This window comes from Methylobacterium indicum (assembly GCF_001043895.1).
GTDB classification, from domain to species: domain Bacteria; phylum Pseudomonadota; class Alphaproteobacteria; order Rhizobiales; family Beijerinckiaceae; genus Methylobacterium; species Methylobacterium indicum.
Genome location: NZ_JTHF01000047.1, coordinates 1 through 51,639, shown reverse-complemented (window position 1 = coordinate 51,639; position 51,639 = coordinate 1). Strand labels below are relative to the sequence as shown.

Here is a 51,639-nt window from a genome sequence, read left to right as displayed (position 1 = left end):
GCCGCCGATGGTCACGGTGGTCATCACGTACTCGCCCATGTCTCGCCCCTGCGCCGCAGGCGCGGTGGGACCCCTCGTCCCACCCGGGGAGCCTGCACGGGAAAAGGGCCCCCTCGCGCGCGAGGGTGGGCCCGGGGCCGTGAGGCCCGATCAGGAAGCCGGATCCGGGGCCGGCAGGGCGCGGGCGGCGGGCCGGGAAGGCGGGGGAGTTCGGGGTCTGTGGCGGTCGTCTCGATGCGCACCACGACGGCGCCGTCGGCCGTGAGATCGCGCAGGTCGACGAGGACGGCGAGGGCCTTGGCCATGTCGCCGGCGAGATGAGCCCGCGCTTCGTCGATGGTCGGGGCGGAGTGGCGCCGCACGTACTCGCGGGCGCCGGCCTCGAGCACCCGGCCGGGCTCCAGAATATCGAGGTCGAGGGACATCTCGAAGGTGAGTGGATCGGTCATCCGCCGCAGCCTCTCGCGTTCGAACTCAGGGCTTTCATTGTTCGTCCGAGAGGCTGCTTTACCGGATTTCTCCTCTCCCTCTACGGCACGACGCTCGATCCGGCAGATCGGTCACCGCCCAGACCCTCCCGGCGGATCGAGGCAGCCAGCGGGCGGATCACCGCCACGCCGACTGGATCGGGCCGCTTCTGGCGCCTATGACATCGGCAGCGCACGACTCCGGCAGAGGCCGACCCTGTGAAGCCTTGTCCGCTCCCGCTGGGCCTCGGGACATTCCTGCACCGGCGCGCCCGACGACAGGCCCGGGTGCGGGCTCGCGCCCGCATCATGCACCGCCGCTACGGCAGCGACGCCTACTATCGCGCCCGCGAGCGGGCACGGCGCCCGGAAGGGCGCAGGACCAGGTACTGGACGAAGGTCGCGGTCGAGGTCGCCCGTCTTGAGGGACGCGAGATCGGCGTGCACGCCAGCGACCGTTGGCGGTAGGGTGGAAAAGCGCACTCTGCTTGACCGTGCGAACGGCTGCTTTCGATCCCTTGAAGACGTTCGAGGGCACGGTGCCGAACGACCGGGCCTGCGCGAGTGCGGACCCCGAACCTCTCGCGGCATCGATTGCCAACGTATGCCCCGTCCTGCATGGCCCCGCTGCAACTGGATCCCGCGCAGCATGCAGAACTCGTCCGCCTCCGCACCAAACGTCCAGCGACCCGTGATCCCGCGCACGGTGTGGGTTCTCGGCTTCGTCAGCCTGCTGATGGACGTGTCGTCCGAGATCGTTCAGGCGCTACTGCCGCTCTACCTCGTCGGCACTCTCGGGGCATCGGCAGCGCTCGTCGGCTTTGTCGAGGGCTTCTCCGTCGCTGTCGCGACGACGACCAAGCTCTTCTCGGGCATCATCACCGACTGGAGTGGTCGGCGGAAGCCGATGGTGATCGCCGGGTACGGGCTGGGAGCGGCCTCCAAGCTGATCTTCCCCGTGGCCTCCTCGATCGGCTGGATCGTCGGCGCGAAGGCGATCGACCGCGTCGGCAAGGGCATCCGCGGCACCCCGCGCGATGCACTGATCGCCGACGTTACACCGCCCGAGCTACGCGGGGCGAGCTTCGGGCTGCGCAAGTCGCTCGATACGGTCGGCGGCTTCCTTGGCCCGCTCGTCGCGATCGGTCTGCTGTTCCTGTTCGGCGGCAACGTACAGGCCGTGTTCTGGGTCGCCGTCGTACCGGCGCTCCTCGCGGTCGCGCTCCTGGTCGTGGGCATCGAGGAACCAGTGCACGCATCTCCGGTGAAGAAGGACGGCCCGCCGCGCGTAGCGGATGCTGTCAGACTCGGCAGGGGGGTGTGGCTGACGATCTTCGTCGCTTGCCTGCTAACTGCGGCGCGGTTCAGCGAGGCGTTCCTGTTGCTCAAGTCGCAGGAGGCCGGGTTCTCGTTGACCTGGGTTCCGATCACCCTGGTCATCATGCACGCGGTCTACGGCCTGACCGCCTACCCGGTCGGACGCCTGTCGGACGCGATCGGGCGGACGGGCCTGCTCGGGACCAGCCTCGTGTTCCTGGTGGTGGCCTACATGGTGCTCGCCCACGCCTCCTCCGTCTCCGCCTTCATGGTGGGCATCGTCTTGTGGGGACTGCACATGGGGTTCTCGCAGGGCCTGCTCGCGACGCTGATCGCCGACAGCGCGCCCGCCGCCCTGCGAGGCACGGCATTCGGCGTCTTCAACCTGCTGACGGGCGTTACGGTCCTGGCTGGCAATGTGGCGGCCGGGCTCATGTGGGACGCCTACGGTTCCTATGGCACCTTCATCACGGGTGCCTCTCTCTCAGCAGCGGGGGCGGTTGCGTTCGGACTGATCGCCGTTCAGCGGTTGCGGCTCGGTTCCGCAAGTAGCGCGAAGCGGACCTGAGCCGATCCACTACCAAGGGTCCGTAAACCACCTTCAGGAGACCTTCGCACGGCCAAGCTGCTTAGGTTTTGACCCCAGCAGCCTTGCAGAAGCCAGCTACCGGACGCGCGGCTGCGGCGCGGTTACGCTCGCCTTACCACCACGGGCCGGTCGTCCTCCGCCAGAGCAAGGCGGCGGATCAGGGCCAGGTCCGCATCAGAGCAGTCACCTCGCACCGCGATGACCACCCAATCCCCGGAGCGGCCGACGTGGCTGCCTGACAGGCGGTGGTTCGACGAGGTCTAGAACGACTCGTTCGGCTCGATCAGTCGCACGCGCGAGGTCAGGAACAGGATCCCCGACCCAGATTGCCGCAGAACTGGCGCTCGGCGGCTTCCGTCGTCTTCGGCCCACCGCCGACCATTCGCTGGCCGATTTGCCGGAACGCCTCATCGAAGCTCGTCGGGTTCGGCGTCGTCCGGGGAGTGAGCGTGTACCGGCCACCCCACGGTGGCTGGGCCGGATCGATCCGCCCGGTCGCGATCTCGTGCAGCAGCGTCCCGAGATAGCTCGGATCGGCCGGGTACGGGCAGACCCGCCACAGCGCTCGTATCGCCAACCGCCGGGCGAGGGGGAGCGCGAACAGGCGCTCGCGCTTTCTGCGCCCGCCGGCCGCCCGCTGCCGGCGGCTCTCCTGCTGCTGGCGCTCCCACTGCCCGGTGCGCCGGACCATCTCCTCGTCGACGTCGAGCTGGTGCTCGGCGACCACGGCGGCGAACAGGGGCAGGGCCGCCTGCTCGCGGACCTGCTTGCGCCGGTACGCCGCGCGCTTGCGCGACGTGTCCTCGAACGGGGTCGGCCGCGGCCAGGGCTTGAACCGCATCACGCGGCCGCCTGCATGTCGGCCGGGATCTCGTCGTCCTCATCGCCCTCGTCCGGCCCGCCGGCGCCCTCCGGGGCGAGCTCGGCTGGCAGGCGGGCGAGCAGCCAGTCGGCCGAGCGGCTCGCCATCCCCGCCGCCTGCACGATCGCGCGGGGGTCCGAGCTCAGCACCTCGAGCCAGGATGCGATGTAGTCGGCGTGGCGCACGGTCGGCACGATGCCGAGGCTGGCGCAGACGAAGGCCGCCGAGATCTCGGCCACCAGCTCCTCGCGCGCGTAGCCCTCGCTCCCGAAGCGCCCGGTGAAGTCGCGGGCGAGCCGGTGGGCAGCGCCCGTGGCGTGGGACAGCTCATGCGCTGCGGTCCGGTGGAAGTTCACTGGCTCGAAGAAGGATTGGGGCGGCGGCAGCACGATCGCGTCGTCGGCCGGGCGGTAGAACGCCCTCTGCCCGCCGATGTGGATGGGCACGCCGCTCGCCTCCATCAGCGCGCGGAAGCGCGGTTCGATCAGATCCTCGCGCGGCGGCGGGGGCGGCACGTAGAGGCCTTCGGGCAGCCCGTCGCACTGCGCGGCGTTGAAGACCGTGTACTGCTTAAGGAACGCGATCGACCGCGCCTCCACGCCGGCTGCGCTGGCTCGTTCGCGCTCCCGATCAGGGGTAAAGCGGTTGGCGTAGACGACCGGTGTGCCCTTCTCGCCGCGGCGCACGCAGCCGCCGAGGGCGAGCGCCTGGCGGAAGGTGAGCCAGCGCTGGGTCGGGTAGCCCGCCTCCATGCCGCTTGCCCACAGCAGCATCACGTTGATGCCGGAATACGCCCGCTCGGTCTGGGCATTGCGCGGCATCCCGACCGCGGCGGCACCGGGCAGATCGCCCCACGGCTGCACCCACGGCACCCGGCCCTCCTCGAGCTGGGCGATGATCGTGTCGGTGATGCGCTGGTAGAGGTCGACGCGCGGGGCTGGAACGGCCTCGGTGCGGCGGGCAGGGGATCTCCGGGAAGAGGAGGGGCGTCGGGCCATCGGCGTGGTCTCGCGACGGGCGCCGGAGCTTCTCTCCGGCCTGATCTCCCGTCATGACCTCTCCCGGCCTTCTCTCACTCCGGCACGACCTCCCGGCTGATCCACCACGCGGACGTTCGCGACGACGTGCGATGGGCAAGAAACCCACGGCAACTCACGCAAAGGTTGCTAGAACACAGAAAATTTATATCCTAGAATTGCATTTGACCCACATCGGGTACCCTGCGGCAGGCCTGGATAGAGGGACGGTCCTTGCAACGCTCAAGCCACCTGGATGAGCCCCTGGAGCAGCGCGTGCGCGCGGCCCACCGCCTCTACCTCGCGGCACTGATGCAACTCGAAGCCCTAGAGGGCGAGGACGGGTCCGCGGCCAGCGAGAGCGAGTACGCGAACGCACAGTTCGGACACGCGTACCAATTCAAGCTGCTGAACGGGCTGCTCGTACAGCTCGGCTACGTGCCGAAAGGCCTGGCGACGCGCGCCGAGATCCAGCGCGAATTGGCGGCGGAGAAGTCCCGGCGGCGAGGACGCAGGCCGGGGCGAACGGCTCGCGCGGAGTGGGCCGAGATGCCGGTCAGGTCAGCTTGATGAGGGCGGCAAGGCCCCCGAAAGTCGTCACGAGGCCGCCTACGATCATGCTCCCGAGCCGAATGGTCAATCGGAGAGTCTCCAGCTCCATGGCGGAGCGGAGTTCGTCCTTGGCCGCGCGCAGATCCTCCTTGGTCACGAGGTCGACCATGATGAACTCCCGGGCCGCTGCGGCATGTGCCTCGGCGTGATCGGTGGGGATGCCGGCCGCACGCAGGGCCTTAGAATATCCGAGTGTGTCGAACGCGTAAGCCATCGATAGGGCTCCATTTTCGTCGCAGGTCCGGCCCCGCCGCGATCGGCGGGGCCCGTGAAAGCCTGGGTCAGCCCCGGCGGCGGTTGGTCTCGCGGGTCCAGATCAGCGAGTGGGTCTTGCCGTCTTCCTCCGCGAAGAGGCGGGCGTAGAGGGGAGCCGGCAGGCTCGGGTCGTCGATCTTGACCGAGACGTAGTCCCGCTCACCCTTCGACACCTTGGCCCATCCGGCGCCGATCTCCGCCTTGCCGAGGTAGATCCGGTGGGTCGGGGCACTCTCGCCGCTGCGCTCCGTCGCCGGCACGATCGTGACCTTACGCGCCTGGATGGTGAGGGTGGCGATGTCGCCGGTGAAGCCGTTCTGGGTCTGGGTGAAGGTGCCGATGGTCGCCATGGTCGTGATCCTCTCGTCCGGTTGCTCTTGGCCGCGCTCCTGCGGCCTCGATGGCGTTCGTTGAGCCGGAGGCGACCGGCGCCGCACCTGCTTGCAGGCCGCAGCGTCAGCGGAGGACGGCGAGGGCAGGGTTTCTTGGGTTGCGCGAGGAGGCGCCGTTAGGCGACGGGGAAGAAACTCGGCATCCGCCGTTGCGGCCCCGGGCGACCCGGGTAGAACCGCCCATCACCGAGGCCTCTGGGCTGCGGCCAGGCCCACCGCGTCGCGGGAACGCCCCTGGTCCGGCTCGGAGGAACGCACCCTGACGTCGGTGGCTCCGGCCCTCGCCCCGCCCCGCCCCCTGGCTCATGGGCCGCTTGACCAGGGAGGATCTCGCTGCCGGACGCGCCGCCCCCCTCCGACGCCGTCAGGGGCGAGCTGGTGGGATGATCCGGCGGTTCGACAGGCGCGGTGGCTGATCGATCACGGGCGTCGACACACCCGCCAGGACCCTGCACCCGGCCGGGCCGCTGCGGCGGGGCAAGGCAGCCCCTGCGGTGCCCTGGGCCCGCACGGCCTCCACCCTCAGCCGTGCTTGCGACCCTGATACCGCCCGTAGCGGGTCCCGATGCCGTTGACGGCGGCCTGTGCAATGCGCTGCGCCCGGAGGCTGGGCGTCATCGACGGATAACCGTGGGGCAAGCCGAAGCGCAGCCGGTATTCGGTGAACGTCATGCCGTGGGCCACCAGATGGCGCTAAAGTATCTGATACTTCTTGCCATCGAGGAAGGACACCAATCCGTCCTCCGTGCTTGATCGGCGGATCTGTGCGTTCGTGGGCTTTCGGAGCACCGGATCCGGCTCAAGCTTGTCTATGGCAATATCCGAAAGCGCGCCATGAATCGCCTCGATCAGCCACGGAACCTGACAAATCGGGATGTAATTATTCGACACGTATGCCGCAACGATCAATGCCGCAACGTTCAGCGCCACCCTGTTCGCCAGATTCAGATCTGAGAACACAATCGCCACATCAGTATCCCTGCGAGGGCGAGGGAAGATCGAACCTATCTTCTACAAAGCCAACGACGATCTGCCGCTTTATGCGACGGCGATATCAGTTAGCGCCAAGTTTTTGCCCTTAAACAGCAACGGCATGCGATAGGACCGGGCGCAGGCATAGGCGAAGCACTCACTGAGCCCGAGCCCGGCCGGGTGACGGCCCTGGCCGTAGGTCTCGAACGCCTCGATCGCGCCCGCCGCCGCCTTGGGCGGCACGGCGAGCACCTGGATCGAGGCGAGCGCGAGGTACTCCTGCACGGCGCCTCCTGCGTCGGGCAGGGGCAGATCGAGGATGCTGCTGAGCGCGATCGTGGTCTCGGCGACCACAAGCGGCGAGGTGAGCCGCTGGCGGGCCTGCTGAAGGCGCGCGACGAGGGCGGCAGCCTCGGGGTCGCCGGAGAGGATCGCGACCAGTGCGGAGGTATCGACGAACATCAAAGGGTTCCGTAGAGTTGGCCGCGCAACACGCCGTCGGCGGGGCGCGGGTTCGGTCCGGCCCGCTCGCGTAGCCGACTGGCGAAGTCGAGCGACAGGCGGACGAGGTCGCGCTCGCCCTTCACTCGCTCGATCTCGCCGCGCAGGGCCTGACGAACGGCCTCGGTTTTGGTGGTGCGCTTGAGCGCCGCCAGCTCCTGAGCGAGGGCGTCGACCTCCGGATCCTTGATGAACAGAGCCATGGATATCCCAATCGGATATAGCTGATATCCCGGATAGGATATCCCGGGGCCGGTGCGAGGCAAGCCCGTGGCCCCGCGATGCAAGAAGGAGGAGGCAGGGAATGCGCTGCCCCGGCGCGAGGATCACTCCTCCCCGTGGGGATCGAACTCGGAGAGGACGTCGGCCGGGTCGCCCTCGTACTCGTCGGAGGTGACGACGCCGTAGCCGGCCTCGGAGCGGAAGACGGTGACCGGGACCATCAGGGAGGCCGCGAGGCTGTGGGCGTAGCGGTTCGCGAGGGAGAGGTCGGTGGCCATCGGGGTCTTCGCTCCGTGCTGGAGCGGGGGCGATCCCCGCTCGACAGCGGCCCCTAGAGGCCGGGAGTGGCCGCGATCACCGCGTAGGCGCAGCCGAAGCGGCCGCCCGCGCAGCGGAGCGGACCCCTCGCGGGTTGATCGTACAAGGCCGCGACGGCCTATCGGGGTGGCTGACGAGAGAGCGGGGTCGTCCACCGCCGGCTCGTGGCAGATATCGACAGGACATCGATATCATAGCGGCATGCAGTTACAGGGTACGGTCGATCCGACCTTGGGCGGCGGTGAAGAGCGGGCGGATCGCGGTCCGGATCTGGTTCATGAACCCGGGCCCGAACTGGCCACGCGCCGCCCGTTTCGGGTCGAAGTAGAACGAGCGTTCGACGACGTCGTGATTGCACTCGCTGACCGTGATCCAGCCGCGCTTCAGGTCTGACAGACCCGCCTGCCGCAGCTCGAGCGCCGGGATCTCGATGACGGCCTGACCCTCTGTTCGCCTAGAAGGCAAGGATAAGAAGTCCGGCCATCATCGTGACCTTACAATGGTCGCTGAAGCCTCTCTTCGATCACTCATTCCTTTTCAAAGCCTCATCGCTCCTATGCCACCGACCTGCCTCTGACTTCAGGTTGCCAACCGCCGCTGCAATCGTCATCGTCGGCTTTGATAATGTAGGGGTGAGCATGAGCGAGCGGAACAGGTTGCTGCAATCGATTGCAACGACGATCGAGGATTATCAAGCCGGCACCCTCCCTACCCCGACCCCTGAGCATGTCGAAAAATGGGTCAACCAGTTCACTCAATCGTCTCAGCTAGCAATATTAAGCGAAATCAACCATGTACTTGGAAAAACGTATTTTTCTAAAATTCGGGTGAGAGGTGTCTTGCGGGGCCTCATTCATCACCCCGGTTGGACAGCAGGCAACCCGCATGCATTCTGGCGGCAAGTGAATTTTCTCAACATGCAGCCGAGAGGCAATAGTCAGCGGGAGCTTCTGACAGTTTTTGACAAAAGACTTATTAAAGAATGCGGCTTCTCAATTATTGATTGCGCACAAGGCAACAAGTTCTTCTATCTTGACGACGGCCTGTTTTCTGGGGGCCGGATCGGTACTGATCTGGAAAATTGGATCATCGGTCAGGCACCTCAAAGGGCTGAGCTTATGGTCGCAGTCATTGCCTTGCACACACAAGGGCACTACTTCACAGATCGAAGCCTCAAGAGCGCAATCGCCCGGTCCGGAAAAAATATTTCCTTAAATTGGGCGCATTACATAGCCATTGAGGACGGCCTGTTCAAAGTAAATCAATCAGATGTTCTAAGACCAACCACTTCCGGAGCCGACCCGTCCGTAAACGCGTACATCGCACAACTTGGAAAGCCTCAAACATGGCGAACAGGGGCCAGCACGGGACCCAAGCAGTTCTTTTCGTCCAACGAAGGCCGAGAGGTGCTTGAGCAGGAATTTCTTAAAAAAGGCGTTGAGGTACGCGCGATGTGTCCCTATCTTAATATTCACCAGCGCCCTCTCGGAAATACGACTATGAGAACGTTCGGTTTTGGAACTTTATTTGCCACATATCGCAATTGTCCCAATAACGCACCGCTAGTGTTGTGGGCAGGCGATCCGTGGTATCCCTTGCTCCCCAGAATAACGAACTGACCGTCATGGCCAACGCCGATCCACGGACCTACCGCGTCGACGAAGTGGTCTCGTTCCGCAAGACCGGAGAGGAGTTTGGCGGCCTGTCCAACATGGCGCCAGGCTTTCCGCTTCGCATTGCCGGCGTGTCAGTGCGGACCTCGGAAGCCTTGTACCAAGCGTGTAGATTTCCCCATCGGCCCGAGGTGCAGAAGCTCATCGTGAGTGAGACAAGCCCGATGACGGCCAAGATGCGGTCCAAGCCATATCGGAACGACAGCCGCGATCAATGGGACGACATCCGAGTTCCCATCATGAAGTGGTGCCTCCGCGTCAAACTTGCGCAGAACTGGACGAAATTCGGCAACCTTCTTCTTCGTACGGAAAACAAGCCAATAGTAGAAGACTCACGGAAGGACGAGTTCTGGGGAGCAATCAAGGGCAATGATGGCAATTTTCGCGGCAGTAATGTTCTTGGTCGGCTTCTAATGGAGCTAAGAGAGAAACTGAAAAACGATCCAGAAAGCTTGATCCAAGTATTTCCTGTAAAAATCCACGATTTTACGCTCCTTGGCCGTGAAATACCAGTAGTTACAGTAAATTTTACGAAAAATGACGATCATCAGAGAGCCGCAAAACCTGACAGCGCTTTGCAGCTATGGGGTATACCCTAGTCAGCTTCGCCCATTCAGGCCCGCCAAGAGATATTTCGATCTGGATCTGGTGGACGGACGGCCTCGGTGATCTCCGATTGGCTGAAGAAGGGGGATTCGCTTTTAACCTGGCCGTGCTAGCGTGACCGCACCGTGCCGATCCGTCCCGAACACCGCCATTTCTACCCGATTGACTGGCCGCAGCTCTCGGCAGTGATCCGCTTCGGCCGCGCCGGCGGTCGCTGCGAGGCCTGTGGGCGTCCGCACGGGCAGGTGATCGTTTGCCTCGATGATGGGACATGGTTCGACGCCGAAGTTGGTCACTGGCGCTCCGGCCGCGGCCGACTGCTGCGGCGGCAGCCCGGGCTTGCGGCCCTGTCTCGCGCTCGGTTGACAGTGCCGATCCTGGCAGCGTGCCACCGCGAGCACGACACCAGCCTGAACGGTGACCGGGATCTTGCGGCATGGTGCCAGCGCTGCCACCTGATCCACGACCGGCCGGAGCATCTGCGCCGGCGGCGCCTGACCTACCTGCGAAGACGCGCGCTCGGGGATCTGTTCCTTGGCCCCTACCCGGTGATTTAGCGGGAAGATCTGGCGCCTGACACCCATCGGTGTCGCTGGCCTGCGAGCATCGAGGGATTGTGTCGTTTACTCAGTGCGAGGTCGCCGCCCCAACCGTTTGTAATGATGTCGACCTGCTCCGTGCAACCCTCTGATTGCAATAATATATTTTTGGCGCCATAGATCTTGCCGCTTTCGTACCCTTTTCTTTCTAACGGGGGCGAAGTGTATCTTGGCGTGCATGGCCCTTCCGCCCGGGCTGAAAAACTGGCATCGTCGCTTGGTGACGTATTGGCTCGCCCTCCGGCGGCTGCTTCCGCTCCTGGCGGTTCTCAGCCTCGCTCTCACCCCGGTGACCGCTTCGACGGCCGCCGCAGGGATGCGCGCGCCGGTATCCGCGAGCACCGACCACAACCTCATGGCGGAAATGGGCGCCGCCGACGTGGCTGGAATGGCCATGGACGACATGCCCTGCTGTCCTCACGAGAAGCCGGCTATGCCGGACTGCTCCAAGGCCTGCCCTCTGATGGCGCTCTGCCTGGCGAAAGTCGTCCCCGGTCCACCGATAAGCGTTGGCCCATTGGCTCCCACGCTTGTCGCCTCGGGCGTCTCTTGGGACGGCGACGCCGCCTTCGCGAGCCTGGCTCAGGTCCCCCCGTCCAAGCCTCCCCGAGCCTGAAACCGATGCCGCCGGCGTGAGCGCCGGCACGATGCCGCGCGTTCGCGTGCGGCCCGCCATCGCGTTCAGGAGATATTACCCGTGACCAACAACCCTCTCGCGCGCGCCCTCGCGCCCGCGCTGCTCGGCGCCGCCCTGTCGGTTCCGGCCCTACCGGCGCTCGCCGACATCAAGGATTACCGCTTCGAGCTGGTGCAGCAGGAGGCGAAGGTCGGCGAGACCGTGATCGCCGTCCGGCTGATCGACAAGCGCAGCGGCAAGCCGGTGCCCGACGCTGTCGTCTTTGCCAAGCGCCTCGACATGGCGCCCGACGCCATGGAGGAGATGGCCACCAAGGTCGAACAGGTCCCTTCGACCGAGCCGGGCATCTACCGCTTCAAGGCCAAGCTTTCGATGCAGGGCCGCTGGCGGCTGTCACTGGCCGCCAAGGTCCAGGGTGAGACCGGCACGGTCGAGGACAAGCTGGTCCTTCAGGCCGCGAAATGACCCGCTCGGCATGGCTTGCCGGGACCCTCGCCGCGCTTGCGGCGGGGGGCCTCGGCTATTGGACGGGGCACGGGAGCGCTCCCGCCTTCGTCGAACGGGCAGGGTCGGACCTCGCACCCGCCCTCGTCGAGTGGGCGCGGACCGGCTTCGCACACTGGATGCCGGACACCCGTCCGAACCGGCTGACGCCAACACCCAAAGCACAGGTCCCGACCGGGCCGGTGGTCTACTACCGTGACCCGGACGGGAAACCGGTCTACTCGGCCTCGCCCATGGTGACAGGGGACGGTCGCACGTTCCGGCCAGTGCATGCGAGCGAGGACGTCCGCTTCGACGCCGGCGACGCCGAGGCCATGTCCGCCGACGTGGCGCACCACGGCATGCCGTTCGACGAGGCGGCTAAGCCCGGGGCCGGTGCGCGTCGCATCCTCTACTATCGCAACCCAATGGGACTGCCGGACACCTCGCCGAAGCCGAAGAAGGACTCGATGGGGATGGACTACGTCCCTGTCTATGCGGGCGAGGACGAGGGCGGCGTCGTGGCCGTCTCGCCCGCCAAGATCCAGCGAACCGGCGTGCGCACGGCGGCGGCCGAGCGGCGGGCCGTCTCCCAGCCGGTTCGGGTACCCGGCACGGTCGCGCTCGACGAGCGCCGCGTCACTGTCGTGGCGACCCGTTCGGACGCTTACGTCGACCACGTCGAGAACGTCACCACCGGCGACCGGGTCCGAAAGGGCCAGCCCCTGGTCAACGTCTACTCGCCCGAGATCAATGCGGCCGCAGCCCAGCTCATCGCCAACCCCGGCTTCGACGGGACCCGGCGGCGCCTGCAGAACCTCAACGTCTCGGAAGCCGTCATCGACGAGATGGAGCGCACCCGGAAGGTGCCGATGGCCATCACCTGGTCGTCGCCCCGCGACGGTCTTGTCCTGCAGCGAACCGCCGTCGAGGGTATGAGGGCCGCGGCCGGCGACACTCTGTTCCGGATCGGCGACATCTCCCTGATGTGGGTGCTGGCCGATGTGCCCGAGCGCGACCTCGCAGGGATCCGTGTGGGCCAGCTCGTGACCGTACGCCTGCGCTCGGCACCGGGGCGGACCTTCTCCGGCAAAGTGGCGGTCATCTACCCGCAGGTGAACCCCGGGACCCGTGCCACGCGGGTACGCATCGAACTGCCGAACCCAGACGGCGCGCTGCTCCCCGACATGTACGCCGACATCGAGATCGCGACCGGTGCCGCGAGCCCGGTGATGGCAGTGCCGGATGACGCGGTTATCGACACGGGTGAGCACCAGGTCGTTCTTCTCGACCGCGGCGAGGGCCGCTTCGAGCCGAAGGAGGTGAAGGTCGGCGTGCGCGGCGGCGGCTACGTCGAGGTGCGCGAGGGCGTCTCTGCCGGCGACCGGGTGGTCACCGCGGCGAACTTCCTGATCGACGCCGAGAGCAACCTGAAGGCGGCGCTCCAGTCCATGACCGCGCCGAAGGACGACCGGCAGGCGTCGAGCGCGGGGGCGATGCGATGATCGCGCGCCTTATCGGCTGGTCGGCCCGCAACCTCGTCCTAGTGCTGGTCGGCACCGTGTTCGCGATCGCGACCGGGGTCCTGGCCCTCCGAACCCTGCCGCTCGACGCCATCCCGGACCTCTCGGACGTGCAGGCCATCGTCTACACCGAGTACCCTGGGCAAGCCCCTCAGGTCGTAGAAGACCAGGTAACGTACCCCCTGACCACCGCCATGTTGACGGTGCCGAGGGCGAAGGTGGTGCGCGGCTTTTCCTTCTTCGGCGTCAGCTTCGTCTACGTGATCTTCGAGGACGGCACCGACCCCTACTGGGGCCGCTCGCGTGTGCTGGAGTACCTCAACGGCGCGGCGGCTCGCCTGCCGGCCGGTGTTACGCCGACCCTTGGCCCCGACGCCACGGGGGTGGGCTGGGTCTACCAGTATGTGGTGGTTGCACGTGAGCAAACGCTCGCCGAGCTTCGCTCGCTGCAGGACTGGGTCATCCGCTTCGGGGCATCGCGCGCCGAAGGGGTGGCCGAGATCGCCGGCGTTGGCGGGTTCGTCAAGCAGTACAACGTCGTCGTCGACCCGAACCGGCTGCGCGCCCAGGGCATCTCGCTCAACAAGCTTCGGGACGCCATCCGGGTGAGCAACGCCGACGTCGGCGGTCGCACGGTCGAGCTCTCCGAATTCGAGTTCATGGTGCGCGGGCGCGGCTATCTGAGGAACGTCGCCGACATCGAGAACATCGTGCTCAAGACCGCCAGCGGCACGCCGCTGCGGGTCCGGGACGTCGCCCGGGTCGAGCTCGGACCGGACGAGCGGCGCGGCATCACCGAGATGAACGGCGAGGGCGAGGTAGCCGGCGGCATCGTCCTGCAGCGCTTCGGCGCCAACGCCCTCAACGTCATAGAAAGTGTGAAGACGAAGCTCGCCGAGGTGGCGAAAAGCCTGCCGGCGGGCACCGAGATCCTACCGGTCTACGACCGCTCGCAGCTCATCGACGCGGCCATCGAGACGCTCAAGGGCACGCTCGTCGAGGAGAGCGTCGTGGTCTCCTTGGTCTGCATCGTTTTCCTGCTGCACGTGCGCAGCGCGCTGGTGGCCATCCTGATGCTGCCGGTCGGTATCCTGATGGCGCTCACAGGCATGAAGGCGCTTGGGATTGGCGCCAACATCATGAGCCTGGGCGGCATCGCCATCGCGGTCGGCGCCATGGTCGACGCCGCCATCGTGATGATCGAGAACGCCCACAAGCACCTGGAGCGGGCGCCACCGGGCAAGCCGCGGGTCGAGATCCTGGTCGAGGCCGCGGCTGAAGTCGGACCTTCCCTGTTCTTCTCGCTCCTCGTCATCACGGTCTCGTTCCTGCCGATCTTCACCTTGGAGAGCCAGGAGGGGCGACTGTTCGGGCCGCTCGCCTACACCAAGACCTTCGCCATGGCAGCGGCGGCGCTTCTCTCGGTGACCCTGGTGCCGGCACTGATGGTGCTGTTCGTGCGCGGGCGGATCGTGCCGGAGCACCGCAACCCCCTGAACCGGCTGCTCATCTGGCTGTACCGGCCGCTCATCGCCGGCGTACTGCGGGCCCGGGCCCTGACTATCCTGCTCGCCGTGGGGGCGCTCGCGGCCACTGCTTGGCCGGCGCGGCAACTCGGCTCCGAGTTCATGCCAGAGCTGAACGAGGGGACGCTCCTCTACATGCCGACGACCCTGCCGGGCATCTCGGTAACGAAGGCGGGCGAACTCCTCGCCACCCAGGACCGCATCATCAAGTCGTTCCCTGAGGTCGCCTCGGTCTACGGCAAGGCGGGACGCGCCAACACCGCGACCGACCCCGCCCCGATGGAGATGTTCGAGACGGTCATCACGCTGAAGCCGAAAGCAGAGTGGCGCCCCGGCGTGACGCTCGCCAGCCTCAAGGGCGAGATGGACGCGGCCCTGCAGTTCCCGGGCGTGTCGAATGCCTGGACGCAGCCTATCCGGGCCCGCATCGACATGCTCTCGACCGGCATCCGTACGCCGGTCGGCGTGAAGGTGCTGGGAACCGACCTGAGGAAGATGGAGGAGGTCGCCCGCCAGGTCGAGGCGGTGCTCCGGGCCGTGCCCGGCACGTCGAGCGCCTACGCCGAGCGGGTCATCGGCGGCTACTTCCTCGACATCACGCCGGACCGCGAGGCGCTCGGGCGCTACGGCCTGATGGTCGGTGACGTACAGGACGTCGTCGCGACCGCGCTCGGCGGCCAGGCCGTGACGAACACCGTCGAAGGTCGAGAGCGCTACACGGTCAACGTGCGCTATCCCCGGGCCTACCGGTCGAACCCACGGGCCATCGCTGACGAGGTGCAGGTGCCGCTGCCCGCGGGCGGCACGGTGCCACTGCGCGAGGTGGCGAAGGTCGAGCTCACCCGCGGCCCGACCTCGATCCGCACTGAGAACGGACAGCTCGCGATCTACATCTTCGTCGACATCGCGGGGCGCGATCTCGGCGGCTACGTGGCCGAGGCCCGCAAGGCTGTCACCGACGAGATCAAGCTGCCCCAAGGCTCCACCCTGCAGTGGAGCGGGCAGTACGAGTACCTTGAGCGGGCGGAGGCGCGGCTGAGGGTCGTGGTGCCGATGACGCTGCTGGTCGTCCTCCTGCTGCTCTACCTGAACTTCCAGCGGCTTACCGAGACGCTCATCGTCATGCTGTCTCTGCCCTTCGCGCTTGTCGGCGGGGTCTGGCTGCTCTGGTGGATGGGCTTCAACATGTCGGTCGCGGTGGCGGTCGGGTTCATCGCCTTAGCCGGCGTCGCCGCGGAGACCGGGGTGATCATGCTGGTCTACCTCGACCATGCCCTCGACGAGGTCCGGGCCGGGTGCGAACGGGAGGGGCGGCCGCTTACGCGTGCGGATCTGGGCCAAGCCATCATGGTCGGCGCGGTCGAGCGGGTCCGCCCCAAGATGATGACCGTGACGGCCATCATGGCAGGGCTCGTCCCGATCCTCTGGAGCACGGGTGCGGGGTCCGAGGTGATGCAGCGGATCGCAGTACCCATGATCGGCGGGATGGTCTCCTCGACTGTTCTGACGCTGGTCGTGATCCCGGCGGTCTACGCACTGGTGAAGAGCCGCGGGCTTCCACCGACGAACGCGGTGGCTGAGGCGACCGCACGGACACCTTTGGCTGCCGAATGAGAAACCGACAGGAGCAAGCGATGAAGGCTGACAGTTTGCTATCGCGCCGGACCCTTCTCGCGGGTTTGGCGGCCGGACTGACCGTGGGGCGACAGGCACTCGCCGCAGGCCTGCCCGTAGTGGCGGTGACCAAGGACCCGACCTGCGGCTGCTGCGAGAAGTGGGTGGCCCACCTGCGCGAAGCCGGCTTCACGGTGACTGTGACCGAGGGGCCGGTGAACCCGGTGAAGGCACGTCTCGGCGTGCCGCGGGACCTCGCCTCCTGCCACACCGCCGAGGTCGGCGGCTACGTCGTCGAGGGGCACGTGCCGGCCGGAGCGATCAAGCGTCTGCTCACGGCGAAGCCCAAAGGAACGGGTTTGGCGGTTCAGGGCATGCCGATTGGCTCACCCGGAATGGAGGCCGAGGGCATGGAGCCCAACACCTACGAGGTCACCCTGTTCGGAGCGGAAGGGCGGAGCGTCTTCGCACGCTACCGGGGTAGCGAGCCGGCCTGAGCCTGCCGTCCGACAGGATCACTCTTGACCTTCCCATTATGGGAAGCTTCATATGGGTAGGACGCCAAACGGGAGAGCGTCATGTTCCGCTACAAGGTCGACAAGATGGGCTGCGGCGGCTGCGCCAAGTCTGTCACCCGCGCCGTCCTCGGCGTCGCGCCAAACGCTCAGGTCGAGGTGGATCTGGAAGCTAAGCTCGTCACGGTGTCGGGAACCTCCGGCCCGGCGGACCGCATCACCCAAGCCATCATCGCCGCCGGCTTCCCGGCGGAACCGCTCCGCGCTGCCGCTTGAAAAGCTGTGGCGGAAACCAAACCTGTTCACGGGCATTCACGTCTCAACGGCAGACATAGTCCCGCCACCAAAAACGGTGTAAGCCAGACCTCATGAGCCTCGACCGGCAAATCGTGCGTTTGATGGCGGCGATGATCCTCGCGATCATCGCCTACGTCGCGCCGTCCGCCGTCCAGGCCCACGAGGGACACCGACACGACGGCCACCATGTGGCTGCGGTGCAGCCAGCGACCGCACCGGTGGCTGAGGCCGGGTCGGCGTCCGTCAAGCCGGCGGTCGGAACCGGGGTACCTGCTTGGTCCACGTTCGCGCTCCCGGTCTCGTTCATCGAGCCTGCGCGCATCGAACTGGAGCAGGATGGCGGCTGCTGCCCCGGGCCTTGCAAGACCCGCTGCTGCGGGCCGATGGCCTGCTGTGCCACCGGCATCCTGTCCGGCCCGTCTACCTTGTCGCCGTCCCTTTTCCGGATCGTCACGCTGATCCCGCGTGATATCGCCGGTCGCGCCGGCCCCGGCCCCGAGGCCCTGCCCGAGCCCCCACGAACCCTCGCGTGAGATGAGGCGCGCCTGAGGCGCGCGACACCCGGATTGCGTCTGCTGTCAAGGCGCGCGTCCGGCCTCCCCGACGCGAGGATTTCTGTTCATGCCGACCCGATTTACCGCCGCCCTGGGCGCGGCGGCGCTGCTTGCCGCCGTCCTGGTGGGGCCTGCTCATGCCCATGGCGGACACGACCACGGCACGGCTCCCCCGCCCGTCTCCACGACCATTGCCCCACGCGGCGAGGCCCTGTCGGACGCCTTCGAACTCGTCGCCATCCCGCGCGATGGCACCCTGATGCTCTACCTCGACCGCTTCCGGACGAACGAGCCGGTGCCGGGCGCCACGGTCGAGGTCGAGACACCCGAAGGCCCCCGGACCGCCACGGCCACGCAGGAAGGCGGCTATGCCCTACCGGCACCCTGGCTGTCGAAGCCCGGCCGGCACGAGCTCGTCGCGACCGTTACGGCCGGCGATGCCGTCGACGTGCTCACCGTCGCGGTCACCGTGCCCGATCCGAAGGTTTCTCCGGCAGCGGCACCGGCTCCTGCCGCCCCCACTCAGGCGGTGATGGGACGCGTCTCCGAGGTCGCCCATGGGGTACGCGAGCGCCTCGGGCAGAAAGACCCGACGCTGGTGGCTTCGATCGCCGTGGCGTTCCTGCTCGGCATGCTCGTGACTGCAGCGGTGCGCGGCCGCCGCAGCACCCCTGCCGTTGCGCTGCTGGCCATCGGTATCACCCTCGTTCTCGGTACCGCCGCCTTCGCGCACGGCGACGAGGATCACGGCGCCCCCGTGCAGGGGGCGGCCCTGATCGAGCCGCGACCATCCGCACCAGCGACCTCTGACCTCGCCCAGCGCCTGCCCGACGGCTCCGTGTTCGTGCCCAAGCCCACGCAGCGGCTGCTCGTGCTGCGCACCACGATGACCGAGCAGGGCAGCTTCCACCGCTCGGTCGAGCTGCCGGGCCGCATCATTCCGGACCCGAATGCCAGTGGCGTCGTGCAGTCCTCTGTCGGTGGCCGCCTCTCACCGCCGCCCTCCGGCCTGTTCCCACGCTTGGGGACCAAGGTCCGGAAGGGAGATGTACTTGCCAGCGTAGCACCGCCCGTCCAGGCCATCGACGTTTCCGACATGCGCCAGCGCCAGGGCGAGCTCGACCAGCAGATCGCCATCGTCGAACGCCGGGTCGAGCGCTACCGCAAGCTTGCTACCACCGGTGCGGTGGCTCAGACTCAGCTAGACGATGCTCAGGCCGAATTGGTCGGCCTGCACGACCGCCGGTCGGCCCTCGACAAGGCTCGGCAGCAGCCCGAGACGCTGGTGGCCCCTGTCGACGGCGTAGTGGCACAGGCGACCGCGGTCGCCGGCCAGATGGCGGCGCCTGGCGCCATGGTTTTCCAGATCGTCGACCCCAACCGCCTCTGGGTCGAGGCGCTGAGCTTCGACGCCCTGACCGCGGCGCAGAACGCTACGGCCCGGTTGGCCGACGGGCGCACACTGAAGCTGGCGTACCAGGGCACCGGCCTCGCCGATCGCAACCAGGCCATTCCGGTTCAGTTCGCGATCCAGGGTGGCGCCTCGGGTCTGCGGGTCGGCCAGTTCGTTACCGTGCTGGCCGGCACGGACGCCGAGCAGTCCGGCCTAGCGCTGCCGCGCTCGGCCATCGTGCGCACCGGCAACGGGCAGGACGTCGTCTACGAGCACACCACCGCCGAGCGCTTCGAGGCCAGGCCCGTCCGGGTTGAGCCGCTCGATGGCGGGCGCGTGCTGATCGCCGAGGGCGTTGGACCCGGTAAGCGCGTCGTGACCCAGGGCGCCGAACTCCTCGACCAGGTTCGCTGAGGAGGCAGCCCCAATGTTCACCTTCCTCGTCAGCCAGTCGGTCCGCAACCGCCTGCTCGTCCTCGCGCTCGCCGCGGTGCTGGTGCTCTACGGCGCCTTCACCGCCACCAAGCTGCCGGTCGATGTCTTCCCCGACCTCAACAAGCCCACCGTCACCATCATGACGGAGGCTGAGGGCTACGCGCCGCAGGAGGTCGAGCAGCTCGTCACCTACCCCATCGAGACCCGGATGAACGGCCTCCCGGGGGTAACCCGCGTGCGCTCCGTCTCGGGCGTCGGCCTGTCCATCACCTACGTCGAGTTCGACTGGGGCACGGACATCTACCGGAACCGGCAGCAGGTCGCCGAGCGCCTGAGCCTGGTGCAGGATCAGCTGCCTCGCGGCGTCACGCCGGTAATGGGGCCCATCTCCAGCATCATGGGCCAGATCCTGCTCGTGGCGGTCACCAGCGAGACCGCCAGCCCGATGCAGGTGCGAGAGGTCGCCGACTTCACCATCCGGCCGCGGCTGCTGACCATCCCGGGTGTGGCCCAGGTCATCCCCATCGGGGGCGAGGTGCGCCAGTTCCGGGTCAGCCCGAACCCTGCGGCGATGCGCTCGCTTGAGGTGACGAACGCCCAGCTTGAGACGGCGCTCGCCCAATTCGGGACCAATGCCGGCGGCGGCTTCACCGACCAGCATTCCCGCGAGTACCTGATCCGGAACATCGGCCGGACCATGAGCCTCGACGATCTGCGCAACCTCGTGGTCGCGACGGTCGCCAATACGCCGGTCCACCTCCGCCAAGTCGCCGAGGTGTCCTTCGCAGCCCGGGTGAAGCGCGGCGATGCCGGCTACATGGCCAAGCCTTCGGTCATCGTCTCGGTCGAGAAGCAACCGGACGTCGATACCGTGCGCCTCACCCGCAGCATCGAGACGGCGCTGAAGGAGCTCAACCCGAACCTGCCCGGTGGCATCAAGGCCGACCAAGTCCTGTTTCGGCAGGCCGACTTCATCGAGACCTCCATCCGTAATGTCGAGCGCGTCCTCGTCGAGGCCGTGCTGGTAGTAGCGGTGGTGCTGTTCGCGTTCCTGCTGAACGTGCGCACCACCGCCATCTCGCTCTTGGCCATCCCGGTCTCGGTGCTGACCACCGCGGTGGTGTTCCACCTGTTCGGGCTGTCCATCAACACCATGACGCTCGGAGGGCTGGCCATCGCCATCGGCGAGCTCGTCGACGACGCGGTCGTGGACGTGGAGAATATCTACAGACGCCTCGGTGAGAACCGCCGGGCAGGCAACCCGAAGAGCACGTTCCAGGTGGTTGTGGAAGCCTCAAACGAGGTTCGCTCCGGTATTGTCTACGCGACGCTGATTATCATCCTGGTTTTCGTGCCACTGTTTGCGCTGTCAGGCATCGAAGGTCGGCTCTTCGCGCCACTCGGTCAGGCCTACATCATCTCGATCCTGGCGAGTCTGCTCACTTCCATCACCCTGACGCCAGTGCTAGCCTCCCTGCTATTGCCGGGCCTCAAGAACCTGGAGGAGCACGACAGCCGGTTTCTCAAGCTGCTCAAGCGGGGCAATGCCGCTCTGCTGCGGGTCGCGTTCCGGCATCAGGGCCTTCTGGTGGGCACCGTCGCGATGGCAGTGATCGGCGCGGGCATCGCCGCCTGGAACCTGCCGCGCGCCTTCCTGCCGCCCTTCAACGAAGGGTCCTTTACGGTCAACGTGACCTTCAACCCGGGCATCTCGCTCGCTGAGAGCAATCGGGTCGGATTGATCGCCGAGAAGCTGTTGCTGGATATCCCGGGCGTGAAGGCGGTCGGCAGGCGAACCGGCCGGGCCGAGCTCGACGAGCACGCCGAAGGCGTTCACTCCTCCGAGATCGAGGTAGCACTCGACGAGGGCGAGAAGCGGCCGAAGGAGGCGTTGGTTGCCGACATCCGCGGACGCCTCGCGGCCCTGCCGGTAGCGGTCAACGTCGGCCAGCCCATCTCGCATCGGCTCGACCACATGCTCTCGGGCGTGCGCGCCGAGATCGCGCTCAAGGTATTCGGCGAGGACCTCGATGCCCTGCGCCGGGTGGCCAACGCCCTGCGCGATCGAATGACCAAGATCCCGGGCCTCGTCGACCTGCAGGTCGAGCGTCAGGTGCGCATCCCGCAATTGGAGGTGCGCGTCGATTACACCCGGGCGGCCCTCTACGGAGTGCAGCCGGCCGCCGTCGTCGAGCAGATCAGCCGCCTCTCGAATGGGCGCGTGGTCTCGACTGTCGTCGACGGCGTGCGCCGCTTCGACGTCGTGCTGCGCCTCTCCGAGAACCGGCGGACGACGACTGGCCTCGGCGACCTCCTGCTGGAAACGCCTTCGGGCTGGGTACCGGCGAAGCAGGTGGCCGACATCCGCGAGACCGACGGCCCGAACCAGATCCTGCGCGAGAACGCGCGGCGTCGCATCGTCGTACAGGCCAATACCAACGGCGAGAGCGACATGACCACCATCGTGGCGGCCATCCGCGAGGCCGTGGCGAAGGAGCCGATGCCGCCGGGCTTCTTCACCAGCCTGGAGGGCACCTTCCAGGCGCAGGAGGAAGCGAGCCGGACCATCGCGGCGCTCTCGGCCCTATCCTTGGCCATGGTGTTCGCCATCCTCTACAGCCGCTACCGCTCGGTCGCACTGGCGCTCATCATCATGGGCAACGTGCCTCTCGCGCTGATCGGCTCGGTGACCGCTCTGTGGCTGGTCGGGCAGCCGCTTTCGGTGGCGTCGATGATCGGGTTCATCACGCTGACCGGCATCGCAGCACGCAACGGCATCCTGAAGATCAGCCACTACCTGAACCTGTCGCTTCACGAGGGGGTGCCGTTCGGGCCCGACCTCGTGATCCGCGGCAGCCTCGAGCGGCTGACCCCGGTCCTGATGACGGCGTTGTCGGCTGGCGTGGCGCTGGTGCCGTTGCTCTACGACGCGGCGAGCCCAGGCAAGGAGATCCTGCACCCGGTCGCGGTGACGATCTTCGGCGGCCTGATCAGCGCGACGTTGCTCGACACCTTCCTGACCCCCGTTCTGTTCCTGCGCTTCGGCAGCAAGCCGCTCGAGCGGCTTCGCGCCCTCCACGCCGATGCGCCGGCTTACCCATCCCCGGACGGCGCGCGACCGCGTTCGGCCGAGGCTTATTGACCCCAGAGGAGGCAACAGCGTGATCCTACCGAAACTGACCCTCGTCGTCGGCCTGCTGGCCGCGACAGGCGTGAGTGCCCACGAGACCGCCGGCCAGCACGGAGGCCGGGTGACGGACGCTGGCAAATTCCACGTCGAGCTCGTCGCCAAGGGCGAGACCGTCGACGTGTTCCTGTCCGACGGCGAGCAGAAGCCAGTCCCGGCCAACGGCTTCAAGGGCACGGCCATCCTCGTTGTCGGCGGCAAGCCGGCCCGCGTGCCGCTGGAGCCTGCGGACGGCAACCGCCTCACTGGCAAAGCAAACGCCTCGCTCGGCGACAGCCCGAAGGGCGCCGTGCAGCTCACTGGCCCGGACGGCGCGACCGCCAGCGGCAAGTTCAACTGACCCCTGACCCCAAGAGAGGAAGTCCCATGACCCAGATCCGCACGATCGCCCTCGTCGCCCTCCTGTCCGGCAGCCTCGTCGGCACCGCCCTGGCCCAGGGCACGCACTCACACGGGAGTCATGAGATGCCGGGCAACCCGGCCGCGACCCACGACGACGACATGATGAAGATGATGCAGTCGATGAAGCCGGATCCGAAGGACCCGGCCTCGACCAAGGACTTCAAGGCCGCCGACATGACGATGATGCACGACATGCACGTGCCCTACAGCGGCAACGCAGACATCGATTTCCGCACGCACATGATCCCGCATCACAAGGGCGCGGTTGCCATGGCCAAGGTCGCCTTGAAGTACGCCAAGGACCCTGAGACCAAGGCGATGGCCCAAAAGATCATCGACGACCAGGAGAAGGAGATCTCCGAAATGGAGGCGTGGCTGAAGAAGAACGGCAGCCGGTAATCCATCCTACGCCGCCGGGTCGCTTTCGGCCCGGCGGAGCCGAGCAAAGGGAACAGACATGAGCGACGCGCCACATGGGCACCAGGCGGCATCGGCGGGCCACGCCCACGCGTGCGGCCATGACCACGGCGCGCACACGCATGGCCAAGACGAGCATAGCGCGGCCGCTGCGAACGTAGACGGCGCCAACCGTGTGAAGGACCCGGTCTGCGGAATGATGGTCGATCCGCACACGACCAAGCACCGGGCCGAGCATGACGGCCATCCGTACTACTTCTGCTCGAACGGCTGTCGGACCAAGTTCGAGGCGAGCCCCGTCCGCTACGTCGACCCCGGCCAGGCCGCCGCGAAGGTCGACCCGGTGCCTGAGGGTACGATCTACACCTGTCCCATGCATCCGGAGGTGCGCCAGGTCGGACCCGGAGCATGCCCGATCTGCGGGATGGCGCTCGAGCCGGCATTGGTCGGCGCAAACGAGGGCCCAAGCGAGGAACTCCTCGACATGACGCGTCGGTTCTGGGTCGGGCTGGTCCTGACCTTGCCGGTGTTCGTGTTGGAGATGGGCGGCCACCTGTTCGGCCTCACGGAACACCTGGGCCAGCAGACGTCCAACTGGATACAGTTCGCCCTAGCGACCCCGGTCGTGCTCTGGGCTGGCTGGCCCTTCTTCGTGCGCGGCTACCACTCAGTCGTCTCGCGCAACCTGAACATGTTCACGCTGGTCGCACTCGGAACGGGTGTTGCCTGGCTATACAGCGTGGTCGCGACGTCGGCCCCGGGACTGTTCCCGGAGGCCTTGCGCGGGCACGGTGGGGCGGTGCCAGCTTATTTTGAGGCGGCCGCCGTCATCACGGTGCTGGTGCTCCTCGGGCAGGTCCTGGAGCTTCGCGCTCGCGAGAGTACCGGCGGTGCGCTCCGCGCTCTGCTCGACCTCGCGCCGAAGACGGCCCGCCGCATCCGGCCTGATGGTACGGACGAGGAGGTGCAACTCGACGCGATCGGGATCGGCGACCGCCTGCGCGTACGCCCCGGCGAGAAGGTACCGGTTGACGGCGCCGTCGTAGAGGGCCGCAGCTCGGTCGACGAGAGCCTCGTGACGGGGGAATCCATGCCTGTCACCAAGGAGGTCGGGGCTTCCGTCATCGGCGGCAGCCTGAACCAGACCGGCGGGCTCATCCTTGAGGCAACCAAGGTCGGGCGCGACACCATGCTAGCCCGGATCGTCCAGATGGTGGCCGAGGCCCAGCGCTCGCGCGCACCCATCCAGCGCTTGGCCGACCAGGTTGCCGGCTGGTTCGTGCCGGCAGTCGTCGGCGTCGCGGCGTTGGCCTTTGCCGCTTGGATGGCCTTCGGGCCCGAGCCACGCTTCACCTTCGCGCTGCTGGCAGCTGTCGCGGTGCTGATCATCGCCTGCCCCTGCGCGCTCGGGCTCGCCACGCCGATGTCCATCATGGTTGGTGTCGGCCGGGGCGCCCAGGCCGGCGTCCTCGTCAAGAATGCAGAGGCGCTGGAGCGCATGGAGAAGGTCACCACGCTGGTGATCGACAAGACCGGGACGCTGACCGAGGGCAAGCCGGCAGTGACGCGGGTGGTGCCGGCGGCCGGTTTCGACGAGGACACGGTACTGCGTCTTTCGGCGAGCGTCGAACGCGCGAGCGAGCACCCTCTCGCGCTCGCCATCGTGAAGGCAGCCGGCGAGCGCGGGATCGCCCTGGCCCCGGTGTCAGACTTCGACAGCCCAACCGGCAAGGGCGCGCTCGGCACGGTTGATGGTCGGCGTGTCGCGCTCGGCAACGCCGCCTTCCTGCGCGAGCAGGGCGTGGACGTCTCAGCCCATGCGGCTGCGGCTGACGACCTCCGGCGAGAGGGCGCCACCGCGATCTTCGCGGGCATCGACGGACGCGTGGCTGGCGTCCTCGCCATCGCCGACCCGATCAAGGAGACCACGCCCGAGGCGCTGGCGGTGCTTCGAGCAGAGGGCATCCGGGTCGTCATGCTCACCGGCGACAACCGTACCATGGCCGAGGCCGTGGCGCGCCGGCTCGGCATCGAGGAGGTCGAAGCGGAGGTTCTGCCCGATCAGAAGGCGGCCGTGGTCGAGCGCTACAAGGGGATCGGGCAGGTGGTCGCGATGGCCGGCGATGGCGTGAACGATGCGCCCGCCCTCGCTGCAGCGGACGTTGGCATCGCGATGGGTACGGGCACTGACGTGGCCATCGAAAGCGCAGGCCTGACGCTTCTCAAGGGCGATCTCCTCGGCATCGTTCGAGCGCGCCGCCTCTCGCGAGCGGTAATGGGGAACATTCGCCAGAACCTGTTCTTTGCCTTCATCTATAACGCGGCCGGCGTTCCGGTGGCGGCGGGCATCCTCTACCCGTTTCTCGGCATTCTGCTCTCGCCGGTCATCGCGGCGGCAGCCATGGCGCTCTCCTCAGTCAGCGTAATCGGCAACGCTCTGCGCCTACGCGCAGCGAACCTCGATCCCGTGTCGTCCCGATAGGAGCCAGCATGTTCCCGACCTGGCTTCATGCCCTCTCGATCAGTGCACTGCTGCTGGGTGCCGCCTGCTCGTTGTTGCTTTCGGTGCAAGTGATCCGGCACCCGCAGCACATGACCGTGATGAACGTGGTCTGGCCGGTCAGCGCCCTGTTCGGCACGCTCGCCGTGGTCTGGGCCTACTACCGCTACGGCCGGCTCGCGACGATGGAGGCGCATCACCACGCCAAGGAGCGAGGCGAGAAGCCGCCGAACATGACCGGCACACCGTTCCCTGTGATGGTCGGCAAGGGCGCACTCCATTGCGGCAGCGGCTGCATGCTCGGCGATGTTGCCGCCGAGTGGCTTGCCTTCCTGGTGCCCGCGGTGGCGATCTGGTTTGGATGGCACACGATCTTCGATGAGAAGATGTACGCCGTGTGGGTGCTGGACTTCGTTTTCGCCTACGGGCTTGGGATCGCGTTCCAATATTATGCCATCGTGCCGATGCGAGGACTGTCGCCCGGCAAGGGTTTCGTCGCGGCCCTCAAAGCAGACACCCTGTCGCTCATCGCTTGGCAGATCGGCATGTACGGCCTCATGGCGCTGGTTCAATTCTGGCTCTACCCGCACGTGGCTGGGCAGCAGGCGCCGGTGAACTCCGTCGAGTTCTGGTTCGCCATGCAGGTCGCCATGGTCGCAGGGTTCTTGACCAGCTACCCGGTGAACTGGTGGCTCGTTGGCTCCGGCATCAAGGAGCGGATGTAAGCCGGAACACGGCGCATCCTCCCCGCCCTCCTTAGCGGGATCGAGCGCACTGAGCAGCCTTCCGCCTACCTTCCCCTACTCTGGAGCTTCTGTTGTTCACGCCCGCCTTCGTGCATGACCTCATCCACCGCGTCGCGGGGTTGGATCAACCCCATGGACACTGGTGGATCGAGCTCGTGTCGGTCCTCGTTCTGATCGTGGCGCCGGTCTGGACGGGATCGTTGGCGATCCGGCTCGGCTGGCGCTGGTTGGTCAGGTGGCACCAGCGTCGAGGCGCAGGAACTCCAGCGGGGTGGCACCTTGAGCGCTACATCATTCGTGCGACGCTGCGCTACCAGTACCGTCTCGTCCTGCTCTCGCTCCTGACCTTGCCGGCGGCTTGGCTTCTGCTAGAAATTCCAAAGCACATCATCAACCACGCCCTCGCAGACGCTGAGGGCGGCCGCCCATCCAGGATGATGTTCCTAGGCTTCGATCTCGGGCGCGTCGAGCTTCTGTTCGCGCTGTGCGCTAGCTATCTCGCCGTTCTCATACTGGGCGGATTAGCAAAATACGGGGTTACCTGGGCACGTGGACGCCTGAACGAGCGTCTCGTGCGCCGGCTGCGCCTCGCGGTCATCCGCCGGACACGCTCGGAGCGCTCGCCCGAGCACCGGGCTGCGCTCTCGGCGGTGGCGGTGCAGGAGGTTGAGCCGGTCGGCTACTTCGGCGCCAGCCTGGTGGCTGTGCCGCTCGTTCAGGGCGGCACGCTTCTCACCAGCGTCCTCTTTCTGCTCCTCCAGAACGCCGCCCTAGCCTTAGCGGCGCTGGTGATGCTGCCGGTGCAGCTCAGCATCCTGCCGCGCCTGCAGCGGCGCTTGAACGGCAAGGTACGCGAGCGAGTGCATGCAACCCGGATGCTCGGCAGCCTCTTGACCACGTCGTCACCGCGGACTCTTGGACAAACCACGAGCCTAGATCGGCAAATGGCTCAAGTCGAAACACTGGAAAGAGTACGTATCGATATCGCAGACCTCAAGGGACGCCTGAAGGGACTATATAATTTTACCTCGAACCTAACGCCATTTTTCTTGTTCTCAATCGGCGGATATCTGGTAATCCAGCGCCAGCTCTCACTGGGAGCCCTCGTCGCTGCACTAGCAGCCTATAAGGAAATCGCTCCGGCCATGCGGGAACTGTTCGACTTCGCGCAGAACTGGTCTGATGCCAGGGCACGCTACGATGAGGTTACGAAAGCACTCGGTCAATCCGAGGCGGCAACCGAACACATTGCAGAGATACCTGCACTCCATCTCAGACCAAGCCAAACATCTATGGTAATGTATTAGGTAGTTGCGCGCGTGGGAAGATACATGGAGATAAGCCGCAGGTGGAAGATATGGGGACATTTCCGCATCTACTGCGCAACAAAATTTTGAGCAACGCCTAGCCTTGTAGGAAAAAACTCAATATCTCTCTAGCAGCCAAGGCTATAAGTCAGTATGATAAAAAATATTCCAACTCGTCATTCACAACGTTTAGCAAATTCACACTTGATTACTGTAAAAGGTCAGGCAACCGCTCCATAATCGTCTGCTGCCTGTCGTCACTGACCACCCGCAAGGTGCGCTACACCTTGGGGTCACGCTCCAGGCAGCCAGCCTTGGGCGGCGAGCATGCAGCAACCTACAGCCAGCCAAGTACTGAGGCGCCTCTCGTTATACCGCAGATACCTGACACCAAAAGCGGAAGCCTTACATCCCGTCGCGAGACATATTGAGGAACACCATCATGACACACCAAGACGATCCACTCTGGTATGACTATGAGACAGAAGAAAGACGCAAGATGCGCTTTCCATTCTGGACATCCGTTTTTATCGTCGTTTTCACGGTTGTGGCGATCTACCTACTCGTTTGATAGGTAACATCCTAACTCGCAAAAAGAGGTTTCGCATGCTTGCGATTGCAATAGCCGGCTGAATGGCAATGTCGCTGCCAATAGCTAGTAGAACATTGTTGGCGGATAGTGCATTTGGCGATTTTGCGTCGAAAGCGCCTCAGGTGTTGATAAAATCGCATGCCTAGCAAGAAGCTCGCCCGTCAGCATTATCCTACACAACATGCTCCCAAAGGACGTCGACGCGTCCGCAGCAAGATTTTAGACAACGCGAATAAAAATTTCATAAATATAATATTCGGAATAATATTTATGCTTGTAATAACATTGTTATATCCAACATTATTGTAATAATATTGAACTTTGCAATTATAAATATAATATCTAATTTATAATCCAGAATATCGAGCATTTAAATTAAAATCATGCAATGCGCAATAGAGACAGCAATCAATCTTACCTCGCCCAGCAGCACTTTCGATGAGGGCTCGAGCTTGATCCTCAGTCCACGTTTCTCGTTCGACGGTGCGGTCAGCGGGCCGCTCGTTACTGCGTTGGCGAAGCCGTTGGCGGTCTGCGAGTAGCGGCTGGTATTGGTGTGATGGAATGCCGTGTAGGTGGCGCCCGGGGTCAGCGTGACCGGGTTCGAGAAGGTGGCGGGCGGCAACAGTCAACATGGCTGTGCGTTGACGCTCGTTGCGGGGGCGCAGGCATTTACGATTGGATATGAGGCTGGTACCCAAACTTACCCGTGAAGGTTGGGCGCTGTGCTCGGCATGTTTTGGGGGAGGAAAATGCGCCTGGTACCGACCCTCCAAACGCTGCAGCTAACCGGACTTACATCGGCGAAGCTACGCGAATGGATAGGCCGGCGTCGGCGGAGGCTTGCGTGAGCAGCATCGCCTTCCAGACGGCCCTCCGCGCTACGGGGTACCTCGACCATGCAGGACGCCCAGCCCCTGGGCTCACCGAGACCAGCGGCGCAATCCAAGCGCGGCTCCGGACGGTTCTGAGTGACGGACGTGTAGGGCTTCATGCTGACGCGGTTTTCACGGCGCAGGGTGCACCGACCACCATCTTCAAGGATGCCGGTCAGCATCAACCATCTCCCGACGAGTTGCGCTCCTGGTACGAAGCTGCCTGGAACGTCGGTGTGGCGCCGCTTCTGTGGATCATCACGCCAACGGACGTGCGCCTCTACGACTGCTATGCTGCACCGGCAGAGGCATACGCTAATGCCGAGCCACCGGAACTCGAGCGATACAGCTTAGCAGATCCCGACCGAATCCGTGCTTTGGACACGGCATGCGGTCGCCTCGCGACCGAGACCGGCGCCTTTTGGTCAAGTGCGGTCGGTTCCAAAATCAATCGACGCCACCGTGTCGACCGCGAGCTCCTCGCTGAGATCAGCGCCCTTGAGGATCGCTTGGTCGGGTTATCATCCAATGAAACCCCGGCGACTGGTAAGCACTTAGCCAGAGATCTTGCGCAACGTTTCATCGGTCGCTGCATTTTTACGTGGTATCTGCTCGACAGACAATTAGCCCAACCCTTCCTTCCTGAGGATATACCTCCTAGTCTAACTGAGATGTTCGGGTCTCCGACAGCTGCATTTCGCTTATTTGAATGGCTACGATGCACTTTCAACGGCGACTTGTTCCCGATGGATGATCCTGGCGCTGAACGAGATTACCTCACCGAAGGTCATCTTGAACTCATGCGCGAGTTTATAGAAGGCCGGAGCCTCATCCCTGAAAGGAGAGGACAAGGCAGATTGTTCCGTTTTCGGTTCAACGTTATCCCGGTCGATCTCATCAGTTCAATATATCAACAGTTCGCACGAACGAGCGCAGCTGAAGAAGCGCATGCACAAGGACTGCACTATACACCGATTGAGTTAGTACATCTAACGCTCGATCCTGTATTTGAGCAACTGCCACTAGGCGCCCGGGTCATAGACCCTGCTTGCGGCTCAGGAGCCTTCCTCGTCGAGGCCTTCCGCAGACTTGTTTGGCGCGCAAGCCAGGGAAAGCCTGCATCTCGGAAGGTTGTTCGAAATATACTCCATAACCAGCTCTTTGGATTGGATATCAATCCATCAGCTCTCGGTATTGCAGCTTTCAGCCTTTACCTGGCAGCTCTGGAGCTTGATGAGGATCCTATCCAAGACCTCAGAGATCTAAAATTCGATCATCTCATAGGACGTACCCTCTTCGAGGCGGACTCGCTTGCTGATGAATTGCCCCGTCATGTCGCTGATAACACCTTTGAGGCGGTTGTCGGCAATCCGCCGTGGACCTTTGTTGGCCGAAGAGGAGCATCGCCGAAACGTATCAAGGATGACGAGGGAACTGCCCGTCCGAGGCGGAGCCCAGACTGGGCCTTCTTGAACCTCGCCGCTCGCCTTGCCGGAGAGAATGGCAGGGTGGGTATGGTGATGAAGGCCACACCATTCTTTTCCAAAGATCCTCACGCGATTTCTGCTCGAAAAAACCTTTTCAATCGTCTCGCTTCGGCGGCGTTGATCAATCTATCGTTTCTTCGACGTGAGGAGCTATTCCCAGATGCAACCGGGCCAGCTCTGCTGTTCCTTGCACGATGTGCCCTGTCCTCATCGCATGACCGTTTGCTTGTCGGGTCGATACCTTGGACGCCGGACTTCCGGCGTACAGGTGTCTTTCACATCGGCCCTGGTGAAATCCGATCGATCCCCTTGCAACGTGTTCTGGCCGCACCACCCTTTCTAAAAGCTGCCACGTTCGGCTCTGTCCGTGACGGCTGGTTGATCGAGCGTCTCGACCGAGAGTTTCCAACTCTGGACAACGTACTCGATAGCGTGGGCATTAGAGCGCGAGAACATCGAGGTCAGGGCTTCAAAATTAAAGGCAGAGAACAAACACCCAGTCCGCTTGAATATTTTAGCCTCAAAGTGATCACGCCTGAGAATTTTACTTCATTTCGATTAGGGGGTAGCCTCGACGAGTTTACATATCAAACTCTTCACAGAACTCGCAATAGAGCAATATTCAACGGCCCTTTACTGCTGTGCTCGAAGGTCGGCTCCGAAGCAGGCGCGCAACGTGGCCGCTACAGTGCAGCAGTCGTAGAGTCCGACCATCTGTATACGCAAGGTTTTTTTGGTATTTCATTTGCTAATGCAGATAAGAGGTATGCTTACCTTCTCTCTGGGATCTTAAATTCAAGCTTGACAGCATTCCAATTTGCACTCGGCGGGCCAACTTGGGGACTCGAGCGTCCGACCGTCGAACCTCACGATCTACTCTCCCTACGCATTCCCTACTTCTCCGAGGTGAGCGATGATCGTATTCGAGCCGTCATTGATGCCGAACGTGCGGTAGCATCAGCGCCTGAGCGCAATGATCTTCTGGCAGCGCTCGACCATGCTGTTTACGAGCTTTATGACTTGGAACCAGAAGAATGCGTTCTGGCGCGAGATAGCATTGATCGGGCTCGTTACCTCATTTTCGAGAACCGAGTAGAGCGTGGTCGTTTTGTCGCACCACCCGCTCAAGCTCAATTACGCGCCTATGCTGGTCAACTGGCAACCGTCGTAAATGCCTACCTACGCGCGCGCGGAGAACGCCATCTCGAAGCGCTGATTTATCCTCAGAGCATGACCGCAACAGATTGGGCTGGCGGGATCCCTGGTGTGGCAGCCGTTCGGTTCGTCATGGCAAAGGGTGCTCCAGGTTCTAACGCAGTCGTACATGATGGTAAGGCTGAGGACTTGGAAACCCTTGCTGCTGCTCTACGTGGGCAGTTTGAAACCGATATACCGCCTTATTTAAATGAACGACGTCAGCTGAGGATCTACGGCGACAAAGATCTATACGTTCTAAAGCCGGCCGAAGTTCGCTATTGGACGTGTACGGCCGGCTTGAACGACGCTGATGTTATCCTGGCGGATCACTGGGTGCGGAGGCGGAATGCCGCTACTCACGTCTGATCGACCTTATGGCAATCCTGCCTTCGAACTTTCTTCAGACGAGGTCTACACAGTCCTCGATCTGGTATGCCGCGGCGCTGATGAGGCTCGGGCTCATGTAACGCCCGGCATGCTTGAGGTACCAACAACGATTGTCGTCCGCAAGGCGATGCGAAGAGTAAAGCGCGCACTAGGTCTCACGAACCTTCAGGTTCGGGGCGAACATGAAATTGATAATATGGCCGCATACGACTCAAGCATCCATGGGCGGATTGATATTACTCTACAATTTCTTCATCAATTTGGCGACGAAGATGCCTATGTTGCAGTCGAATGCAAACGAGTGCGGGCCGGCGACGCTGGATTAAATGGCAGCTACGTGACGCAGGGCGTCGAGCGATTTGCAACTGGTAAGTACGCTGCAGGGCATCCTTGGGGATTTATGCTCGGCTACGTGCTCGCGCTCCCGGTTGAGGACATCGTTGATACTATCGATAGGCGCGTATGCAGCAAATATGGAACAGCCTCTGCGCTATCTAACTCGCCCGCTCACCCCAACGCACTACGCATACTTGAAAACGGCCTTCTCCAAGCAGGAAGTCATCAGATCCGCCTTCATCATATCTTTGTCGACATGCTTGTTGCAGATCAAAGTGGGTAAAATTAATTAAATATATTCAATTATTCTAACCGTTACGCAATATCAGTCTTTATGTTCAAGCTCTGTTTTGCAGTGTCGCAAGTTTCCGAGCCGCGCCCCGCTGCGCTCTGAGCCGCTCTCCGTAGCGCGCTGGCATCGCCGGTGTCTTCCACGAGCCGGCCTGCATAACCTCGAGCAGTTCGAACCCGGCAGCGAACATATCCTGTGTCGCACCAACCCGGGTCGAGTGCCCGGAGGGAAGACGGGACAGCTTCAGCCCAGCCGCCGCGGCGAGGGCCTGAAACACCCGCGCCACCTCCCTGTCACCGAGTGCGCTTGCACCGACCTTGCCGCCCTTGGTCAGCGGCCGGAACAATGGCCCGCTCTCCAACCTGGCCGCGGCGAGCCACGTCACAATATGCGCCATGGTGTCGGGAGCCAGGTACTTGATCGTGCCTTCGCCCTCCTGGTCGGCTTTCGAGCGCCGCACCAGTATGGTGCCTGAGCCGTCGGATCCACGCTCCAGATCCCCTATATATAAAGAGACGAGTTCGGAGCGGCGGAGCAGCGTGTCGTAGGCGACGGCGACGAGGGCCGCGTTGCGTAAGGCGATCAGCGGGGCACCGTGCTCGCCCTCCGATACGCGCCGATGCAGCCGGTCGGGCGTCATGACAGTGAGCATGCGGTCGATGCTGGTGCGGTTGAGCGGCTCGGCCTGCTTCTGGCGCCGGCCCTTGGCCCGGTTCATCCGCTTCACCGCCAGCCGCACGATCTCGTCGGCGCAGGGGTTCGGCAGACCGGCGGCGCGATGGAGGGCGGCGATCGAGGAGCGGTAGCGCTCGACCGTGGCGCGGGACTTTGTCTCGGCCTGCGCGTCGATGAAGGCGGCGATCGTCTCGGGTGTCGCCGGCAGCATCGCCCGCCCGGCCTCCCGGCACCATGCGGCGAAGATCCGGCTATCGGCGGCGAACGCGCGCATTGTGTTGTCGGCGAAGGCGCCACGCGCGGCGCGGGCGTGCTCGTCGAGCCGCTCGACCAGAATATCGGCGAGCGGCGGTGCCTCGGCGACCGGGATCGGCAGGGCCGGCTCATCGCGGGATGGTTCGGTGGCGGGTTCGGGGGTGTCGAGCTCCATGGCGTGAGCCTACCCGTCCGGACCTTAGCGATCCACTAATTGTGACCGATAGATGGTGTTATCGGATGCAATTGAGCAGTTTGGAACGGCGTTCCGTTTCCGGAAATTCGCGCCTACCTGACCCGTGGATGTGGCACTGACGGCGATCTTGGTATAAAACTCGGACTTGTACTCGTTCAGTGAGAAACGTTATGGAGTCCCGTGCAACCAAAATCGTGGATGGTGGTAAGCTTGTGATTCCCGCTAGCTTTCGGCGAGAGATGGGGCTGCAGGTCGGCGATACCGTTGTCATGGAAATGGTCGGCGGTGAGCTTCGGGTTCGATCGCGGGATGCAGCTATTGCCGACGCCCAGAAGCTCGTTCGCGGCTTGGTACCAGATGGGATTAGCCTGTCCGATGAGCTGATCGCGGACCGGCGTGCTGAAGCGGCCAAGGAGTAGGACCATGGCCGTGAGATATGCCTTGGACGCCTCAGCCCTGCTCTGCCTGCTCAACCAGGAAGAGGGACAGGAGCGCGTCCGTGTCGCACTGGCCGAAGCGGTAATATCCGCGGTCAACTACTCGGAGGTGGTAGCCAAGCTCGTGGAGCGCGGTGGTGCCGCCGCGGCGATCAGCCGGGCGCTCGAACACCTGCACCTCACAGTCGTCGACTTCGATCGCACTCAAGGTGTCGAGGGCGGCGCGCTGCGGCAGGCTACGCGCCAAGCCGGCCTCTCATTCGGCGATCGCGCCTGCTTGGCGCTGGCGAAGTCGAAAGGCCTCACCGCCCTGACGGCGGACCAGGCCTGGGAGAAGCTGGAGGAAGCCGTCGGCGTGACAGTCGAGCTGGTGCGCTGACAAAAGTGCGGCCGGCGAGGAACATAGGCTTCAGTGCTTGGTACAAACCTAATAATTCTGGCAATGTGGTGACTTTTTTGCCCCACCCTGAGGCTTCGAGAGCACCTGATCATTACACATTGCCGATCCTAATCTGACCATTATGATTTATGTCAGCAATGCCTGATTTCCAGCGTTCTTCGGATGCTCGAGCTACTTACATTGCCCTGATGTCAGGGATCGGATCTTGCACTTTTGTCGAACGGATCAGCCGATCCATAGCCGTGCAGTAAGAAAATGGGTCATTTTTAATTCAAGCGTGCGCAAGTCGCGATTGTTGACCGCCTTGAACTTGCTGCCGTCGATCGCGACGACTGCCTTGCTGAACAGGTTCAGCCGACGGCAGAGGATAACGAACTACGCACGGACTGCCTGGATTGCAGGTCCATTGTCCTTGCGGAAGTCAGCCAGGGTCTTGAAGTTGGGCATCAGCCGACCGATCAGCCACATCAACTCGATGTTGCGCTGGGTCTCGCGTTCGAGACGGCGGCTCGACGGGATGCGGTTGAGGTAGCCGTAGAGGTAGATCTTGAGCAGCGTCGCCGGATCGTAAGCCGGACGGCCGGTCGCCTCAGGTACGGCCCTGGCGAAACCGAGGGTGGTGAGATCGAGTTCGTCGACGAAGAGCTCGACGAGGCGAACCGGATTATCGGCCACCACGTAAGTATCGAGGCAGTCAGGCAGGAGCGTGCTCTGACGACGATCATCACCGGCGATGAAGCGGGCCATCACGACCTCCTCAGACCGGTGACAAGCTTAGCAGATTTAGGCGTTTTCACACAGCCTCGGTAGAAAGCGGACCTTCGCCGGTTGGGCGCTCAGCCCGTGCAGCAACTCGCTGGTCCATTCCGGTCCTGAGCTTCTTGGATCGGCGGGCACGGGACATCTCCATACGAGCAGTAGACGCAACAGTCGCCCTGCTTCGGACGTAGTAGGGTACCGCACCCTGTGCACTCGTAGAAGAACTGGCACGCGTCCGTGGGCATTGTCTCTGATGCGCGGTGCCCGCAGTGCGGACAGATCAGGTTTGACGTCAGCTTCATCGGACGCTCCGTAGCAGCTTGATCAGCGCTGGCTCAAAGTAGCCTCCGGCCGCAGCGGCGGCGATGAGGACCGTGGCGAGGCTGAGCAGCGCCAGGACTGCGGGCGACCGACGATTGGCCGTGCACGACCCATCTGGTCTACAAGCAGCTGGTCGCCGCCGCGCGTAGAGGAACCAGCCGACGATCACCGCCAGGACGCTGGCGGTCATTAGCGGGACACGAAGCGGCACGAGCAAACCAAGCACCGTGAAGACCCCGGCACTGGCTCCAAGGCCACCCAAAACGATAGGCAGCACGCAGCACGACGAGGCCGCGAGGGCACCAAGCCCCGTGACTGCGCCGAGAGCCGCCAGACTGCCTGCGCCGACCGCCGCTGATCCATGATCGAGAATTTCCGTAGGCTGGGCCTGATCGAGGGCCATGTGCCTCGCCTCCATCGTGATGTGGAGCTACCCTACATCCTGTAGCAACTACAGAATCAAGGGCGGCCTTCATGGGTGCGATAACGGGTGCACAAAGCGGAGCGCTTACGATCGGGCAGCTGTCGCGCCGGACCGGCGTCAACATCGAGAACATCCGCTATTTTGAGAAGGTCGGCCTGCTCTCGGCTCCCCCACGTACCGTGGGAGGGCATCGGTCCTACGGCACCGAGCACGTGCGCACCCTGGCCTTCATTCGGCGGGGGCGCGAACTTGGCTTCAGTCCCGACGAGGTTCGGGCGCTCCTCGAACTGCGCCAGCCCGGAAGGGCGTCATGCTGCGAAGTGCAAGAGATCGCAGCGCACCACCTCGACCGGGTGCGCGCGAAGATCGCCGACCTGACCCGGCTTGAACGGCTCCTGGCTGGGACCATGGAGCAGTGTTCCGGTGATGCTGCACCGGAATGCCCAGTTCTCGACATGATCGACCACATTGGGTGAGCTACGGGTATTGTGAGTTGCCCTTCGGTGGCAGTGATTTCAATGATTACTATGGATCGAGAGCGTCGACTTAATTCGAAGACAGACTTGCATCCACCCGATCAACCTAGACACGGACATCCCGGCCACCACCCGGGATAAAATGTATCAAGTCAAACCGCAAAAGGCTCGCAACAAGCAAGCAAATAATATTTTTAATTATTATTATTCATCAATATCTGCGTAAAGATATTTTATATTCTCGCTAGCATCAGCATAATTCACATGGTTTCCCTGATTTTTGCGTTATTTTTGGATGACGTGCGCAGCACGTGTACAGCCATTAATCATAATAATACAACATAGAAACCAACACATTTTTGCTATTTTCGAAAATACTTGCAAAACGTCGCTAAAATTAGATTTTTCCTGAAAATCCAATATCAGTTCCTACAGCCTTTAGGCGTTCCGGCTCACGCTCTTTTCTCTCGCTGTAGCGGTCCACCAAGTAGTCGACCCGTTCGCGCGTCAGGAGCGTGAACTTCATCAGCTCCTCGCACACGTCGACCACGCGCTCGTAGAGCGGCCCTGGCTTCATCCGGCCCGCGTCGTCAAACTCCTTGTAGGCCATCGGCACGCTGGACTGGTTCGGGATGGTGATCATCCGCATCCAGCGGCCGAGCAGGCGCAGGGAGTTCACGGCGTTGAAGCTCTGCGAGCCGCCGGACACCTGCATGACGGCGAGGGTACGGCCCTGGGTCGGGCGCACGCTGCCTTCGGACAACGGCAGCCAGTCGATCTGGCTTTTCATGACGCCAGTCAGGTTGCCGTGCCGCTCCGGTGACACCCAGACGTGCCCCTCGGACCAAATCGACAGCTCGCGCAACTCCTGCACCTTGGGATGCTCGGCCGTCGTGTCGTCGGGCAGCGGCAGCCCGTCAGCATGGAAGATCCGTACCTCGCCGCCCATGGCTTCGAGCAGGCGGGCAGCCTCGTAGGCCAGGAACCGGCTGTACGACCGCTCGCGCAGTGAGCCGTAGAGAATCAGGAACCGGGGCGCGTGAGTGAAAGGCTGCCGGGGGGCAAGGCTGTCGGCGGTCGGCACCTCGAAATGCGCCTCGCTGAGGTTCGGCATGCCATCGGTGAAGGGTTGCAGGGGCTTGTCCAAGAGGTCGCTTTCCACTACGTTTCAATGATGATTGAGATATTGCATAAATGATGGACCAACGGCAAGCTGTCGCTGCCTTCGCGGCCCTAGGCCAGGAGCACCGCCTAAGCATCGTGCGGGCGCTCGTCACCGCCGGCCCGGACGGCCTCGCGGCCGGCGTGCTGGCCGGCGAGGTTGGCGTGTCCGGCACCAACCTGTCGTTCCATCTCAAGGAACTGAGCCACGCCGGGCTGATCCAGTCCCGACGGGACGGGCGCTCGATCATCTACAGCGCCGCCTACGACGGCCTATCGGGCCTGATCCAGTTCCTAATGCGCGACTGCTGCCAGGGCCGCCCGGAGGTCTGTGCTCCGGCCGTCGAGGCGCTGGCCGCCTGCCTTTGCACCCCCACGGGAGACACCGTCCATGCCTGATCGCGTCTACAACGTGCTGTTCCTCTGCACCGGCAATTCGGCCCGTTCGATCCTGGCGGAAGCCATGCTCAACAAGGACGGGCAAGGACGCTTTCGGGCATTCTCCGCAGGAAGCCAGCCCAAGGGCCAGCCGCACCCGCTCGCCCTGCAAATTCTGCAGGAGAGCGACTATCCCACAGCTGGCTTGCGCTCGAAGTCTTGGGACGAGTTCGCCGCGCCGGGTGCCCCGGTGATGGATTTCGTGTTTACGGTCTGTGACAACGCGGCCGGTGAGGCCTGTCCGTTCTGGCCGGGTCAGCCCGTGACAGCGCATTGGGGCATCGAGGATCCCGCCGCGGTGGAGGGGTCCGATATCGAGCGCAAACGGGCCTTTGTGATCGCGCAGCGCTACCTCGAAAACCGCATCAACGCCTTCGTCGCCCTGCCGATCAGCAGCCTCGACCAAGTAGCGCTCTCGTCCCAGGTCCGCGAAATCGGCCAGCAAGACGGTACCACCTCGCCCCGGCCGGAGGTCGCGTGATGGACGTGATCATCTACCACAACCCGGACTGCGGCACCTCCCGCAACACCCTGGCAATGATCCGCAACGCCGGCATTGAGCCGCATGTGATTGAGTACCTAAAGACCCCGCCGTCCCGGGCGCTGCTAGTGCAGTTGCTTCATCGTGCCGGCCTGTCGGTCCGCGACGTGCTACGCGAGAAGGGCACACCCTTCGCCGAGCTGAACCTGGGCGACCCGGCGCTGACCGATGCTCAACTGCTTGACGCGATTGAGGCGCATCCGATCCTTATCAACCGCCCGCTGGTGGTCACGCCCAAGGGCGTCGCCCTATGCCGCCCATCAGAAGCGGTGCTGGACGTACTGCCGGCGCAACAGGGTGAGTTCGTGAAGGAAGACGGCGAGCGGGTCGTAGACGAGCACGGCCGTCGCGTCGCCACCGCCTGAGCCTCATCGCCAACCACAACAAGAAACGATCCTGATGCTCGCTCTTGCGATCTTCCTCGTCACCCTCGTCTTCGTCATCTGGCAGCCCAAGGGCCTCGGGATTGGGTGGAGTGCCCTGGCCGGGGCCGCCGTGGCGCTCGCCACCGGCGTGATCCACCTCGGCGATATACCGGTGGTCTGGCATATCGTCTGGGACGCCACGTTCACCTTCGTGGCTCTGATCATCATCTCGCTGCTGCTCGACGAAGCCGGGTTCTTCCACTGGGCTGCTTTGCACATCGCCCGCTGGGGTGGCGGTCGAGGCCGGCGGCTTTTTCCACTCGTCATCCTCTTGGGCGCAGCCATCGCGGCGGTATTCGCCAACGACGGTGCGGCGCTGCTGCTGACTCCGATCGTGCTCGCAATACTGCTGCGCCTCGAGTTCAAGCCGGCGGCGGCGCTGGCGTTCATCGTCGCCTGCGGGTTCGTCGCCGACAGCACCTCTCTGCCGCTGGTGATCTCCAACCTGGTCAACATCGTCTCGGCCAACTTCTTCGACGTGACCTTCGGCCGGTACGCCGCCGTCATGGTGCCAGTGAACCTCGTCTCTCTGGCCGCGACGTTGGTGGTGCTCTGGCTGTATTTCCAGCGCGTGATCCCGGCGGCGTACCCGGTCGCGGAGTTGGAGCCGCCCCGGCAGGCGATCCGTGATCCGCTGGTATTCCGGGCCGCGTTCCCGCTGTTGGGCGTGCTGCTCGCCGCCTACTTCATCACCGCCCCGCTCGGCGTGCCGGTGTCGGTGGTCACCTGTGCCGGTGCGGCGGTGCTGCTGCTGCTCGCGAACCGCAGCCGGGTCATCCCGATCCGCACGGTGCTGGCCGGCGCCCCCTGGCAGATCGTGCTGTTCAGCCTCGGCATGTACCTGGTGGTCTACGGGCTGCGGAACGCCGGCCTGACCGACGAACTGGCCAGGGGTTTGATCTGGCTGGCCGGGCAGGGGCCGTGGGTCGCCACGGTCGGCACCGGCTTTGCCGCCGCGATCCTGTCCTCGGTGATGAACAACATGCCGAGCGTGCTGATCGGGGCATTCGCGATCCAGCAGGCCTCGGACCTGTCGCCGCTGACCCGTGAGCTGATGATCTACGCCAACGTGATCGGCTGCGATCTCGGGCCGAAGTTCACGCCGATCGGCAGCCTGGCGACGCTGCTCTGGCTGCATGTCCTCGCCAGCAAGGGCCAGAAAATCACCTGGGGCCAGTACATGAAGGTCGGTCTAGTCATCACCCCGCCGGTGCTGCTGGTCACGCTGCTGGCCTTGGCGGCCTGGTTGCCCGTGCTCGGCGTCCAGTAGGCCGCCGATGTCCCCAACCCGGCGTTGGCCGGTAATCTCGGCCCTAGGCGTGGTGCAGATCCTCGCCTGGGGGTCCTCGTTCTACCTGCCGGCGGTGCTCGCCGGCCCAGTCGCCGAAAGCACCGGCTGGCCGCTGGCCTGGGTGGTTGGCGGGCTGACCCTCGGCCTTCTCGTCGCCGCTGCCGCCGCGCCGCATGTCGGCGTGGCGATCCACCGCCACGGCGGGCGCCCGGTGCTGGCCCTCGCGGCGCTGCTGCTGGCCGCCGGCCTCGCCACCCTAGCCGTTGCGTCGGCCCTGCCGGTCTACCTGGCTGGCTGGCTGCTGCTGGGCCTCGGCATGGGCTGCGGCCTGTACGATCCGGCGTTCGCCACGCTCGGCCGTCTGTATGGCGCGCAAGCGCGGCCGGCGATCACGACCCTGACCCTGTGGGGCGGGTTCGCCAGCACCGTGTGCTGGCCCCTCTCGGCGTTCCTGGTCGCGCAGATCGGCTGGCGCGGGGCGTGTCTGGCCTACGCCGGCCTGCACCTTGCGGTCACGCTGCCGCTGGTCCTGCTGCTGATCCCGAAAGCCCTAGCGTTGCCGGCGACCCCAGAGCACCACGAGGCCAGCACCGGCCCGCTGACAGCCCAGGAACGGCGGGCGTTCCTACTGTTCGCCGGGGTGCTGATCCTCGGCGGCGCGATCATGGCGCTGGTTTCGGTCCACTTGATCGCGCTCCTGCAGACACGCGGCGTCGCCCTCGCCTCAGCGGTATCCTACGGGGCGCTGATCGGCCCGGCACAGGTTGGAGCGCGAGTCGTGGAGATGACGTTCAAGGGCCGGCATCACCCGCTGTGGACCCTGACCGCCGCGTTCGTCCTGGTCGCCCTCGGCCTGGTGTTGCTCGCCCTGGGTTTGCCCGCTGTCGGGCTGGCGTTGGTGCTCTACGGCGGTGGTAACGGGATCTACTCAATTGCGCGGGGGACCGTGCCCTTAGCCCTGTTCGGGCCGGTGCGTTATCCGGTCGTGGTCGGTCGCCTGGCGCGGCCGGGACTGGTCGCCCAGGCCCTCGCGCCGCCGGCCGGCGCGTTCGTGCTGACTCATGCCGGCGCCGGACCATTGTGGTGGGTGCTGCTCGCCCTGGCTGTCGTCAACCTCGGCCTGATCGGGGCGCTGTGGCGCACGCGATAGCCGTCTCTCGATTGCTTAAACTTGCGATAGTGCGAGCTTCTCGCGTTCCATACGCCTCCCTTTACACGAATGAGTGCGAAGCTCGGATCAGGATTGGTGACATCGCAAGGTCTGCTGCAGGGTGACGAGCGTCCGTTCGGGTGAACCGGATCGGAGGTCCAGAACCGGTGCGATCTTGCTGTGCAATATCTCGCGGCTGACCCGCCGCTACCCACCCTGAGCAGCCTTTCACAGCGCGGCCTTCGTTATCCGATTAGGTGCTGTGATCCTGCGCCCCTGCAACTGGAAGTCAACGCAAGCCACTGGGTTCGAGTCCCCCTTTCGGATGGCGTGCGGGAGATGATCCGATGGGCGGAGCCGGCTAGGCCTTCATAAAACTCGCCCAGAGCATTCGCAGCGTCTGTGCGGTCGACCAAAAGGAGATGGCCGTGGCCCCTCCGAATCGCCGGGCCTCGGCGAAGGGGTCACCCGGGCCGGGTCGTCGACGTCGGGGGCTTGGCCGGTGGAGCAACTCCCGCGCATTGGCGCCACCCGGAAGCTCGCCGGCACGCAGCAGATATCCGCTTGCGAGGATGACCGCACACCTGCACGCCTAAGAGCGCTGGTTCATGCACCCCGACCAGGTCGTCGAACGGGTCGACGACCGCCGGGGGCTTGCCCGCTGGATCTTGGGCAGGCTCCCCGGGGCGACGAACGCTCTCAATGGTGCATCGCCAGCATCCAGAGAGCCATGGCGACCATCATCACGTTTTCGGTCAGCGAGACGAAGCCGAGCGGCACCTTGCTCGATCCGCCTACGCAGGCGCACTTGATGTCGCGCTTGTCGACGTAGACCGCCTTGAACACCGAGACCGCCCCGACCGTGCCGATGAACAGGGCCACTGGGATCGAGATCCAGTTCAAGGCGCCGGCCACCATCAGGACGCCGGCGATGCCCTCGAGGAAGGGATAGGCATAGGCGTAGCGGACCCAGCGCTGCCCGAGGAGGTCGTAGCCCAGGAACATCGAGGAGAAGCTCTCGATGTCCTGGAGCTTGAGAAGGGCCAGCACGCACATGCTGAAGGCGATGAACCACTCGGCCGCCCGCATAGTGAGCGGCGTGCCGTACACAGCGTAGCTCGCCGCCAGCGCCATCAGCGCCGTCATCGAGAAAACCGCGACAACGGGCACGTAGGTCGTCTTGTTCGGGTCGTTGGCCGCCTTGCCGAAGTGGCGCTGCAGGTCGTCGAAGCCGCCGACCCGCTCGCCATTGATGAAGGTCTGCGGCGTGCTCTTGACCCCATGCTCGGCCTTGAAGGCGTCGGTCTGCTCCCGGGTGGTGAGCCAGCGGTCGTCGACCGAGAAACCCTGGCGTTCGAGCAGGTCCTTGGCCTTCAGGCCGTAGGGACAGACGTGCTGGGGCATGACCATGCGGTAGAGGGTGGCCTTGCGGCTGGCCGTGGATTGCATCGAAAGCTCCGGATGTGAGGTTGGACCGGTTCGGCCCTGCGCGGCTCCCAATTCGGAACGGCGGACGGGCCCGGTCGTCGAGGGTTGCGGACCGTTATGAACCTTCCCATCATGGTAAGGTCAACATGGGGATGGTGCCGCTATGAACATCGGCCAGGCTGCTCGAACCTCCGGGGTGTCGGCCAAGATGATCCGCCACTACGAGAGCATCGGCCTTGTGCCTCCCGCCGACCGGCGGGACAGCGGCTACCGGGACTACGGCGTCGCCGACCTGCACCGGCTCGGCTTCATCCGGCACGCCCGCGATCTCGGCTTCTCCCTGGATCGCATCAGGGTGCTGCTCGATCTCTGGAGCGACCCCGGCCGGAGCAATGCCGACGTGAAAGCCATCGCCGAGGCGCATGTCCGGGAACTGGAGGAACGCGCCCGCCAACTCAACGAGATGGCCGATGCCCTGCGCTCCCTGGCCGACGCGTGCGACGGAGACGGACGTCCGGATTGTCCGATCATCGCCAGCCTGGAGACCGGAGCGGAAGCCCCGGCCTGCCACCGGAACCCCGATCCGATGGCGCCGGAGTCCCCAGCGCGGCGCGGGAAGACCCGCACCAAGCGTTGAGGACGGGACCGACCCCGTCCCCCACGTCCGGCCGGCCGCGTCATATCTTCATCGACTTGCCTGTTCCCGCGCAGTAGCAGCCGTTCTTGCCGCTCTTCGTGGACATCGACGCCGTTGGTTTGGCGCACGTAGCCTTTCCGGACTTGCTGCTGCAGCCGGCTGCCATCGCCGGGGCCAGCATTAGCGCGAGGAGGGCGACTGTGACGCATACGGCACACCAGCGGGCATCGGCTGCCTGCCGGCAGCTGCGTGGCATCCTGGCGGACGTGGTAGGATTTGGGAGGCCCCGGCATGGTGCAGGACTCACGCTAGGCCGATGCGGCCGGCGGTTTCCAGCTCGCACGGTCGACGTCGTCGGCGAGGCCGATGCGAGTTGTCAGCGTGACGAGCAGCACCTCCTCCTTGATCGTCGTGCTGCCGGTACTGCGCCTCCCCTGCACTTCGAGGTAGGTGGCGTCCTCGAACCCAGCCTCGGCCTGGGCTTGGACCGCGGCGATGCCTGCGGCGAGCGCGGCGGCGTTGATGTCGTCCCAGTCCCGGAACGTCTCGGCGGTAGCGAACCATGCTTTGAAACCGCGCACGAACCAAGGCGTCTCGACAGGCTCAGCCTCCTCACGCAGGGCGGCGGTCATGGTGTGGGTGACGATGGGTTCGATGGGCATAAGATCGTCTCCCAAAAGGCTTGGGAGTGTTCCTTGCCGTGCCGGATCGGATTTTCTCTCTCCCGACCACGTAACCGTCATCCAGTCTTGATCCTCTCTAGCTTCCGTATGCGTCGGGACGTTACGGAAAGGGGCGCCGGAACGATGTTACCTGTATAGCTTACAATGCAACCATGGTGTTATGATGCCCACCCTGACCGATCGCCAGCGGGTCGAACTCGCGATCCCGGCCTACCTCCTGCTTGCGTTGACCTCTGTGCCGGGCGCGTTTGCCCCGGCCGATGTGGATCTGGCGGCGAGAGCCGAAGCCGACATTGCGACGCTCCGCGCTGACCTGAAGGCCGCCAGCCTCGAGCCGCTTGAGGACCTGCCCGAGAAAAAGCGGGGCGCTCTGGTACGGCGGGTCGAGCGGATCGCGCGGGGCGTGATCGTAGAGTGGAAGGACCGCCCGACGCTGAGTGTGATGCTGACGCTCTGGTACTTCGTGAAGAACCTGACCGACCGCGAGGTGCTGATCCTATGGGAAGGCTCGGCGATGGCGCGGGCGACAAGCCGGCTCCTGCCGATGTTCGCGCACGGTTTTGAGGAGCGGAAGCGGGATGCGGCGGCACAGGAGCAGGCGGGTCTCCTCCTGGCGCAGCTTCAGGCGGAAGGGCTGTACGGCTGACCCCGTCCGGGGCCCCTCCCCTGGCAGCCCGGCCACGAAGGCCCTGGAGCTTGGTCGCCGGGCCGCGCGATGGGATCGTTACCCGAAGGGCCGAAACCGCATAGCGGGTTCGGGGAGCCGCCGCAGGCGGTAAGTAGAGCCCGGTCCCGAAGGGACGCGCCGATCTCTTCAATGATTTAGCATGCCGCAAAGTTATAATAAAAGCATATTTCTACTTCATTGTTAACAAATTAACTATTTGGATACATCCCTGAAACCAACCATCTTGTAAAAATTACAGTTATTAAACCAAAAAATGTTGGAATATACACGCCAATCAGTAATGTATAAAAATATGCAGGCACAGTATCGCTATAAAATCTTGCCGTATCTATCAACATCCACAATGAAATAAACGTAGCAACAACTCCGGCCATCGATATTAAGAACGCGTATTTATCATATATCTTTCTATTTGAGCGTGCAATATTAATATAATATGACGTAATATCAGCAGATTTGTCGCTTGATGCTTGACCTCTGTCTTTAAATTCCCTATGAAAATTTTCTAGATCAAGTATCAATCGATCGATATATGGGCCAACCAGGTCCATAAGCGCAAATATTCCGACGTTGAACGCCACTGCTAATTGAACTATTGCCTGTATCTCACCATATTTCATTCGGTCCACTCCATGTCGTACCTCTAAGCGCGGCCAGGCTATTCTGGACCACGCCGCGGATCGCCGTGTTCCTGCGAGGGCGGCAATCCAAGAAGCCGGGCTCGGCCAGGGCCGCTCCTGCGCCGTTCGTTTGCCTCGCGCATCATGGCGCGCGAGTGTTCCGTGAGCGAGTGTCCGATGTTGGATATGACGTTGGCGATCTCCTCCGGGAGGTTGGCGGACTTGCAGGCCGGTTCCACCATGAGCTTGAGGTGATCGACGATGATGCCGAGCGCGCACGATGGCCGGCAGGATCACGGCGATTTCATCGATCGTCGTCGGCGTGCGGGTAGTCAGGGCGAGAATTCCGGCTGGCGGCGTCAGGCGGCGTGGTGGAGGGGCTCGCTCCACCGGGCGGTTATGGAGCGGAGCAGGACATCGTAGGCCTTTCCCGTGAGCCCGAAGGCGTAGCGGGTGAGGGATTCGGCAAGCAGAGAGATCTCGCCATTCAACGATCAAACTTCAGCACATAACGCTTCGGATCATCCGTTCAGGTTCAGTTCAAGGGCGAGTGATAGCGCCCCCCCGATCAGGGTTCGCTTTAAGCGGCGCAGGGCTGTTGGGAGCCTTGGAGGGTGACGACGATGCGTGCCCCGCCACTCGCGGTTCGTCATAAGGTGAAGACCGGGGGCCAGGAGTGAAGCCTGGTGCCACGCTCTCGCTCCTGGGGGCGTCGACCTCGCTCCAGAGGCGTCTGATCTTCGCGTCGGTAGTGGGCGTCACGCTCGCGCTGGGCGGAGCGGCCGTGTCGATCGGCGTGGTGCTGCACCGGTTCGTGCGCGGGCAGCTCGACGGGCGGCTCGATGATCGGATCGTGTCGCTGGTGTCGGATGTCCGAGGGGCCTCGGACGGGAGGCTGGCCCTGCAGCGCAACCAGGAGGTGCCCCCTTTCGATCACCCGCGATCGGGCTGGTACTGGGAGGTGCGCCGGGGTGATGCGGTGCTGCGCTCGGCCTCGCTGGGCGGGGCGGATCTTGCTGCCCCCGAAGTACCGGCTGGGCCGGCTGGGGACGACAGGCCGGCTCCCGCTGATGGCGTGGGGCCTTTTGGAGATCGGCTGATCCTGCGGGTCCTGACGGTTCCTGGACGGCCGGGCGAGGCTGCCACGGTATTCGCGGCGTCGGCGCCGGCGTCGGCGCTGTACGGCCCTGTCCTGGAAGCGCTGCGCACTCTGGGGCTCTGCATGGCCCTGATCGGCGGGCTCTTGGTCGCAGCGGTCCTGGTTCAGGTCCGGATCGGGCTGCGGCCGCTGCGCCGCCTGCTCGAGCAGCTCGGCGAGGTGCGGGCGGGCCTGCGCGAACGCATTCCGGCCGAGCAGCCGCTGGAGGTTCGGCCGCTGGTCGGGGAGATCAACGCGCTGCTGGACCAGAACGCGGCCAACCTGGCGCATGCGCGGGGGCATGTGGCAAACCTTGCGCATGGGTTGAAGACGCCGCTGGCAACGCTGGCGATGGCGTTCGGGTCGGCCGGATCAAATCCGGATGCACGGCTCGCCGGCTTGATCGAGGACATGGACCGACGGATCCGGCATCATCTCCGGCGCGCGCGGGCCGCTGCGCTGAGCGGGTCTGTCCGGGGGAAGGTAGATCTCGCCGGCGTCGTCGACGACCTGGTGATGGTCCTGAGGCGGCTGCATGCCGGCAAGGGGGTCGCCTTCGAGACGGAGGTGCCGGCCGGGCTCGGCATGGCGTGCGACCGGTAGGACGTCGAGGAGATGCTGGGCAACCTGGTGGAGAATGCGTGCCGCTGGTGCGCTGGGCTGGTGCGGGTATCGGCACAGCGAGAGGATTCCTCGGTAGTGGTCATGATCGACGATGACGGTCCAGGCCTGGCGCCCGGCGATCGGGCGGCGGTTCTTCAGCGCGGCCGTCGGCTGGACGAGAGTGAGCCAGGTGCTGGGTTCGGCCTGCCGATCGCGCTGGAGCTGGCGGAGCTGTATGGCGGGTCGCTCGAGTTCGAAGAGTCGAGCCTCGGGGGGCTTGCGATCCGGCTTGTTCTCCCGGGGTGACGCGGACGTCTACAAGGGACGTCCCGTTGAGACGCACAGTACGGGGTCCGCAGGGTCGCACCGGCCATGAACCAGATCATACTCCAATGGCTGCCGGGCTATGCCCTGGTTCTCGTCGGAATTCTTGGCGCCCTCGGCGTCCTTGCTCTGTGGTTTGGCGCCTCTCGCAGGAGGCTGAAGATCGAGCGCAAGCCGTTCCTGACGCGGGCGGAGGTGGAAATGCTTGCTCTGTTGGGGCGAGCATTGCCGGGACATCATGTGTCCTGCCAGGTCGCGATGGGGGCGCTCCTGAAGCCGCAGCGGGGTCTCAGCCGCAAGGAGTTCTGGCGGACCCGCAACCGGTTCGGCCAGAAGATCGTGGACTTCGTGGCGATCGACCCGGACACGGGCAGCGTCGAGGCGGTGATCGAACTCGATGATGCGAGCCATGATGCGGAGAAAGACCGGGCGCGCGATGCGCTGCTGGCGCTGGGGCAGTACCGGGTGATCCGGATCCCGTCACGGCCGCGGCCAACCGAGGCGATCGTGCGGGCAGCGACGGCCTCGCTTCGGACGCCGCAGCCCCGGGCCGCGTCAGGGTCCAACCGAGCCTGATCCATCTCGCGGCGGTGCGAGCTTGGCTGATCGGCCACTGCCGGGGCAAGGAGACGTCAGCCTGGAAGAGGCCGGCGGTGGCAGGACAAACTGAGTTGTTCGAGATCGCGACCCCCTGAGCGCGTCTGATCCTGATGAAGGGACACAGTCTGGGCCGTGGGCCGCGCGAGGTTGATCGTTACCCGCAGGGCCGAAACCGCGTAGCGGGTTCGGGGAGCCGCCGCAGGCGGCGAGTAGAGCCCGATCCCGAAGGGACGCGCCCTGCTCCTTGACGACGAGGCACTGGAGTCGGCCACGGCCAACTTCTCGCGCGTGAGCCAATCGTGCGAGAAGCCTGACATCCTTCCAGACGCTGCGGCTCCGAGCCGATTCGGCTTATACCGCCCTCCCCGACCTTCCGCATACGAGCTTGGCTGATCGACCCCACCCGGGCCATGAAGATGGTCGAGTGGATCGGGGGAATCGTTGCAGGACACCGCGGATCAGAAGCACCGGATCGCCGAAGGGCTACGAGCTGGTTCGATCATCGATCGCGAGCGCCTGATGGGCTTCGTGACCGACGAAGCGACGGTGGTCGCGGCCAACCCGTTCCCGTCGACGACGGCGGGGGCTGCGCGTCAGCGGTGGGGAATGCGCGAGATCGAGTTCGAGGCGATGGGCGTGGCCTCGGCCGGCCTGCGGTGCTTGTTGATGTCGCTTGCGGCCCTGCCCGTCGGCGAGCCGTTGCGCCAGGAGATCCTGCGGGCCTCGAGCCATGTCCTGTACGTGCTGCGACATGGCGAGGGCGGTTCAATCATAGGCGCGGTGCTGCACGGTAAGCCTGGCCAGGCGCTGCCGTCATTCGTGCAGCATGAGACCGTGACACATGAGCCCATGACCCGGCGGCCCCCGGCCAAGCGACCGTCTCGCAAGCGGGTGGCGCCCAGTCAGCTCGACCTCTTCGCGATCAGCTGAGGCGCGGGTGGCGGACCGGGGTGTTCCCCGCCATGGGGTCCCGGCCCGCGGGTGACGCCAACCGAGCGGCCGATCGGCGGCAGGCTGGCGTGACTGCCAGACCAAAGCCCCTTAACTAGGACCGTTCCTCATCGAGGACGGGCGACGTGGGCCCCCTGCCCTGTCCCGGGCACCAATGCGCGGTGCGCTGCTGGTAGGCCTCGAAGCCCGGCTTGTAGGAGATGGCCAGTCATTCCCGGATCAGGATGTCGGCCACGTTGCCGTCAGGCACCAAGAGCGACGCGAGAGTGCGGCGGTAGCGGTCGGTCCGGCCGGACCGCTCGATCCGGACCGGCCCCTTGAGGAGCTGGCGCAGGCGTCCGGAGGCGAGCAGGCCCTTGGCGAGTTCAGTGTTGCAGCGGGGCTTCGAGATCTCCGGGGCGTCCGGCTCGGCGAGGCGGATGCGTTCCCCGGCCAACTCGACCGTATCGCCGTCGATGACGCGGATCAGGTCGCCGTCGACCGTCTCGGCGTGCGCTGGGATGGAAGCCGAGGCGAGCAGCCCTGCGAGGGCAAGGTGTTTCATGAGGTCCGGCCTATTGCGGCCCTCAGCCTTCCCGGGGGGCCGCGCGAGGTTGTTCGTCACCTGAAGGGCCGAAACCGCGTAGCGGGTTCGGGGAGCCGCTGCAGGCGGCGAGTAGAGCCCGGTCCCGAAGGGACGCGCCCCACTCCTCGACGACGAGGCGCTGGAGTTGGCCGCGGCCAACTTTCGGAGCGCGGATCAATCACTCCGGGTTTGCGGCACCCTTCTCGTCATCGGAGGTGAGGCCGGTCTGGGACGCCTTCTGGTGGAGGAACGCGGCATAGAGCTCGTCGAGACGGGCGGCGACGAAATCACCGAACGACGGGTCACGATCGATGGCCACGGTGACGGTAGCACCCTTCCGGGAGATCTCTGCCGTAGCTTGGCCCCCTTTCCCCTCCCACAGCTTCGATGCGACCGGAGAGGGCTTCTGGGGAGTGACGAGCGCGGCGATCCTGGCGAAGCGTGCATCGCTGTCGAGCGCCATGAAGGCGTCATCCAGCACGGCTTTCTTGACTGCCCTCGCGACGGACGGGTTCTTGATGTGCTCGGTGAGGGCAACCCACCGGCGGCGGCCGATCTTCGGCGCCGGCCCAATCCTGGTTACGACCTCTTCCGGCACGGCTCGTGCGACGGCGATCAGCTTCGACAGCTCACCTTTATCGATGGACAGCGCGGTGGTGATGATCGTCCGCTCGAAGCCATGGTCTTCAAGGCGGCAGGCAAACAGCGCCCGTTCGATGTAGCTGAGATCCTGGCGGGCGGAGTTCTCCAGGCCTTGAGCGACGACGAGGTCAGCATCGTTCAGCTCTCGGACGACGGCGCGGACCTTTCGCCCGAGTTCAGTGAGGGCCCGCAGACGCCGGTGGCCGTAGGCAACCTGATACCGGCCCATACGGGTGGGATGCGGGCGGACGAGGATCGGAACTTCCTGCCCGTGTTCCTCGATCTGGCGTTTGAACTCGCCGAAGGTGCCGACGTCATGATCGAGCCGGTCCTTCACGAATGAGGGGTCGATCAAGGCGGGGTCGAGGTCGACGATGGTCTGCCCCCTGGCCAGCGCCGCTTGGAGTGCGCGGCGATCGTCATCCATCCGGGAGAGCGAGAGGCTCATCGCTCGGACTGGCCCTGCTGGCACCCTTCCGTCCGGTAGCGGGTCGGCTGACCGCGAGTTGGCCGCGGCCAACTTCTCTGTGGCAGGGGCGTGGGTGCTTGGCTCGTGACCCGGATGCCTGGTGAGACCCGCGGGAGTGTCGCGGGGCGAGTTGGCCGCGGCCAACTTTTCGGGCTCGCGGGCCTGGTCGGTTCGGTGGGAGCCGATATCGACAGCCTGACCCGCCCCGCTGCTTGAACCGGAGTTGGCCGCGGCCAACT

54 protein-coding genes and 2 pseudogenes are annotated in these 51,639 nt (G+C 64.5%); 36 read left to right on the top strand and 20 right to left on the bottom strand.

From position 1 onward, the window contains the following. Positions 1-317 precede the first annotated feature (317 nt). From QR78_RS33925 to QR78_RS06220, 3 genes are all read left to right on the top strand, one after another. A complete protein-coding gene (locus QR78_RS33925) occupies positions 318-650 on the top strand; it encodes a hypothetical protein (RefSeq protein ID WP_125940037.1) in 333 nt (110 codons plus the stop codon). Positions 651-755: 105 nt separating this feature from the next. Next, positions 756-935: a hypothetical protein gene (locus QR78_RS06225; RefSeq protein WP_048426632.1), complete on the top strand. Its 180-nt coding sequence runs from the start codon at positions 756-758 to the stop codon at positions 933-935. A gap of 181 nt (positions 936-1,116) precedes the next feature. Beyond that, positions 1,117-2,352 (top strand): MFS transporter, encoded by a 1,236-nt coding sequence (locus QR78_RS06220; RefSeq protein WP_048426631.1) that lies wholly within the window; start codon positions 1,117-1,119, stop codon positions 2,350-2,352. A 322-nt stretch (positions 2,353-2,674) separates the two neighbouring features. On the opposite strand, the gene QR78_RS06215 is transcribed toward QR78_RS06220, so the two are convergent. Together QR78_RS06215 and QR78_RS06210 are read right to left on the bottom strand one after the other, a co-directional pair. Continuing rightward, entirely contained in the window at positions 2,675-3,214 is a 540-nt protein-coding gene (locus QR78_RS06215; RefSeq protein ID WP_244276245.1) for a hypothetical protein, read from the bottom strand. Next, positions 3,214-4,233 (bottom strand): ArdC family protein, encoded by a 1,020-nt coding sequence (locus tag QR78_RS06210; protein WP_048426630.1) that lies wholly within the window; start codon positions 4,231-4,233, stop codon positions 3,214-3,216. Before QR78_RS06210 ends, QR78_RS06215 begins: the two co-directional genes overlap by 1 nt. Before the next feature lie 294 nt (positions 4,234-4,527). On the opposite strand from QR78_RS06210, the gene QR78_RS06205 reads away from it, so the two are divergent. Continuing rightward, positions 4,528-4,821, top strand: coding sequence for a hypothetical protein (locus QR78_RS06205; RefSeq protein WP_125900862.1), 294 nt, complete (start codon positions 4,528-4,530; stop codon positions 4,819-4,821). On the opposite strand, the gene QR78_RS06200 is transcribed toward QR78_RS06205, so the two are convergent. The 7 genes and pseudogenes from QR78_RS06200 to QR78_RS06175 form a co-directional block, all read right to left on the bottom strand. Next, positions 4,808-5,077, bottom strand: a complete 270-nt coding sequence (locus QR78_RS06200; protein ID WP_048426628.1) for a hypothetical protein — start codon at positions 5,075-5,077, stop codon at positions 4,808-4,810. The two genes, QR78_RS06205 and QR78_RS06200, sit on opposite strands and share 14 nt — an antisense overlap. Before the next feature lie 67 nt (positions 5,078-5,144). Beyond that, complete coding sequence (locus QR78_RS06195; RefSeq protein WP_048426627.1) at positions 5,145-5,468, bottom strand: DUF736 domain-containing protein; 324 nt, start codon at positions 5,466-5,468, stop codon at positions 5,145-5,147. Positions 5,469-6,032: 564 nt separating this feature from the next. After that, positions 6,033-6,440 (bottom strand): annotated as a pseudogene (locus tag QR78_RS35870) (MucR family transcriptional regulator). A gap of 108 nt (positions 6,441-6,548) precedes the next feature. Further along, on the bottom strand, positions 6,549-6,944 hold the full coding sequence (locus QR78_RS06185; protein WP_048426626.1) for a type II toxin-antitoxin system VapC family toxin: 396 nt from the start codon (positions 6,942-6,944) through the stop codon (positions 6,549-6,551). Further along, positions 6,944-7,186 carry a type II toxin-antitoxin system VapB family antitoxin gene (locus tag QR78_RS06180; RefSeq protein ID WP_048426625.1) on the bottom strand — a complete coding sequence of 81 codons (243 nt, stop codon included), beginning with the start codon at positions 7,184-7,186 and terminating at the stop codon, positions 6,944-6,946. Before QR78_RS06180 ends, QR78_RS06185 begins: the two co-directional genes overlap by 1 nt. Positions 7,187-7,309: 123 nt before the next feature. Beyond that, positions 7,310-7,483 carry a hypothetical protein gene (locus QR78_RS35440; RefSeq protein ID WP_167349666.1) on the bottom strand — a complete coding sequence of 58 codons (174 nt, stop codon included), beginning with the start codon at positions 7,481-7,483 and terminating at the stop codon, positions 7,310-7,312. A 247-nt stretch (positions 7,484-7,730) separates the two neighbouring features. Then, positions 7,731-7,988, bottom strand: coding sequence for a hypothetical protein (locus QR78_RS06175; RefSeq protein WP_179945791.1), 258 nt, complete (start codon positions 7,986-7,988; stop codon positions 7,731-7,733). A 173-nt stretch (positions 7,989-8,161) separates the two neighbouring features. On the opposite strand from QR78_RS06175, the gene QR78_RS33920 reads away from it, so the two are divergent. From QR78_RS33920 to QR78_RS06105, 16 genes are all read left to right on the top strand, one after another. Further along, complete coding sequence (locus QR78_RS33920; RefSeq protein WP_125900858.1) at positions 8,162-9,142, top strand: phosphoribosyltransferase-like protein; 981 nt, start codon at positions 8,162-8,164, stop codon at positions 9,140-9,142. 5 nt (positions 9,143-9,147) lie between these two features. Continuing rightward, on the top strand, positions 9,148-9,795 hold the full coding sequence (locus QR78_RS32450; RefSeq protein WP_082171534.1) for an NADAR family protein: 648 nt from the start codon (positions 9,148-9,150) through the stop codon (positions 9,793-9,795). A gap of 132 nt (positions 9,796-9,927) precedes the next feature. Beyond that, a complete protein-coding gene (locus QR78_RS32445) occupies positions 9,928-10,359 on the top strand; it encodes a hypothetical protein (protein WP_082171533.1) in 432 nt (143 codons plus the stop codon). A 739-nt stretch (positions 10,360-11,098) separates the two neighbouring features. Beyond that, positions 11,099-11,503, top strand: a complete 405-nt coding sequence (locus QR78_RS06165) for a FixH family protein (protein ID WP_048426623.1) — start codon at positions 11,099-11,101, stop codon at positions 11,501-11,503. After that, positions 11,500-13,026 carry an efflux RND transporter periplasmic adaptor subunit gene (locus QR78_RS06160; RefSeq protein WP_048426622.1) on the top strand — a complete coding sequence of 509 codons (1,527 nt, stop codon included), beginning with the start codon at positions 11,500-11,502 and terminating at the stop codon, positions 13,024-13,026. The genes QR78_RS06165 and QR78_RS06160 overlap by 4 nt, the downstream gene beginning before the upstream one ends. Then, complete coding sequence (locus QR78_RS06155) at positions 13,023-16,184, top strand: efflux RND transporter permease subunit (protein WP_048426621.1); 3,162 nt, start codon at positions 13,023-13,025, stop codon at positions 16,182-16,184. Before QR78_RS06160 ends, QR78_RS06155 begins: the two co-directional genes overlap by 4 nt. Before the next feature lie 20 nt (positions 16,185-16,204). Further along, positions 16,205-16,681: a DUF411 domain-containing protein gene (locus QR78_RS06150; RefSeq protein ID WP_048426620.1), complete on the top strand. Its 477-nt coding sequence runs from the start codon at positions 16,205-16,207 to the stop codon at positions 16,679-16,681. Between the two features lie 81 nt (positions 16,682-16,762). Next, positions 16,763-16,975 (top strand): heavy-metal-associated domain-containing protein, encoded by a 213-nt coding sequence (locus tag QR78_RS06145; protein WP_048426619.1) that lies wholly within the window; start codon positions 16,763-16,765, stop codon positions 16,973-16,975. 92 nt (positions 16,976-17,067) lie between these two features. Further along, positions 17,068-17,529 (top strand): hypothetical protein, encoded by a 462-nt coding sequence (locus tag QR78_RS06140; protein ID WP_048426618.1) that lies wholly within the window; start codon positions 17,068-17,070, stop codon positions 17,527-17,529. Between the two features lie 88 nt (positions 17,530-17,617). Next, the gene (locus QR78_RS06135; protein ID WP_048426617.1) at positions 17,618-19,357 is read left to right on the top strand and encodes an efflux RND transporter periplasmic adaptor subunit; all 1,740 of its coding nucleotides are present in this window, start codon (positions 17,618-17,620) and stop codon (positions 19,355-19,357) included. A 13-nt stretch (positions 19,358-19,370) separates the two neighbouring features. Next, positions 19,371-22,520, top strand: coding sequence for an efflux RND transporter permease subunit (locus tag QR78_RS06130; RefSeq protein WP_048426616.1), 3,150 nt, complete (start codon positions 19,371-19,373; stop codon positions 22,518-22,520). 19 nt (positions 22,521-22,539) lie between these two features. Further along, complete coding sequence (locus tag QR78_RS06125; protein WP_048426615.1) at positions 22,540-22,905, top strand: hypothetical protein; 366 nt, start codon at positions 22,540-22,542, stop codon at positions 22,903-22,905. Between the two features lie 26 nt (positions 22,906-22,931). Continuing rightward, a complete protein-coding gene (gene copM, locus QR78_RS06120) occupies positions 22,932-23,366 on the top strand; it encodes a CopM family metallochaperone (RefSeq protein WP_048426614.1) in 435 nt (144 codons plus the stop codon). 58 nt (positions 23,367-23,424) lie between these two features. Further along, entirely contained in the window at positions 23,425-25,866 is a 2,442-nt protein-coding gene (locus QR78_RS06115; protein WP_048426613.1) for a heavy metal translocating P-type ATPase, read from the top strand. Positions 25,867-25,874: 8 nt separating this feature from the next. Next, complete coding sequence (locus QR78_RS06110) at positions 25,875-26,609, top strand: DUF4396 domain-containing protein (RefSeq protein ID WP_048426612.1); 735 nt, start codon at positions 25,875-25,877, stop codon at positions 26,607-26,609. Positions 26,610-26,701: 92 nt separating this feature from the next. Then, positions 26,702-27,937: a hypothetical protein gene (locus QR78_RS06105; RefSeq protein ID WP_048426611.1), complete on the top strand. Its 1,236-nt coding sequence runs from the start codon at positions 26,702-26,704 to the stop codon at positions 27,935-27,937. A gap of 962 nt (positions 27,938-28,899) precedes the next feature. Here QR78_RS06105 and QR78_RS32440 read toward each other — a convergent pair. Continuing rightward, positions 28,900-29,154 carry a DUF4082 domain-containing protein gene (locus QR78_RS32440; protein WP_158004012.1) on the bottom strand — a complete coding sequence of 85 codons (255 nt, stop codon included), beginning with the start codon at positions 29,152-29,154 and terminating at the stop codon, positions 28,900-28,902. 222 nt (positions 29,155-29,376) lie between these two features. Between QR78_RS32440 and QR78_RS06100 the strand changes: the two genes are divergently transcribed. Then, positions 29,377-32,454 (top strand): HsdM family class I SAM-dependent methyltransferase, encoded by a 3,078-nt coding sequence (locus QR78_RS06100; RefSeq protein WP_048426641.1) that lies wholly within the window; start codon positions 29,377-29,379, stop codon positions 32,452-32,454. Continuing rightward, positions 32,435-33,094, top strand: coding sequence for a hypothetical protein (locus QR78_RS32435; RefSeq protein WP_082171531.1), 660 nt, complete (start codon positions 32,435-32,437; stop codon positions 33,092-33,094). The genes QR78_RS06100 and QR78_RS32435 overlap by 20 nt, the downstream gene beginning before the upstream one ends. 55 nt (positions 33,095-33,149) lie before the next feature. On the opposite strand, the gene QR78_RS06090 is transcribed toward QR78_RS32435, so the two are convergent. Continuing rightward, on the bottom strand, positions 33,150-34,208 hold the full coding sequence (locus tag QR78_RS06090; RefSeq protein ID WP_048426610.1) for a tyrosine-type recombinase/integrase: 1,059 nt from the start codon (positions 34,206-34,208) through the stop codon (positions 33,150-33,152). A gap of 191 nt (positions 34,209-34,399) precedes the next feature. On the opposite strand from QR78_RS06090, the gene QR78_RS06085 reads away from it, so the two are divergent. Together QR78_RS06085 and QR78_RS06080 are read left to right on the top strand one after the other, a co-directional pair. Beyond that, positions 34,400-34,648, top strand: a complete 249-nt coding sequence (locus QR78_RS06085; RefSeq protein ID WP_048426609.1) for an AbrB/MazE/SpoVT family DNA-binding domain-containing protein — start codon at positions 34,400-34,402, stop codon at positions 34,646-34,648. A gap of 4 nt (positions 34,649-34,652) precedes the next feature. After that, on the top strand, positions 34,653-35,045 hold the full coding sequence (locus QR78_RS06080) for a type II toxin-antitoxin system VapC family toxin (protein WP_048426608.1): 393 nt from the start codon (positions 34,653-34,655) through the stop codon (positions 35,043-35,045). Positions 35,046-35,351: 306 nt separating this feature from the next. Here QR78_RS06080 and QR78_RS06075 read toward each other — a convergent pair. The 3 genes and pseudogenes from QR78_RS06075 to QR78_RS33915 form a co-directional block, all read right to left on the bottom strand. Then, a pseudogene (locus QR78_RS06075) lies at positions 35,352-35,813 on the bottom strand (transposase); the annotation flags it as partial. An 89-nt stretch (positions 35,814-35,902) separates the two neighbouring features. Then, positions 35,903-36,127, bottom strand: coding sequence for a GDCCVxC domain-containing (seleno)protein (locus QR78_RS35860; RefSeq protein WP_082171530.1), 225 nt, complete (start codon positions 36,125-36,127; stop codon positions 35,903-35,905). Next, complete coding sequence (locus QR78_RS33915) at positions 36,124-36,549, bottom strand: mercury transporter MerT (RefSeq protein WP_125900856.1); 426 nt, start codon at positions 36,547-36,549, stop codon at positions 36,124-36,126. The genes QR78_RS35860 and QR78_RS33915 overlap by 4 nt, the downstream gene beginning before the upstream one ends. Before the next feature lie 71 nt (positions 36,550-36,620). Here QR78_RS33915 and QR78_RS06070 point away from each other — a divergent pair, with 71 nt between their 5' ends. Beyond that, positions 36,621-37,046, top strand: a complete 426-nt coding sequence (locus QR78_RS06070; protein WP_048426606.1) for a MerR family transcriptional regulator — start codon at positions 36,621-36,623, stop codon at positions 37,044-37,046. 397 nt (positions 37,047-37,443) lie between these two features. On the opposite strand, the gene arsH is transcribed toward QR78_RS06070, so the two are convergent. Continuing rightward, positions 37,444-38,193 (bottom strand): arsenical resistance protein ArsH, encoded by a 750-nt coding sequence (arsH, locus tag QR78_RS06065; RefSeq protein WP_048426639.1) that lies wholly within the window; start codon positions 38,191-38,193, stop codon positions 37,444-37,446. A 50-nt stretch (positions 38,194-38,243) separates the two neighbouring features. On the opposite strand from arsH, the gene QR78_RS06060 reads away from it, so the two are divergent. The 5 genes from QR78_RS06060 to QR78_RS06040 are packed head-to-tail and all read left to right on the top strand — an operon-like array spanning position 38,244 to position 42,052. Then, positions 38,244-38,606, top strand: a complete 363-nt coding sequence (locus QR78_RS06060) for an ArsR/SmtB family transcription factor (RefSeq protein ID WP_048426638.1) — start codon at positions 38,244-38,246, stop codon at positions 38,604-38,606. After that, complete coding sequence (locus QR78_RS06055; RefSeq protein WP_048426605.1) at positions 38,599-39,126, top strand: arsenate reductase ArsC; 528 nt, start codon at positions 38,599-38,601, stop codon at positions 39,124-39,126. The genes QR78_RS06060 and QR78_RS06055 overlap by 8 nt, the downstream gene beginning before the upstream one ends. Continuing rightward, positions 39,126-39,551 carry an arsenate reductase (glutaredoxin) gene (gene arsC / locus QR78_RS06050; RefSeq protein WP_048426604.1) on the top strand — a complete coding sequence of 142 codons (426 nt, stop codon included), beginning with the start codon at positions 39,126-39,128 and terminating at the stop codon, positions 39,549-39,551. Before QR78_RS06055 ends, arsC begins: the two co-directional genes overlap by 1 nt. A 34-nt stretch (positions 39,552-39,585) precedes the next feature. After that, entirely contained in the window at positions 39,586-40,881 is a 1,296-nt protein-coding gene (locus QR78_RS06045) for an arsenic transporter (RefSeq protein WP_048426603.1), read from the top strand. Positions 40,882-40,888: 7 nt separating this feature from the next. Then, positions 40,889-42,052, top strand: a complete 1,164-nt coding sequence (locus QR78_RS06040; protein WP_048426602.1) for an MFS transporter — start codon at positions 40,889-40,891, stop codon at positions 42,050-42,052. A 699-nt stretch (positions 42,053-42,751) separates the two neighbouring features. On the opposite strand, the gene QR78_RS06035 is transcribed toward QR78_RS06040, so the two are convergent. Continuing rightward, complete coding sequence (locus QR78_RS06035; RefSeq protein WP_048426601.1) at positions 42,752-43,501, bottom strand: MauE/DoxX family redox-associated membrane protein; 750 nt, start codon at positions 43,499-43,501, stop codon at positions 42,752-42,754. A 142-nt stretch (positions 43,502-43,643) separates the two neighbouring features. Here QR78_RS06035 and cueR point away from each other — a divergent pair, with 142 nt between their 5' ends. After that, positions 43,644-44,117 (top strand): Cu(I)-responsive transcriptional regulator, encoded by a 474-nt coding sequence (cueR, locus tag QR78_RS06030; RefSeq protein ID WP_048426600.1) that lies wholly within the window; start codon positions 43,644-43,646, stop codon positions 44,115-44,117. A gap of 308 nt (positions 44,118-44,425) precedes the next feature. Here cueR and QR78_RS06025 read toward each other — a convergent pair whose 3' ends face one another. Then, positions 44,426-44,779: a hypothetical protein gene (locus QR78_RS06025; protein ID WP_048426599.1), complete on the bottom strand. Its 354-nt coding sequence runs from the start codon at positions 44,777-44,779 to the stop codon at positions 44,426-44,428. A 184-nt stretch (positions 44,780-44,963) separates the two neighbouring features. Here QR78_RS06025 and QR78_RS06020 point away from each other — a divergent pair, with 184 nt between their 5' ends. Then, complete coding sequence (locus QR78_RS06020; RefSeq protein WP_048426637.1) at positions 44,964-45,446, top strand: hypothetical protein; 483 nt, start codon at positions 44,964-44,966, stop codon at positions 45,444-45,446. A 230-nt stretch (positions 45,447-45,676) separates the two neighbouring features. On the opposite strand, the gene QR78_RS35630 is transcribed toward QR78_RS06020, so the two are convergent. Beyond that, on the bottom strand, positions 45,677-46,405 hold the full coding sequence (locus QR78_RS35630) for a hypothetical protein (RefSeq protein WP_179945793.1): 729 nt from the start codon (positions 46,403-46,405) through the stop codon (positions 45,677-45,679). Between the two features lie 379 nt (positions 46,406-46,784). Between QR78_RS35630 and QR78_RS06015 the strand changes: the two genes are divergently transcribed. The 4 genes from QR78_RS06015 to QR78_RS06005 all read left to right on the top strand — a co-directional run bounded on the left by QR78_RS06015 (position 46,785) and on the right by QR78_RS06005 (position 49,703). Continuing rightward, a complete protein-coding gene (locus QR78_RS06015) occupies positions 46,785-47,849 on the top strand; it encodes a sensor histidine kinase (RefSeq protein WP_244276255.1) in 1,065 nt (354 codons plus the stop codon). Positions 47,850-47,861: 12 nt separating this feature from the next. Next, on the top strand, positions 47,862-48,155 hold the full coding sequence (locus tag QR78_RS35855) for an ATP-binding protein (RefSeq protein WP_244276253.1): 294 nt from the start codon (positions 47,862-47,864) through the stop codon (positions 48,153-48,155). Between the two features lie 66 nt (positions 48,156-48,221). Then, entirely contained in the window at positions 48,222-48,749 is a 528-nt protein-coding gene (locus QR78_RS06010; RefSeq protein WP_048426598.1) for a DUF2726 domain-containing protein, read from the top strand. Between the two features lie 465 nt (positions 48,750-49,214). Beyond that, a complete protein-coding gene (locus QR78_RS06005) occupies positions 49,215-49,703 on the top strand; it encodes a hypothetical protein (protein ID WP_053220816.1) in 489 nt (162 codons plus the stop codon). Positions 49,704-49,932: 229 nt separating this feature from the next. Here QR78_RS06005 and QR78_RS06000 read toward each other — a convergent pair whose 3' ends face one another. Further along, the gene (locus QR78_RS06000) at positions 49,933-50,268 is read right to left on the bottom strand and encodes a thermonuclease family protein (RefSeq protein ID WP_082171544.1); all 336 of its coding nucleotides are present in this window, start codon (positions 50,266-50,268) and stop codon (positions 49,933-49,935) included. A 199-nt stretch (positions 50,269-50,467) separates the two neighbouring features. Then, complete coding sequence (repB, locus tag QR78_RS05995) at positions 50,468-51,451, bottom strand: plasmid partitioning protein RepB (protein ID WP_048426634.1); 984 nt, start codon at positions 51,449-51,451, stop codon at positions 50,468-50,470. Positions 51,452-51,639: the final 188 nt, after the last annotated feature.

What these genes read in the sequence shown, in the direction of transcription:
- QR78_RS06195 (WP_048426627.1), bottom strand. Translation starts at nt 5,468, where the DNA reads ATGGCGACCATCGGCACCTTCACCCAGACCCAGAACGGCTTCACCGGC.
- QR78_RS06055 (WP_048426605.1), top strand. Translation starts at nt 38,599, where the DNA reads ATGCCTGATCGCGTCTACAACGTGCTGTTCCTCTGCACCGGCAATTCG.
- QR78_RS06215 (WP_244276245.1), bottom strand. Translation starts at nt 3,214, where the DNA reads ATGCGGTTCAAGCCCTGGCCGCGGCCGACCCCGTTCGAGGACACGTCG.
- QR78_RS06220 (WP_048426631.1), top strand. Translation starts at nt 1,117, where the DNA reads ATGCAGAACTCGTCCGCCTCCGCACCAAACGTCCAGCGACCCGTGATC.
- QR78_RS35855 (WP_244276253.1), top strand. Translation starts at nt 47,862, where the DNA reads ATGCTGGGCAACCTGGTGGAGAATGCGTGCCGCTGGTGCGCTGGGCTG.
- copM (WP_048426614.1), top strand. Translation starts at nt 22,932, where the DNA reads ATGACCCAGATCCGCACGATCGCCCTCGTCGCCCTCCTGTCCGGCAGC.
- QR78_RS32450 (WP_082171534.1), top strand. Translation starts at nt 9,148, where the DNA reads ATGGCCAACGCCGATCCACGGACCTACCGCGTCGACGAAGTGGTCTCG.
- QR78_RS06210 (WP_048426630.1), bottom strand. Translation starts at nt 4,233, where the DNA reads ATGGCCCGACGCCCCTCCTCTTCCCGGAGATCCCCTGCCCGCCGCACC.
- QR78_RS06060 (WP_048426638.1), top strand. Translation starts at nt 38,244, where the DNA reads ATGGACCAACGGCAAGCTGTCGCTGCCTTCGCGGCCCTAGGCCAGGAG.
- QR78_RS06020 (WP_048426637.1), top strand. Translation starts at nt 44,964, where the DNA reads ATGCCCACCCTGACCGATCGCCAGCGGGTCGAACTCGCGATCCCGGCC.
- QR78_RS06025 (WP_048426599.1), bottom strand. Translation starts at nt 44,779, where the DNA reads ATGCCCATCGAACCCATCGTCACCCACACCATGACCGCCGCCCTGCGT.
- QR78_RS06000 (WP_082171544.1), bottom strand. Translation starts at nt 50,268, where the DNA reads ATGAAACACCTTGCCCTCGCAGGGCTGCTCGCCTCGGCTTCCATCCCA.
- cueR (WP_048426600.1), top strand. Translation starts at nt 43,644, where the DNA reads ATGAACATCGGCCAGGCTGCTCGAACCTCCGGGGTGTCGGCCAAGATG.
- QR78_RS06140 (WP_048426618.1), top strand. Translation starts at nt 17,068, where the DNA reads ATGAGCCTCGACCGGCAAATCGTGCGTTTGATGGCGGCGATGATCCTC.
- QR78_RS06160 (WP_048426622.1), top strand. Translation starts at nt 11,500, where the DNA reads ATGACCCGCTCGGCATGGCTTGCCGGGACCCTCGCCGCGCTTGCGGCG.
- QR78_RS35440 (WP_167349666.1), bottom strand. Translation starts at nt 7,483, where the DNA reads ATGGCCACCGACCTCTCCCTCGCGAACCGCTACGCCCACAGCCTCGCG.
- QR78_RS33925 (WP_125940037.1), top strand. Translation starts at nt 318, where the DNA reads ATGAGCCCGCGCTTCGTCGATGGTCGGGGCGGAGTGGCGCCGCACGTA.
- QR78_RS06130 (WP_048426616.1), top strand. Translation starts at nt 19,371, where the DNA reads ATGTTCACCTTCCTCGTCAGCCAGTCGGTCCGCAACCGCCTGCTCGTC.
- QR78_RS06145 (WP_048426619.1), top strand. Translation starts at nt 16,763, where the DNA reads ATGTTCCGCTACAAGGTCGACAAGATGGGCTGCGGCGGCTGCGCCAAG.
- QR78_RS06085 (WP_048426609.1), top strand. Translation starts at nt 34,400, where the DNA reads ATGGAGTCCCGTGCAACCAAAATCGTGGATGGTGGTAAGCTTGTGATT.
- QR78_RS35860 (WP_082171530.1), bottom strand. Translation starts at nt 36,127, where the DNA reads ATGAAGCTGACGTCAAACCTGATCTGTCCGCACTGCGGGCACCGCGCA.
- arsC (WP_048426604.1), top strand. Translation starts at nt 39,126, where the DNA reads ATGGACGTGATCATCTACCACAACCCGGACTGCGGCACCTCCCGCAAC.
- QR78_RS06150 (WP_048426620.1), top strand. Translation starts at nt 16,205, where the DNA reads ATGAAGGCTGACAGTTTGCTATCGCGCCGGACCCTTCTCGCGGGTTTG.
- QR78_RS06080 (WP_048426608.1), top strand. Translation starts at nt 34,653, where the DNA reads ATGGCCGTGAGATATGCCTTGGACGCCTCAGCCCTGCTCTGCCTGCTC.
- QR78_RS06180 (WP_048426625.1), bottom strand. Translation starts at nt 7,186, where the DNA reads ATGGCTCTGTTCATCAAGGATCCGGAGGTCGACGCCCTCGCTCAGGAG.
- QR78_RS33920 (WP_125900858.1), top strand. Translation starts at nt 8,162, where the DNA reads ATGAGCGAGCGGAACAGGTTGCTGCAATCGATTGCAACGACGATCGAG.
- QR78_RS06010 (WP_048426598.1), top strand. Translation starts at nt 48,222, where the DNA reads ATGAACCAGATCATACTCCAATGGCTGCCGGGCTATGCCCTGGTTCTC.
- QR78_RS06110 (WP_048426612.1), top strand. Translation starts at nt 25,875, where the DNA reads ATGTTCCCGACCTGGCTTCATGCCCTCTCGATCAGTGCACTGCTGCTG.
- QR78_RS32435 (WP_082171531.1), top strand. Translation starts at nt 32,435, where the DNA reads ATGCCGCTACTCACGTCTGATCGACCTTATGGCAATCCTGCCTTCGAA.
- QR78_RS06155 (WP_048426621.1), top strand. Translation starts at nt 13,023, where the DNA reads ATGATCGCGCGCCTTATCGGCTGGTCGGCCCGCAACCTCGTCCTAGTG.
- QR78_RS06090 (WP_048426610.1), bottom strand. Translation starts at nt 34,208, where the DNA reads ATGGAGCTCGACACCCCCGAACCCGCCACCGAACCATCCCGCGATGAG.
- QR78_RS33915 (WP_125900856.1), bottom strand. Translation starts at nt 36,549, where the DNA reads ATGGCCCTCGATCAGGCCCAGCCTACGGAAATTCTCGATCATGGATCA.
- QR78_RS06040 (WP_048426602.1), top strand. Translation starts at nt 40,889, where the DNA reads ATGTCCCCAACCCGGCGTTGGCCGGTAATCTCGGCCCTAGGCGTGGTG.
- QR78_RS06115 (WP_048426613.1), top strand. Translation starts at nt 23,425, where the DNA reads ATGAGCGACGCGCCACATGGGCACCAGGCGGCATCGGCGGGCCACGCC.
- QR78_RS06045 (WP_048426603.1), top strand. Translation starts at nt 39,586, where the DNA reads ATGCTCGCTCTTGCGATCTTCCTCGTCACCCTCGTCTTCGTCATCTGG.
- QR78_RS06135 (WP_048426617.1), top strand. Translation starts at nt 17,618, where the DNA reads ATGCCGACCCGATTTACCGCCGCCCTGGGCGCGGCGGCGCTGCTTGCC.
- QR78_RS06070 (WP_048426606.1), top strand. Translation starts at nt 36,621, where the DNA reads ATGGGTGCGATAACGGGTGCACAAAGCGGAGCGCTTACGATCGGGCAG.
- QR78_RS06200 (WP_048426628.1), bottom strand. Translation starts at nt 5,077, where the DNA reads ATGGCTTACGCGTTCGACACACTCGGATATTCTAAGGCCCTGCGTGCG.
- QR78_RS06035 (WP_048426601.1), bottom strand. Translation starts at nt 43,501, where the DNA reads ATGCAATCCACGGCCAGCCGCAAGGCCACCCTCTACCGCATGGTCATG.
- QR78_RS06185 (WP_048426626.1), bottom strand. Translation starts at nt 6,944, where the DNA reads ATGTTCGTCGATACCTCCGCACTGGTCGCGATCCTCTCCGGCGACCCC.